General features: G+C 49.6%; 39 protein-coding genes, 1 tRNA gene and 5 pseudogenes (2 of these 45 running past the window's edge). 28 read left to right on the top strand and 17 right to left on the bottom strand.

Going from position 1 to position 57,671, the window contains the following annotated elements; genetic code table 11:
* The 4 genes from ACN28Q_RS14650 to ACN28Q_RS14635 all read left to right on the top strand — a co-directional run.
* Window positions 1-491: the 3' portion of an ABC transporter ATP-binding protein gene (locus tag ACN28Q_RS14650; protein ID WP_095847010.1), read on the top strand. 493 nt of this gene lie to the left of the window's left edge; the window shows 491 of its 984 coding nt (coding positions 494-984); its start codon lies beyond the left edge, outside the window; the stop codon is at window positions 489-491.
* An 11-nt stretch (window positions 492-502) separates the two neighbouring features.
* Complete coding sequence (locus ACN28Q_RS14645) at window positions 503-1,333, top strand: phosphodiesterase (protein ID WP_095847009.1); 831 nt, start codon at window positions 503-505, stop codon at window positions 1,331-1,333.
* A 485-nt stretch (window positions 1,334-1,818) separates the two neighbouring features.
* A complete protein-coding gene (locus tag ACN28Q_RS14640) occupies window positions 1,819-2,766 on the top strand; it encodes an AEC family transporter (RefSeq protein WP_095847008.1) in 948 nt (315 codons plus the stop codon).
* Window positions 2,767-3,069: 303 nt separating this feature from the next.
* Window positions 3,070-4,755: an NAD-dependent malic enzyme gene (locus ACN28Q_RS14635; protein WP_095847007.1), complete on the top strand. Its 1,686-nt coding sequence runs from the start codon at window positions 3,070-3,072 to the stop codon at window positions 4,753-4,755.
* A gap of 109 nt (window positions 4,756-4,864) precedes the next feature.
* Here the strand turns inward: ACN28Q_RS14635 and ACN28Q_RS14630 are convergent, their stop codons facing one another.
* Window positions 4,865-5,647 (bottom strand): DsbA family protein, encoded by a 783-nt coding sequence (locus ACN28Q_RS14630; protein WP_095847006.1) that lies wholly within the window; start codon window positions 5,645-5,647, stop codon window positions 4,865-4,867.
* A 331-nt stretch (window positions 5,648-5,978) separates the two neighbouring features.
* Between ACN28Q_RS14630 and ACN28Q_RS14625 the strand changes: the two are divergent.
* Window positions 5,979-6,206 (top strand): annotated as a pseudogene (locus tag ACN28Q_RS14625) (IS3 family transposase); the annotation flags it as partial.
* 228 nt (window positions 6,207-6,434) lie between these two features.
* Here ACN28Q_RS14625 and ACN28Q_RS14620 read toward each other — a convergent pair.
* From ACN28Q_RS14620 to ACN28Q_RS14590, 7 genes are all read right to left on the bottom strand, one after another.
* A complete protein-coding gene (locus ACN28Q_RS14620) occupies window positions 6,435-6,746 on the bottom strand; it encodes a hypothetical protein (protein ID WP_131928977.1) in 312 nt (103 codons plus the stop codon).
* A 259-nt stretch (window positions 6,747-7,005) separates the two neighbouring features.
* On the bottom strand, window positions 7,006-9,102 hold the full coding sequence (locus tag ACN28Q_RS14615) for a peptidase domain-containing ABC transporter (RefSeq protein ID WP_095847005.1): 2,097 nt from the start codon (window positions 9,100-9,102) through the stop codon (window positions 7,006-7,008).
* Window positions 9,095-10,369: an HlyD family secretion protein gene (locus tag ACN28Q_RS14610; RefSeq protein ID WP_230469578.1), complete on the bottom strand. Its 1,275-nt coding sequence runs from the start codon at window positions 10,367-10,369 to the stop codon at window positions 9,095-9,097. Before ACN28Q_RS14610 ends, ACN28Q_RS14615 begins: the two co-directional genes overlap by 8 nt.
* A gap of 134 nt (window positions 10,370-10,503) precedes the next feature.
* On the bottom strand, window positions 10,504-10,962 hold the full coding sequence (locus ACN28Q_RS14605) for a toxin-activating lysine-acyltransferase (RefSeq protein WP_095847003.1): 459 nt from the start codon (window positions 10,960-10,962) through the stop codon (window positions 10,504-10,506).
* Window positions 10,963-10,968: 6 nt separating this feature from the next.
* Window positions 10,969-12,522 (bottom strand): MchC protein, encoded by a 1,554-nt coding sequence (locus ACN28Q_RS14600; RefSeq protein ID WP_095847002.1) that lies wholly within the window; start codon window positions 12,520-12,522, stop codon window positions 10,969-10,971.
* Window positions 12,519-16,556: a non-ribosomal peptide synthetase gene (locus ACN28Q_RS14595; protein WP_131928978.1), complete on the bottom strand. Its 4,038-nt coding sequence runs from the start codon at window positions 16,554-16,556 to the stop codon at window positions 12,519-12,521. Before ACN28Q_RS14595 ends, ACN28Q_RS14600 begins: the two co-directional genes overlap by 4 nt.
* A gap of 903 nt (window positions 16,557-17,459) precedes the next feature.
* Window positions 17,460-18,263 carry an HNH endonuclease gene (locus ACN28Q_RS14590; protein ID WP_095846999.1) on the bottom strand — a complete coding sequence of 268 codons (804 nt, stop codon included), beginning with the start codon at window positions 18,261-18,263 and terminating at the stop codon, window positions 17,460-17,462.
* A gap of 445 nt (window positions 18,264-18,708) precedes the next feature.
* Between ACN28Q_RS14590 and ACN28Q_RS14585 the strand changes: the two genes are divergently transcribed.
* From ACN28Q_RS14585 to ACN28Q_RS14500, 18 genes and pseudogenes are all read left to right on the top strand, one after another.
* Window positions 18,709-20,007, top strand: coding sequence for a DUF445 domain-containing protein (locus tag ACN28Q_RS14585; RefSeq protein ID WP_095849035.1), 1,299 nt, complete (start codon window positions 18,709-18,711; stop codon window positions 20,005-20,007).
* Between the two features lie 453 nt (window positions 20,008-20,460).
* Window positions 20,461-21,300: a DeoR/GlpR family DNA-binding transcription regulator gene (locus tag ACN28Q_RS14580; RefSeq protein WP_095846998.1), complete on the top strand. Its 840-nt coding sequence runs from the start codon at window positions 20,461-20,463 to the stop codon at window positions 21,298-21,300.
* Window positions 21,301-21,374: 74 nt separating this feature from the next.
* On the top strand, window positions 21,375-22,880 hold the full coding sequence (locus ACN28Q_RS14575; RefSeq protein WP_095846997.1) for a sugar ABC transporter ATP-binding protein: 1,506 nt from the start codon (window positions 21,375-21,377) through the stop codon (window positions 22,878-22,880).
* Window positions 22,873-23,862 (top strand): ABC transporter permease, encoded by a 990-nt coding sequence (locus ACN28Q_RS14570; RefSeq protein ID WP_095846996.1) that lies wholly within the window; start codon window positions 22,873-22,875, stop codon window positions 23,860-23,862. Before ACN28Q_RS14575 ends, ACN28Q_RS14570 begins: the two co-directional genes overlap by 8 nt.
* Window positions 23,863-23,876: 14 nt before the next feature.
* Window positions 23,877-24,926, top strand: coding sequence for an ABC transporter permease (locus ACN28Q_RS14565; RefSeq protein WP_095846995.1), 1,050 nt, complete (start codon window positions 23,877-23,879; stop codon window positions 24,924-24,926).
* Entirely contained in the window at window positions 24,926-25,606 is a 681-nt protein-coding gene (alsE, locus tag ACN28Q_RS14560; protein WP_095846994.1) for a D-allulose 6-phosphate 3-epimerase, read from the top strand. Before ACN28Q_RS14565 ends, alsE begins: the two co-directional genes overlap by 1 nt.
* Complete coding sequence (gene alsK, locus ACN28Q_RS14555) at window positions 25,603-26,496, top strand: allose kinase (RefSeq protein WP_095846993.1); 894 nt, start codon at window positions 25,603-25,605, stop codon at window positions 26,494-26,496. Before alsE ends, alsK begins: the two co-directional genes overlap by 4 nt.
* Window positions 26,496-27,491, top strand: coding sequence for a ribokinase (locus ACN28Q_RS14550; protein WP_095846992.1), 996 nt, complete (start codon window positions 26,496-26,498; stop codon window positions 27,489-27,491). Before alsK ends, ACN28Q_RS14550 begins: the two co-directional genes overlap by 1 nt.
* A gap of 35 nt (window positions 27,492-27,526) precedes the next feature.
* A complete protein-coding gene (locus tag ACN28Q_RS14545) occupies window positions 27,527-28,504 on the top strand; it encodes a substrate-binding domain-containing protein (RefSeq protein WP_095846991.1) in 978 nt (325 codons plus the stop codon).
* A 13-nt stretch (window positions 28,505-28,517) separates the two neighbouring features.
* A complete protein-coding gene (locus tag ACN28Q_RS14540; RefSeq protein WP_095846990.1) occupies window positions 28,518-29,486 on the top strand; it encodes a nucleoside hydrolase in 969 nt (322 codons plus the stop codon).
* A 119-nt stretch (window positions 29,487-29,605) separates the two neighbouring features.
* Window positions 29,606-29,785, top strand: a pseudogene (locus ACN28Q_RS14535) (transposase); the annotation flags it as partial.
* Window positions 29,784-29,921: pseudogene (locus ACN28Q_RS14530) on the top strand (IS3 family transposase); the annotation flags it as partial. The pseudogenes ACN28Q_RS14535 and ACN28Q_RS14530, both read left to right, overlap by 2 nt.
* An 18-nt stretch (window positions 29,922-29,939) precedes the next feature.
* Window positions 29,940-30,050: pseudogene (locus ACN28Q_RS14525) on the top strand (IS3 family transposase); the annotation flags it as partial.
* Window positions 30,051-30,223: 173 nt separating this feature from the next.
* On the top strand, window positions 30,224-31,309 hold the full coding sequence (dndB, locus tag ACN28Q_RS14520) for a DNA sulfur modification protein DndB (RefSeq protein ID WP_095846987.1): 1,086 nt from the start codon (window positions 30,224-30,226) through the stop codon (window positions 31,307-31,309).
* Window positions 31,306-32,940, top strand: a complete 1,635-nt coding sequence (gene dndC / locus ACN28Q_RS14515; protein WP_095846986.1) for a DNA phosphorothioation system sulfurtransferase DndC — start codon at window positions 31,306-31,308, stop codon at window positions 32,938-32,940. Before dndB ends, dndC begins: the two co-directional genes overlap by 4 nt.
* Complete coding sequence (gene dndD, locus ACN28Q_RS14510) at window positions 32,930-34,939, top strand: DNA sulfur modification protein DndD (RefSeq protein ID WP_095849034.1); 2,010 nt, start codon at window positions 32,930-32,932, stop codon at window positions 34,937-34,939. Before dndC ends, dndD begins: the two co-directional genes overlap by 11 nt.
* The gene (dndE, locus tag ACN28Q_RS14505) at window positions 34,939-35,292 is read left to right on the top strand and encodes a DNA sulfur modification protein DndE (RefSeq protein ID WP_095846985.1); all 354 of its coding nucleotides are present in this window, start codon (window positions 34,939-34,941) and stop codon (window positions 35,290-35,292) included. The genes dndD and dndE overlap by 1 nt, the downstream gene beginning before the upstream one ends.
* A gap of 354 nt (window positions 35,293-35,646) precedes the next feature.
* The gene (locus ACN28Q_RS14500; RefSeq protein WP_131928979.1) at window positions 35,647-36,789 is read left to right on the top strand and encodes a PIN-like domain-containing protein; all 1,143 of its coding nucleotides are present in this window, start codon (window positions 35,647-35,649) and stop codon (window positions 36,787-36,789) included.
* 12 nt (window positions 36,790-36,801) lie between these two features.
* Here ACN28Q_RS14500 and ACN28Q_RS14495 read toward each other — a convergent pair whose 3' ends face one another.
* The 7 genes and pseudogenes from ACN28Q_RS14495 to ACN28Q_RS14465 form a co-directional block, all read right to left on the bottom strand.
* Window positions 36,802-38,088 carry a hypothetical protein gene (locus tag ACN28Q_RS14495; RefSeq protein ID WP_095846983.1) on the bottom strand — a complete coding sequence of 429 codons (1,287 nt, stop codon included), beginning with the start codon at window positions 38,086-38,088 and terminating at the stop codon, window positions 36,802-36,804.
* Window positions 38,075-40,141, bottom strand: a complete 2,067-nt coding sequence (locus ACN28Q_RS14490) for a ParB N-terminal domain-containing protein (RefSeq protein WP_131928980.1) — start codon at window positions 40,139-40,141, stop codon at window positions 38,075-38,077. Before ACN28Q_RS14490 ends, ACN28Q_RS14495 begins: the two co-directional genes overlap by 14 nt.
* A 129-nt stretch (window positions 40,142-40,270) precedes the next feature.
* Window positions 40,271-45,355, bottom strand: a complete 5,085-nt coding sequence (gene dptH / locus ACN28Q_RS14485) for a DNA phosphorothioation-dependent restriction protein DptH (RefSeq protein WP_095846981.1) — start codon at window positions 45,353-45,355, stop codon at window positions 40,271-40,273.
* On the bottom strand, window positions 45,336-46,658 hold the full coding sequence (dptG, locus tag ACN28Q_RS14480) for a DNA phosphorothioation-dependent restriction protein DptG (RefSeq protein WP_095846980.1): 1,323 nt from the start codon (window positions 46,656-46,658) through the stop codon (window positions 45,336-45,338). Before dptG ends, dptH begins: the two co-directional genes overlap by 20 nt.
* A 4-nt stretch (window positions 46,659-46,662) precedes the next feature.
* Entirely contained in the window at window positions 46,663-48,312 is a 1,650-nt protein-coding gene (gene dptF / locus ACN28Q_RS14475; RefSeq protein ID WP_095846979.1) for a DNA phosphorothioation-dependent restriction protein DptF, read from the bottom strand.
* Between the two features lie 218 nt (window positions 48,313-48,530).
* Window positions 48,531-49,796, bottom strand: a pseudogene (locus ACN28Q_RS14470) (tyrosine-type recombinase/integrase).
* 199 nt (window positions 49,797-49,995) lie between these two features.
* Window positions 49,996-50,080, bottom strand: a tRNA-Leu gene (locus ACN28Q_RS14465).
* Between the two features lie 254 nt (window positions 50,081-50,334).
* Here ACN28Q_RS14465 and deoC point away from each other — a divergent pair.
* From deoC to ACN28Q_RS14440, 5 genes are all read left to right on the top strand, one after another.
* Complete coding sequence (deoC, locus tag ACN28Q_RS14460; RefSeq protein ID WP_095846978.1) at window positions 50,335-51,084, top strand: deoxyribose-phosphate aldolase; 750 nt, start codon at window positions 50,335-50,337, stop codon at window positions 51,082-51,084.
* A gap of 80 nt (window positions 51,085-51,164) precedes the next feature.
* Window positions 51,165-52,694 (top strand): xylulokinase, encoded by a 1,530-nt coding sequence (locus ACN28Q_RS14455; RefSeq protein WP_095846977.1) that lies wholly within the window; start codon window positions 51,165-51,167, stop codon window positions 52,692-52,694.
* Entirely contained in the window at window positions 52,691-54,022 is a 1,332-nt protein-coding gene (gene fucP, locus ACN28Q_RS14450) for an L-fucose:H+ symporter permease (RefSeq protein ID WP_095846976.1), read from the top strand. Before ACN28Q_RS14455 ends, fucP begins: the two co-directional genes overlap by 4 nt.
* 1 nt (window position 54,023) lies before the next feature.
* Window positions 54,024-54,425 (top strand): VOC family protein, encoded by a 402-nt coding sequence (locus tag ACN28Q_RS14445; RefSeq protein ID WP_095846975.1) that lies wholly within the window; start codon window positions 54,024-54,026, stop codon window positions 54,423-54,425.
* Window positions 54,426-54,732: 307 nt separating this feature from the next.
* A complete protein-coding gene (locus ACN28Q_RS14440; protein WP_095846974.1) occupies window positions 54,733-55,497 on the top strand; it encodes a DeoR/GlpR family DNA-binding transcription regulator in 765 nt (254 codons plus the stop codon).
* A 70-nt stretch (window positions 55,498-55,567) separates the two neighbouring features.
* On the opposite strand, the gene lptG is transcribed toward ACN28Q_RS14440, so the two are convergent.
* Window positions 55,568-56,638, bottom strand: coding sequence for an LPS export ABC transporter permease LptG (gene lptG, locus ACN28Q_RS14435; RefSeq protein ID WP_095846973.1), 1,071 nt, complete (start codon window positions 56,636-56,638; stop codon window positions 55,568-55,570).
* Window positions 56,638-57,671: the 3' portion of an LPS export ABC transporter permease LptF gene (gene lptF, locus ACN28Q_RS14430; RefSeq protein WP_095846972.1), read on the bottom strand. The gene runs 61 nt beyond the window's last position; only the last 1,034 of its 1,095 coding nucleotides appear in the window; its start codon lies beyond the right edge, outside the window; it ends in the stop codon at window positions 56,638-56,640. Before lptF ends, lptG begins: the two co-directional genes overlap by 1 nt.

Below are 57,671 nucleotides of genomic sequence, written 5' to 3'. Positions count from 1 at the left end.
CGCTGGCGGCGCTGGACGCCAAACTGCGCGAGAAGCTGCGCGAAGACATCGGCATGTTGCTGGAACGGCTTGGCATTACCGCAGTGTATGTCACCCACGATCAGCAGGAAGCCATGGCGTTGGGCGACAGGATCGCCGTAATGCGCCACGGGCGTATCGAGCAAATCGGCACGCCGCGCGAAATTTACCATCAGCCCGCCACCGCCTTTGTCGCGGACTTTGTCGGGGCCATCAACCGCCTGCCGATCGCTGGCGGCGAGTATTACTGCCGCCCGGAAGATATCCGCCTGGGCAACGCCGAGCAGGCATTGCTGACCGGGCGGATACTGCACAGCACTTTTCTCGGCCAGAACCAGCGGGTGCTGGTAGACACCGGCCACGGCCGCCCGGTGCAGGTGGACTGCCCGGCACGCGAAAGCTGGCAGCCCGGCCAACCGGTGGGCCTGCACGCCAACGCCGCGAACCTGTTCCAGATTCACGCCCAACCCTAAGGAGCCCGTCGTTGAATACTTCTTTTGTTCTCGCCCAGATAAGCGATCTGCATGTAAAAACTGCCGGCCGCCTTTCCTATCGCAAAGTGGATACGCTGGGTGCGTTACAGGCCTGCGTGGCGCACCTTAACGCGCTGGCGCCGCGCCCCGATGCGGTGGCGATCACCGGTGATTTAACCGATTTCGGCACGCCGGAAGAATATGCCGAAGTGCGCAGCGTGCTGGATACGCTGGCCATCCCCTGGTTTGCCATCCCCGGCAACCACGATGCGCGCCCGGCGTTCCGCCAGGCCTTTGCCGATCGCCCCTGGCTGCCGCACAGCGGTGAATTCCTGCACTGGGCGGTGGAGGATTACCCGGTGCGGCTGATTGGGCTCGATTCCACCGTGCCGGGCAAACCCTGGGGGGAACTGTGCGCAGAACGCCTGGCCTGGCTTACCACCCAACTGGCCAGCCAGCCGGAAAAGCCCGCGATTGTGATGCTTCACCACCACCCGTTTATCAGCGGCATCGATCATATGGACCGGCAGAGCCTGCGCGATGCGCCGGCGCTGGAGCAGGTGCTGGCGGGCGCGCCGCAGGTGATGCGGGTGCTGTGCGGCCACGTGCACCGCTTTATGGTGGCGCAATTAGGCAACACGGTGGTGTGCAGCGCGCCGGGCACTTCGCACCAGGTGGCGCCGGATTTTACCCCGGACGGCCCGGCGAACTTTGTGCTGGAGCCCCCCGGCCTGCTGCTGCACCGCTGGGACGCGCAGCAAGGCATGGTGACGCACTATTGCCCAATCGGGCAGTTCCCCGGCCCGTGGCCGTTCTATGATGAAAATGGGTTGATTGATTGATGGTTATCCCTAAAAGAATTCGAGCGGCAGGACAAAAACGCAAACGCGTTTTCGCACAGCGCTAGCATAAGCCCCGAATGGCCGAATCATGCGGCTTTGCTGTGACAAATTCGCCAAGAATAAATTTGATCTGCCAACAATCGGCCTTCGATGAGAGACAGGATGTCTCTCATTAATCCCCAGGCGTTTACCTGAGTAAGTAACTGGGTGACCATGAAATATATTTTTACTTTTGCGATAAAAAAGAATATGCCACAATAAAAAAACTATCGTCAGCTCGATTCAATGCACTGAAAAACAACCGTTAACCTCCTTTGCGCCATACTAAAAACTGCCCGTATATTAATTAAAGTAGGCATTAAGTAATTAATTAAACCAATGCCATGTGATGTTTATCACTACTTCTCTCCGCCCTAATACTTAGATTAATACCAAATTTACTAAAACACCTCACCCTACTAAAAAATGCAAACACAGGAAATATTATGGAATCGTTACTTTTACAATCGTTATTCCCACTTGTATTTATTATGTTACTGGGATGGCTGAGCGGTAAATTAGGTTACAGCAAGCGGGAAGATGCCAACGTTTTAGCCACGGTAGTCATCCGGTTCGCACTGCCATTCCATTTATTTGTCGGCGCATTAAATACCGATCCGGAAAAAATACAGAATTTACCGTTTATGGCAGTATTGGTGATCGGCCTGATGGGCTCTTACCTGCTGACATTATTCATTTCACGCTTTATTTTTCGCCACGATATTAAAACCAGCGCCATTCAATCGCTGGTTTGCGCCTTCCCGGACATGGCCTATTTTGGCGCGCCGGTGTTGGCGGTACTGATTGGCCCGGAGGGTTTTCTCGGGGTGCTTATCGGCAATTTGATCACCAGCGTACTGATGATCCCACTGACCATCGTGCTGTTGCGCATGGGCGATAGCAACGCTTCCGGCGCATCGGCAGAGCTGGGGCTGGGCCGGATGATCATGCAGAACCTGTTCAAGGCCGTGCGCAACCCGATTGTGTGGATCCCTATCCTGGGTGTACTGATGAGCCTGGCAGGGCTGAAGCTCCCGCACCTGTTGAGCTCGCCAATCGAGATGATGGGCAAAACCGCCGGTGGTATCTCGTTGTTTGCATTGGGTTTGCTGTTCTACGGCGAGCGCCCGACGCTGAACATCCAGACCATCACCAATATCGGCATGAAAAACCTCATCCAGCCGGCCATGATGGCGTTCGCCGGGTTGGCGTTTGGCCTTAGCCACACCTTTATGCAGCAGGTGGTGATTATCGGCGCCACGCCTTCGGCCATTGCCGCCGGTATGTTCGCGCTGCGAAGCGATACCTATGTAGAGTCGGCCTCATCGTCAATATTATTGGGCACCGCCATCGGCGTGCTAACGCAAGGAGTCATGATCTATGTAATTTCGTAGCTTCATCAGACAGAAGTAGTGAAAGGTTTATTCATTAGCAGGCGGGCTTAAGGCCCAAAATAAATTACCAAAATCGCTTTATACCCAAAATAATTCGCGTTGCAGGAAGAAAACACCCACCGCGTTTTGGATCGCGTTTGCGCTGGCCCCGCAGGGGAACGGCCCAGGGATGGGCCAGGTAACCAAGCCAGCGCACCTGCAACCGGAAAAATAACGGGTATATGTCACGGCGACAGACGATGGTTATATTTCTATCGCCCTTGAACCGTGCGATAAATCCGTCGTACAGGAGCAAGACAAAAAATGTTAAAGACCGAACCGATTTATACACCGTATACTGGCTCAATATTATTAGAAAACCCATTATTGAATAAAGGGCTGGCCTTCACACAGGAAGAACGCGCCGCCTTTAACCTGAACGGCTTATTGCCCGATCAGGTAGAAACAATAAAAGAGCAAACCGAACGCGCCTGGGCCCAGTTCTGCCATTTCAAACGCGACATATCAAAACATGTATATTTGCGTAACATTCAGGATACCAATGAAACCCTATTTTATAACCTGGTGCGCGCGCATTTAAGCGAAATCCTGCCGATTATTTATACACCGACGGTCGGCGAAGCCTGTGAACATTTTTCCGATATTTACCGCCGGCCGCGCGGTTTATTTATCTCATGGCCAAATCGCCACCATATCGATGAAATGCTGCAAAGCTTTTCCCGCCATGATATCCGCGTGATCGTCATCACCGACGGCGAGCGCATCCTGGGTCTGGGCGATCAGGGCATCGGCGGTATGGGGATCCCGATCGGCAAACTGGCGCTCTACACCGCCTGCGGCGGCATCAACTCGGCGACCACGCTGCCGATCATGCTGGACGTGGGCACCAATAACGCGCAGCGGCTGGATGATCCGCTCTACATGGGCTGGCGCCACCCACGCATCACCGACGATCAATACCTGGAGTTTATCGATTCGTTCGTCAGCGCGGTGAAGGAACGCTGGCCGAATGTCTTGCTCCAGTTCGAGGATTTCGCCCAGAAAAACGCCACGCGTCTGCTTAACCGCTACCGGGATCAGCTCTGCTGCTTCAACGATGATATCCAGGGAACGGCGGCGGTGGCGGTGGGCACACTGCTGGCCGCCAGCCATGCCGCCGGCACGCGTTTACGCGACCAACGGGTGGTGTTCCTGGGCAGCGGTTCAGCCGGCTGCGGCATCGCCGAGAAGATTATCGCCTGCATGGTGGAAGATGGTGCCGACGAACAACAGGCGCGTAGCCAGATCTTTATGATTGACCGCTTCGGCCTGCTGACCGACGACATGCCGAACCTGCTGGACTTCCAGCAGCGGCTGGTAACGCCGCGCGAAAGCGTTAAGGGTTGGGACACCGATCCAAGCAGCATTTCACTGATGGATGTGGTGCGCCATGTGCACCCGACGGTGCTGGTGGGCGTATCGGGCCAGCCAGGGCTGTTCAGCGAAGAGATTGTGAAAGAGATGCACCGGCACTGCCCGCGGCCGATCATTATGCCGCTGTCGAACCCCACTTCGCGTGCGGAAGCGGCGCCGCAGGATCTGATCGCCTGGACGCAGGGTGCGGCCCTGATCGCTACCGGCAGCCCCTTCGCGCCGGTGTTCTATCAGGATGAACTGTACGATATCGCCCAGTGTAACAACGCCTATGTCTTCCCTGGCCTGGGCTTAGGGATTTTGGCGGCCAAAGCGCGGCGGGTGACCGAAGGCATGCTGATGGCGGCCAGCCACGCGCTGGCGGCACATTCACCGCTGGTGCTGACCGAGCAAGGCGGGCTATTGCCGCCGGTGGCGGAAATCGAAACCCTCTCGCGAGCCATTGCCTTTGCGGTGGGCCGTGCCGCACAGCAGGATGACGTGGCGCCGACGATGAGCGAAGACGCCTTGCGCACCGCAATTGAAGATATGTTCTGGCAAGCCCGGTACGCGCCTTACAAACGCGCGTCTTTCTGACAACCCTACGGTAACCCTTCGGGTGGCCATTGCCACTCCGTTCTCAGCGAAAACCAAGGTGCTCTACGGCATCTTGGTTAATCAAGCCAAACGCCGCCAGAGCAACTGCTTAATGTGCGGCCTTCTGAATCGCTTGCAACAAATCTTCCGCCGGCACTGCGCCCGGCAGTACGCTGATGTTCTCCGCCGTGGCATTCTTCACCGGCATCACAATCAACCCAGGGGTCCCGGTTAACCCCAGTTGCTGGGCCAATGCATTGTTCTTGGCCAGCACGCCGTTATAGTCCGCATCCTGCGTTGGCTTGTAGCCCGCAGCGTTACTTGCCGCCGCGATGTCTTCTTCGGTCAGCGCACCTTCATTGTGCTGGGTGTGATAAATGCCATTATGGTAGGCCATATAGGCCCGCGCGCCTTTCTCTTTCCAGATCGCTAACCCACGCAGAGCCGCCTTACCGGAGTTCTCCCAACGGCCGGCGAAAATCGGCCATTCTTTAAAGATGAAACGCACATTCGGGCTGGCCTTCATGACTTTTTCCAGCTCTGGCGCCAGCTTGCTGCAGTAGATGCACTGGTAATCGAAAAACTCGATAACGGCGACGCTAGCGTTAGCCGGGCCGTATGTGGGCGTGTCTTTATCGTTCAGCAGCGCCTGTTGGTTTTTCAACACGTTCGCCACCAGCGTTTGTTGCTGGCGATCTTCCTGCTGCGCCTGGAGCGTTTGGCTCGCCTGCACCAGCACCTCTGGATGCGCCACCAAATAATCAGCTGCAATTTTACCGATTTGCGCCTGTTGCTCTGGGGTAAACGTGGGCGACGCATCGGCGGCCTGCACCAGGCCGCTCAACAACAGTGAAGTGGTAACGGCAACCGCCAGGCGGGTTTTAAAATTCATTGCGTCATTCCTGTAGGGTTAATGTATTTGTTGTATGCGCCACGTTTGGCTCGCGCCGGTGTTCACATCCGATACAGCCAGATTAATCATTTCCGTTTAAGGAATCTGTATCTTCTGTTGTTGAGGTTGTGTCTAACTGTGAATGGGAGAGTTGGAAAGGGACATATCGCAGCGCCATATAGATTCACGGCCAAATTCAATGGCTGGTTATAACAGCCAATCATGGTGGAAAACTGTGCAAGCTACCGTTGCGAACCAGATTCCACTATTGATAGTAAGTACCTGTAATTTTAAACAGACTGCATCGCCACGGGTTTAACAGACACCTCAGAGTCATTGCGGTAACTGTCACGACAACACGATAGCAGAAAGTTTTTTCCACCTACTGACGTGTGAGCGGATAAAGAAGAAGATCTACGGAACGCGGGAAGAAGCCCGCAGCGATATTTTTGATTACGTCGAAATATTTTATAATAGTAAACATCGGTATGGCTCGAGTGATCAGATGTCACCGACGGAATATGAACATCAATATTATCAACGGCTCGGAAGTGTCTAGATTATCCGTGGCGATTCACATCGATACTCTTCGCTTCAGTCAGTTTGAATCAGTATTGAAAGTAATCTACCTGTTATGGAGAATAGCTAAGGTTATTTCTTTATATCCACGATAGTAGACACCAAGCGGCCGTCTTCATTTATTCATAAAGACAGAACGCTCTGATATGGAGCGTTCTGACATAATATACTATTTATCTAAATAAAATTTTTATATTTTCAATTTTACTTAGCTACCACCACCAGCACTTGAAGTCGCTCCTCCCCACGAACCACCCCATGATGATGAATATCCAGGGCTAACTAATGAGCCATTATAATTTGGGTTATAAGAGCCTACACCTTGTGAAACCCCTGGCGCCATCGTCCAACCTTCGTTAATGCTGTTATAGAGTTCAGCTCCTACTATCGTAACAATAACTCCTCCTACAGGCCCTCCTATTTCTGCACCGACAGCAGCGCCTACAGCCCCGGCAATTGTTTCACCTCGATCATATCCACCTTTTGCCAATGTTATGTCTAACATAGATAGCTCTCTCATATATACTCCTTTTTTATGATTGCTTGGGTTTGGTTATTTTTTTGAAGTTGATTAGCATTTGAATCAATCCAAAAAAACAGCTTATCAATAAGACCTCAGTTGTATGACCATCCAAATCGCCCTGTACCGCGAGTAAACAGGACAATAAGAAATAGATTAAACTTGATTTATTAAAGAAAAATGTTAATAAAGCACAGGTTGTTTTCATGTCCATTAATCCATATAAAGTAAACTTCATAGTTTAACTGTTTTTAAAGAATCATATATTAATAATCCTGTTAACTGTTCTGAGTGTCGTTTCTCTATGGGCGATAATAACTCTGGTTATATTTAGCCTTTTAATAGCTACATTTATATAGCGTTCACTTTCTGTATCGAGAGAGCTTGTAGCTTCATCCATAAATAATATCCCTGGTTTTCGATATAGGGCCCGTGCAATAAAAATACGTTGCTTTTGTCCTCCAGAAACTCCTTCGCCTAACTCTCCTACCAGTGTTTCATAGCCCATTGGCATTTTCATTATCACATCATGGATATAACTGGCTCTTGCACACTCTATCATCCAGTATTCATTTATATCTTCAGCGAACCCACAAATATTTTCCCTGATAGTACCGGAAAAGAGCCTGTCATCCTGCATCACACAGGCAATCATGCTGTGATAATTATTAATCCCCAGTTGTCGGATATCTGTACCATTCACTAATACTTTCCCGGATTCAGGTTCAAATAAACCACATAATACTTTAATTAAAGTGGTTTTCCCCGAGCCGGAAGCACCGGTTATGGCGACACTTTCTCCCGAGTCAACCGACAGACACAAACCACTAAATACCGGGTCTGACTGACTATCATATCGAAAGCTTAATTCACTTGTTTCCAAAGACACCGGACGCATATCCGAAGAAATCTTGAGATCGGTTTTTTTTTGTTCTTTTTCTTGTAATGCTATATCAGCAATACGTTCGTTATGCAAACTCATCATTCTTAGTTGTAAAATAAAACTAATCAGTGATGCAACCCTGTCAGAAAACTGCCCTCGAAAAGAACCAAACGCTACAAACATCCCGATTGTCATCTGATTGTCGATAACAAGGCTTGTTCCCAGCCATAAAATGGCTACTTGATCACAAGCAGCAACGAAAGTATTTATGCCACCAAATAGTAAATCCATTTTTGTTAATTTAATTCCTGAATTGATAGCATCAATTTTCAGGTTAAGCCAGTGTGTACCTCGCCGTTCAGCCATTCCCTGAATTTTAACTGTGGCAATACCGTACAAAGTTTCCATGAAATAAGAACTCGCTCTTGCTCCCCTTACAAGTGTCTCCTCAGAGACCTGTCGGTAGTAACCGAAGGTTATCAGACGAATCAACACATAAAATGCAGTAAATCCAAGAACAACCCAGGTAAGATAACCTCCGTAAAGAAGCATCATCACAAAAACACCAACCACCATAATACTGTCCATGATGGCTCCTACCACACTGGTTGTGAAAGTGGCCCTGAGGGTATCGAGAGAACCAAAACGCGATTGGATATCACCTAATTTCCGACGTTCAAAATATCCCAGAGGTAGTCTAAGCAAATGGTTAAACAGACCTGACTGCCACTGCACATTGATGAGTGTACTCATGACCAGTGAAGACCACGCGCGTAGCATACCCGTTGCTGCCTTGAGAAGAATAAAGAACATCAGACCAGCAGCAATGAGTGTCAGAAGTCCCCTATCACCCGCAGGAATGGCATGATCCATGACCAATTGTGTACCTACAGGCATCACGAGGTTAATGGCTTCAATAATAACCGACAGGCAAAAGATTTTTGTCAGTGTACTTTTTATACCGTATATACTATTAATAAGGGAACGGAGACTTATACGATTCTGCTCAGCTTTTGCCGAAAATTCACTACCGGGCCAGATCTCAAGGGCAACCCCGGTAAAACATCTGGCCATTTCCTCCAGACCAATAATTATTCTTCCTCTGGCAGGGTCATGCAACACAAAACGGTTACGTTTAACTTTGACCAGCACGACGAAATGACTGAAATCCCAGTGGAGAATACAGGGAGTTTTGAGCGCAGCAAGTTCATCCAGTTCCAGTGAAAGTGCCCTTGTAACCATCCCCAAATTTTCCGCTATATCGTTGATCCCCGCTAGGTTAGATCCACGTGAAGATAGATTAAACTGACGGCGAAGAGTTATCAGATCGATATTCTTACCAAAATTTCCACATATCATTGCCAGACAGGCAAGTCCACACTCAGATGTTTCAGTCTGATGGATAACCGGAGTCCGGTAACGCCATTGTATATCAAGCTGGTCGATGATTCGTCTGAAATTAATATTACTCATCTACAGGTCCTGTGGCGCTGTGTTTCATGTCATAGAAAGGAGAAAGCATCCACTGGTAAATCCGTCTTTTCTCGAGGAATAACGTACCTTCTGCTTTCATGCCATTTTCTAGATGAAGAGATTTCCCGTCATAGGAAATTACCTGTTTTTCTGGTTTAACTATAACTTTATACCATGGAACAGAAGTTCCCTGCGTATTAACAGGTGCTCCTTTGTAGGTGAGCATTTCCTGCGTTGATGCTGGCGTTCTGGATACGGTTGTCACAATTGCAGAGAACTGTCCAAATTTCTCCGCTGGAAAGGCTTCATAACGAATATTTACCTTATTACCCAGAGAAATATAAGGGACAGCATCATTAGGTACCCAAAGTATGAGATAATAATTCTCGATATTTTCAGGGAGAACCTGGAGTAGACTGTCACCGGCATTGACCATTTGGCCCATGGTGACGCTAAGAGAATCTATTTTTCCGTCAGATAACGCACGAATTATTATCTCCCCGTTAACATCAGTATCAACCAGCTCTTTCTGTAATTCATAACGCTGAAGTTCCATCTGATAGATACGATTATCAAAATCTGCGGCCTGAGTCTGAATCTGGCTCTCCAGGCTGGTAATCTGTAGAGCATTCTGATCGTGTTGCCCACTCAGACTGAGTAGATTATTTTGTTGCTGATAATACAATGCTATCTGGTTTGTTAATTGGTCCTTGTTAATCAGTCCATTTAACTGATACTCCTTGTAATTCTCCATGTTCTTCTTCATTATTCTTATCCCTTCCTCTGCGCGTCGTATAATATCTGTTGAACGGCGAAAGGCTTCATTGTATTGCGACCGTTGTTTTTCCAGCGTATCCAAAGTGACTTTTTTGCTTTCTTTTAGTCGATAAATGATGTTGTCTACTCGAGTCAGTTGGTTCTCTATATCTCTGCGGTGGTTATCGCTGACCACTCCACTTCGTGTACTTTTACTCACGTCAATCTGGTAAATCGGTTCGCCCTTTTTAATAGTCTGTCCCTCATGTACAAACTGTCTCACCACAAATCCCTGCACACCGGAATAGATATTTACTGCTCGCGGTAATGTCGTAACTTCGCCACTAACTTTTACGCGTCGGCTATATGATCCTGAGATAACAAAAGTCAGAAAAGCTGCGATGAAAATAATGCTTCCAAGCATTATTATCCAAAGCGGAGTTCCAGGAAGTAAAATAGCACACCCCCGCCATTTCATTTTTCTGTTTTCTAAAGCTTCCTTACGGAACAAAATATACTCCCTCAATTACTGGACTTCAGTAATACCTGCATGAATAACTGGACTAGTATCATCTGTAATGGATAGAAGCTTAACGCTTTTCCGCCAGTAGTTCTTCACCAAAAATTTACAATTTGTCCTTTATTTTATAGAACATTTTTCCTTTGAACTGGCCGGTATCTAATAACCTTTTTCCTCCTGTTTAGCCAGTATATATCTCCTTCTCCCCATGGGATAATCTGGATAAAACGTTCAATGGCCTTTCGTCCAAAACCTGGCTTACAACAGAAATCTAGGATCCAAGTTTTTCCTCCTTCATTCCATTCGGAAGGATGAAGTCTGAACTCCGGATCGTGCAGTAATCTTTCTTCAGTATCAGTTCCCAGATATGCCCAGGTAACATAAGCCAGTGGTTGTCCGCGTGTATCAAAAAGGAATTTTATTTGTCTGTGCTGAATTGCGTACTCAGTCCAGAACTGGATGCTCAGCATTGGGTAAAGACTGTAATTACGATTATTAAGCATACAACTTACCGCAAAACCGATTTGTTCATATACCGTATAATCGTGCTGGTTGCCGGTTGTTTCCCTGATATACATCGTCATATAGCCTTACCCCCTGCCTGTCGTGTATCGCTGACCATTACCGAATACCATTCTTGTGAATACCTGTAACTCTTTCTTCATTGTGGAAAAAGCCTCTGTCAGAAGAGGTTTATCGTCCCTGTAGGCATCTATAAGGTCAGAAATCTTCCCGAGCATATTGATTTTTTCCAGACAATTTCTGGGTTGTAGTCTCTGCCGAGCCTGTTCTTCCATTATTTTCAGAACATATGGCGCATTTAGTCCCCGCAGGCGACCAGCGTCGAGCAGCCAGTGAGCCGCATCTGAAAAGGCCTGAAGTGTCCGAACAAAATGAATATCCCCTTTAACGTAAGTTGAACCAGCTAATTGCTTATTCTGGTGATAATTAATTAGCATTGCAGCTATATATCCCAGTGATGTTTCATTGCACTCATTGTTGTTCCTACTATATTGAGTACTATTATGCCTGTTGATTAACACGGAAAAGCACTCAGCAAGCGGTTTAAGTACTTCAGGTATCTTATCGACGGATAGAAATTCTTCCGGGATACCGAATAATTCAAGATAGCTGCGCGAGCATGTTTCATAGAATGCAAACTGGAAGCATGATTCAAGTTGCTGTTGCGCGTATGAAGCAAAAGCAGGGTTGAACAGGTATTTTCCCAGATAAAGACAAAGATCGGTCAACCCCTGTAAAAGGATAGATGGCTCTTTCATCAACTGAGTCATCTTGAGTTGGTATTCAAATCCTGAACGAGTGTTGCCGGGGAACAAACAGCTCAGACCGTTAAAATCCAGTAACCGTCCATCCATTGCAATGTTAGAAGGTGAGGTTGTGAGCAACAGGAAACGCGAGCGGCAGAACGCTATCTGTCGGGCCTGACGGCGTGCTAGTTCGCAGAGGCCCTCCAGACAATGATGCTCCGGTTCAAGGGCTGCTTCTTTACTGAACCCCTGAGAAGGTATAGGTAAACAAGACGGTAACTGATGGATTACAGAACCAACACGTTTTGCGTCATCTATCAGTTGACTTGCATATCTGGATTGAGGCAGAAAATAAGGTGCCCGTTCAAAATGAGCCGGACGAATAACAGGTTCACGTATCAGCAACGCCCGCTGGGCTGGTCCCCTGGAACGTTCAAACTTGATATCGATATAATTATCGGTAAGTAAAACGGCTTGAGTCCGAACTGCCCCATAAGGTAATACTTGCGACAGTACCTCTCCCCATAATGCTTCATAAATAGCCTGGCTGGCACTGAGTGCTCCATTTGAATGATGCCAGTCGGACCCTTCACCAACCAGAGGATTAGCTCCTATCCCTTTTACCTGGTAGCGACCATTGTAACCACAACGTGCACCTCCACCATTGCGCTGAATGCCACTTCCACCATAACGCTCTGCCATGAACACTTTTGCTTCACCGGTACCATCAGGCTCAGTCAGATAACTGCAGGAGCTGAGTACTTCTTCACTGTTACATAGCTCGGGTAAGCACCAGATTAATGAGGATGTCACCCGACGAGCGGTGAATGACACTAAGTTTTCTGTGAGTGTTGAGAGCGAAGAGTTATTATTCATTTTGTCGTACGCTCCTCTGTTAGACTCTGCAAATTAGGAGATGAATATATTCCGAAGCGTACAAATACTTCGTCTAAATACCGTGCTATCTCACGTAGCGCCTCCGTTCTTGCCATACCAGGATGATCACAGTTAATATCAATATTATTGATTTTCCCACGAACATATGGGCGCCAGGCCTCAATATCCAGCCAACTCTCCGCTCGGGGGGATGCGGCAGTAAAGAAAAGCATATCACCGTGGTAAATATCGTGGCTTGAGCCACCAACCAGACGGCGGCTGTTAATTACCACATTAATAAGCCTGTCCAGTATCTGATCATCCAGGCTGGCAAGTGCATTACCATTTTTTCTCAATAATTCAATAGTCTGTTGACGCTTGAGAGTTTCGCCTTTTGGCACTATCAGTGAAGGAAGTTCCTGGTTGAAAGGCAACGCGATACCTGCAATGAAAAGTAAAGCAGCAAGAGCCATGCTTTCTTCTTCCTGCATATTAAGGTCTTCAAATGCAAAACGTCTCCATAAATCGCTGGGGTACGAGTCCATCATGGCTAGAAGCTGGACTTTTTGTCCTTGTTTTTCAAGATATGTAGCGATTTTATGAGCAATCATCCCCCCTACAGACCATCCAATCAGCCAATATGGACCTTTAGGCTGGCGGGCGCGTATATGTTCCACATATTCCTGAGCCATTTCATCCATTGAGTTAGTAATGTTGCTTCCAGACGTCAAACCCTTAGCCTGCAATCCCACAATTTCACACGGCGTTTTCAAGAATCGCGCCAGCCCGCTGTAACACCATGCAATTCCACCTGCCGGATGAACACAAAAAAGGGTGGGCAATTTCTTTTGCGAAGGATGTGGAGCAGGCCGCAATAATAGAACTGTATCAAGCATGTTAAGATCATCATACTTGTCTTTTCCGGCTAACGCCTTGGGTGTCGGGTGTGCGAAAATAGTGGCTATTGAAATATTCCATCCAAGACCGGCATTTATCCTGGTCGCGACACTTACCGCACTCAGGGAATTACCTCCCAGGTTAAAGAAATTTGCGTCGGGGGCTATGGATGGTAGCTCCAAAGCGTCAGCAAAATACTCACATATCCGTTGTTCAAGCAGACTGGAAGGTACACCACCATCTTCACTTTTATATGCTGGCGGCGCAGGAAAAGCTTTTCTGTCTAGTTTTCCATTAGGGCTCAGGGGAAACCTGTTAAGAAAGACTATCTGCTGTGGTTGCATGTAGACCGGCAGATAATCGCGACAGAGTTCTTGTATTTCCTGTTCATATGACTCTGCCCCCCTGGTCGCAACAATATAGGCGACAATACGGCCCGCATAGATATTGGTGCAGGCCTGTAGAACCTTAGGATGTTTTCCGATAACAGCGTCAATCTCTTCCAGCTCGATTCGCTGACCATGTATTTTAACCTGCTGATCCAGACGCCCAAGATAGTCAACCTCTCCATCGAAACGCCAGCGGGCCAAATCGCCTGTCCGGTAACACCGACTTCCATCAAAACACGTTACAAAACGTTCAGCAGTTAAGTCCGGTCGGCTAACATAACCATCTGCAAGACAAATCCCTTCAATATATAGTTCCCCTGCCATACCAATCGGTAAGGTTTTACCATCTTCACTAAGTATATGAATTTTTGTATTCCAGATTGGACGGCCGATAGGAACACTCTTTTCAGTGTTCTCTGGTTGCACTGCATAATAAGTCACATCAATAGCAGCTTCCGTCGGTCCATAGAGATTATGTAATGGTACGGTCTGTAATAAATTATAGCGGCCCACGAGTTCTGATGTCAGAGCCTCTCCGCTGACAAAAACTCTTCGTAAGGGTAACGAGGTAGGACGGAATTCAAGAGCATCAAGGAATAAGCCCAGCATTGATGGAACGAAATGTAAGGTTGTAATGTTATATTTTTTAATGCAGCCCAGAAGGTAAAAAGGATCTCTATGCCCACCTGGTCGCGCCATCACCAATGTTGCCCCTCCAATCAATGGCAGGAAGAATTCCCAAATCGAGACATCAAAAGTCACAGGCGTCTTCTGTAAAACTCGATCTGTCTGGTTGAGCTTGTATTCAGCCAGCATCCATTGCAGACGATTTGCTAATGCCAGATGCCCGACCATCACTCCTTTAGGCTCTCCACTGGAACCAGAAGTGAACAATATATAGGCAGGAGCATGTCCGCTGGTTGCTGAAGGGAGTTTCCGCGGCGCGCTTTCTGACTGTTCTGCTATCAAGGCCAGTGATTCTACAGCCAACAGGGGATAACCTGACGGCAGTTTGATCTGATCGGCAAGGTTGGATATTGTCAGGGCTGCTCCAGCCTGTTTAAGCATTTTCTTCAGTCGGAGTTGAGGAATCTCCAGCGATAAAGGTAAAATTATGGCGCCAGCCCGGAGAATAGCCAGTAGAAGGATCTCGAGTTCCACGCTACGCTCGAGGGCTAACCCAATTACCTTTCCGTTTGCACCGTTCAGGTAATAATCGAGCGCCTGCGCATACTGCCAGGAATGCTTTTCAAGTTCAGAGTACGTTAAACTCCTGGACTCATCCATCACAGCAATTTGATGTGGATTTTCCTGAGCCTGTAGGTAAAACAATTCTAAAATATTGTTAGTTTTAAGAACATGTTCAGTATTATTCCATTTTGCTATTTCATCTGTCTCGACAGGCATAGCAAACGGTAATTCCCGCAGAGATAATTCAGGAGCCTTTATTAACTGACGAGTCCAATGTAACAGACGGCGTACATGCAGTTGCAACTCCTTCTGACTATGTCGGGATGCATTTGCTATCAGCCTGAGAACCCGCGGCCGAAAATTTTCTCCTAGCTCCAGGTGAACATTGATATCCCTGACTGGTCCTGTAGTTGTATGCGTGGTTTTTGTATTCAGACATGAAAAGTCAGGAGCAGGAAAACTTGGTAATATATTCAGTTCTATGCCGTAAAGGGGTAGTGTGTCTCCAACCCTTCCAATATCTCTGGCAATCCACTCACCACGATAACGTTGATGCTTGAGTAATTCCTTCCTGCTTTTTGCTACAATTGAACAAACATCTTTAAACGACGCACCATCAGGAAAATAAAGTATTAGCGGGAGGATATTACTCCGCGTAATTGCTGCATGGGCACTAAAAGAATCCTGGCGGTTCATGCAGGGAAGTCCAAACACTAACCTGCGTTCACCTGAAAGGCATAAAGAAAAATAACTAGTAAAAATGCTGAGAAAAATATCAGACAGTGCTATTCTATTGCGTTGATAAAATAACTCAATGGTCTGAGATAAGTCATCCTCAACGACTTCTTCAAATTGTATGGTTTCTGTTGTTAAATCCTGGGCTAACCCTCCCAGGAAAGTTGGTGTCGGCAAGTCTGCGCACAGTTGCTTCCAGTACCGATTGTCATTAAGAAATTGTGTGCTTTTTCTGTAACGTAAGTCTTCCTCACATAAGGTATACAAATCTGTAAATTGACTCTTTTCTTGAACTTCTCCAAGTAGTAACGAATTGTAATTCTCGCCAGCACGCCTGTGGAACATATAATAAGCATAAGCATCAAAAGCAACATGGTGTATACGCGAAAACCATATTAGCTTATGGTCATGTACTAAATACAACACATTAATGTGCTCATGCAGACTATCCAGTCCGGATTCCTGACTAACGATTTGTTCTATTAATTGCTGGGCAACAATCTCTGGATTGTTATTCATACGAAGGTCGTGAAGTGCAACATCCAAATCGGTACAACGAGAATCCGGATCGAAAGAAGGTATGCCATCATTGTCAATGTAACTGTAGTTAAGCACCTCGATTTCAGAAATTGCCTGTTTAATTGCCTGAAGCAATATGGGAATTACTATATCTCCAGACAGTTGTAAACACTGCCCAGTCACATAAAGCCGGGATGAGTTATTAGCCAGGGAAGCATACCACACCCCCAGCTGTGCATCTGTTAGAGGAAAAATGCCAGAAGAATATTCCATTTCAATTATCCCAATAAATAATACACTCAACAATATTTTTGTAATTTTATAGCGTTATAACCTCAATCAACATACTAATCCCTCACAACATGGTAAATCAAATAACACTCCAGGTAATTAATTCTAGTTAACAGTGACTGGCAGTCTCTGATGAATGACACCAGAATATTATTAATATTAAAGATGCTTATGTCTATGCCAGAAAATTTCAGCACATATAAATAGAGTATTCTAGCAACACACCAGACATAATTAATGAAACAATCATAATATTCCTATTAATAGTTTCATCATCAGCGCCATCATCGTCCGGACAGTCTAAATCACACAGCTCCTTGTTAATATTATTTAGAGTATTTAGCATTCCCTCCCCCCAATGGTGAATGATTACCATTTGCATCTAAAAAATCATCACACGATACCCATACAAAGTCAAATGTTAACGTTCATAAATGCACTGTAATGTAATGACATTCAAAACCTAGAACCAATTCATATCTTATTACTATTTAATTAATTTTATAAATAAGGTAGTTTATATGTTCATAAAACCAGCTTTAACACAGAATAATCCTCTGTGCGGATGTTGTTTGAACAATAATCTTCGCGATCAGTTTGCATTATTTGATTCAGATAATGAAGGCAGTGAATTTCACTGTCATGACCTGTTTTTTCTGGGCGATTTATCCATACCATCATTTCCGTAAAGAATAAATAATTTTTCTGGCAACATATAAATGAATCGCCACAGGTTTAACAAACACCTCAGAGTCATTTAAGAAGACTTAAAAAAGAGGTGCCCATGAGCGGTAAACGTTATCCTGAAGAGTTTAAAATCGAAGCGGTCAAACAGATTTGCGGATGTCTGCCGGATAGCGGAAGTAGGCCGACAGTGGAGTTGCCGCTGCTCAATACCTAACAGCGCATTTTAACTTATGCTTTCTGCTGCTGGATCATCGCTTTGAGTTCTTCAATCGACAGCGTTCTATCTTTTTTGCGATGGATAATGCTGTGGCAGTTGGCGCATACCGGAACGAGATCGGTCGCGGGGTTCACATCCTTCTCGCCGCCAAACTCAGAGACGGGTTGCAAATGGTGAATATGAATAAACCCCGCAGCATACTCACCGTAAAACGCCTTAAAATTAAAGCCGCAGACGTAACATGTGGTGCCATGCAGCTTCACTGCCGCGCGTTTTAACTTACTATTGCGTTCATATTTGGTGGTGTAGTAACTGACCTTCGCCCCTTCTTGGTACGTGGTGGTAGACTCAAAACTGGTGTTGTAATCCTCTTCGTCCTCAACCACCGGCGCCGCGATAGGGCCAAGTGCGGCATGTTTGACAATCGTTTGATAAATATTTTCGGTTATGGGCCGAACACCATCACGCCAGTAGTTCGATTGGCGGCTAGTCGGGATTGTTTCAAAATAGCCCGTGCCCGTTTTGGCGAGTAGCGGTTTAGTGAAAGGCTGATAGTCTTTTACCATGGCATACAGCTCGCCACGTTTAGCATTGGGGTCTGGATAAACGTCGGCGATAGTTGCAATGGCAAAATAGTGTGGGTCGTCAGAAAGGCGATGCTCACGAAAGCGCTTATCTTTAAGCCGTCCTTTGTAGTAGATCACGTGGGTTCCGGGCGTGAGCATTTTGGCGTAACGTTTTGGGAAGTGGTACTCCTCACCAGGCTTATCGTCCCATTTGGATTCATCCATTTCCGCAATTACAGTAAACGACATACGAATACTCACAGTAAAAATATAAATTTAATGAATATATCGTAACTTATAAATATGGAAAATGGATCAATGAAAGCGGGATATTTCCCCATTTAGTATATCGGTAAGCTGCCATTATCTGATGGCGAGGTAGAGGTAAACATGGCAAATAGCTCCGCCTAGGCCCGGCAACAGGCCACACTTACCGTATGTTGTTTCGTGAATAATTCGTTTTGCATGTATCCATGAGCAACTTCACATGCTGATAGCGTCAAAATATTGCCCAGTTGGCTGCAGGATGAAGGTGCCGCCATAGCACCCATGCCATTACCGCATAGCAGTAGGACTACCCTCAACCACAACCACATTCATCGTTAAATCCCCCGCCATCGCAAAATTCGTCTACAGTCTGCCAAGATAGATGTACGTGTCATTGATTTGAATAATGGGCAACCCACACAACCACATGACTAAAGAAACCGAACTGGCCAGCGCCAAACGCCTTCCACTGCTGCTGTTATGCGGCGCCGCGGGTATTTTTATCGCCACCGTGCTTTACCCGCTGTGGTTCCCCGCCAATGCCTGGATCAGCGTGCTGAAAGCCATCTCAGAGGCAGCGATGGTCGGCGCATTGGCCGACTGGTTTGCCGTCAGCGCGCTGTTCCGCCGGGTGCCGATACCGCTGGTGGGCCGCCACACCGCCATTATCCCGCGCAACAAGAATCGCATTGCCGATAACCTGGCGCTGTTCGTGCAGGATAAATTCCTCAACACCAATGCCCTGCTGGCGCTCATTCGCCGCCACGATCCGGCGCAGATCATCGCCAACTGGCTCAGCACGCCGGCGAATGCCGCACAGTTCAGCGGCTATCTGCTGAAAATGATCCGCGGGTTTCTCGATCTGGCCGATGACCAACGCATTCAGGCATTTATGCGCAGCGCCATTCACAAGGCGATTGATAAGGTGGATTTATCGCAAACGTCAGCCATGTTGTTAGAGAGTCTGACTAAAAACAACCGCCACCAGGTGCTGCTGGATGACGCCATCCGCCAACTGTTGCATCTGGTGAACAAACCGGGAACGCACGCGTTTATCGCCCAGCAGGTCGTCAGTTGGCTCAAGCGCGAACACCCCATCACCGAGAAAATGCTGCCGACCGACTGGGTGGGCGACAAAAGCGCAGAACTGGCCGCCAGCGCGGTGCAATCCATTCTTAATGATATCGAGCAGGATGGCGCGCACGAATTGCGCCAGGGCTTTAACCGCGCCGTGCAGCGGCTGATCGCGCAGTTGCGCAGCAGCCCGGAGATGCAACTGAAAGCCGAAGAGATCAAAGACTATCTGAAACAGGACGAGGCCCTAAACAGCTACATAAGCCAGCTATGGGGCGATCTGCGCGCCTGGCTGAAAGCGGATCTGGACAAAACCGACTCGGTATTGCACGCCAGGGCCAGCGCCGCCGGGCAGTGGCTGGGGGAAGCATTGCAGCAAGATGCGGAACTGCGCGCTTCGCTGAATCAGCATATGGAAGAAGCGGCCACCCATGCCGCCCCGGAATTTTCGACGTTTTTAAGCCGCCATATCAGCGACACGGTAAAAAGCTGGGACGCGCGCGATATGTCGCACCAGGTAGAACTGAATATCGGCAAGGATTTACAGCGTATCCGCATCAACGGCACAGTGGTGGGCGGCGTGATCGGCCTGATATTGTATCTGTTATCGCAGCTTCCGGTGTTGATCGCCTGGGTGCGCGTGGGGCAGTGATGCTCATGCGATTCTCTGCACGCCGCCGCACACATTATTTCGCCATGTCGCAGGGGTTAAGGTCACGCCCCTGCGGTTCCCTATCCGGCGAATAACGGTGCTATCCCCCATCGCCAACGCATCCATTCAGCACAAAATCGCTCACCCTCCATCCTTACCCCTTTGCCAATCCCGAGTGAAAAACGGTCATATCCTCACAAACGGGCATTAACAGTCATAGTAATCTCTGAAGAATAGTTTTTTCATCACCAACGCGCTTGGGCGCGTTTTATGCCTGAAACGATTATTTTTGTGATTATGCTCACTATTAAACGTGCAAATTGTTATTTATTTCACTTCTTTTAACGACATTCATCAATTTTTAAACGGCAGTAAAAATGCCGGCCGACAGTTTCGGCTGGTGCACATTTTACGCCGGCCGGATCTTCTAACTTATAGTCATCGGAGGTTGCTATGTTGCCGATTGAAAGACACCGCTTGATCGTGGAGGAATTAAATCTTCATGGCCGGGTACTGGTTGCTGAACTGGTGAATCTTTGCCGGGTATCACAGGAAACGATTCGCCGCGATTTAACCCGCTTGGAGAAAAAGGGTTTATTACAACGCAGCCACGGCGGCGCGGTAGTAATGCGAAAACATGAGCGCAACCTGCCCGAAAAAAACAGTAATTTCAGCGAACATGAATTGGCTTTTCGTTTGCGTATGCATGAAAACACGCAGCAAAAAACGCAAATCGCCAAGCGGGCGCTCGATTTTATCAACCCGGGCGACTGTATTTTACTGGACAGCAGCACCACAACCTGGTTTCTGGCGCGCCAGTTGCCGGATGTCGAGCTGACGGTGTTAACCAACTCACTGCAGATCGTCCAGACGCTGGCGGCCAAAGAACGTATTCGCACCATTTGCCTGGGGGGAGAATACTCCGCGCATAACGAAGATTTTAACGGCGTGGTGGCGGAACAACCCTTAAAGGATTTTCTGATTAATAAAACGTTCTTTTCATGCAGCAGCCTGGGCAACGATGGTTATTTACGTGCGGCAAATGAAAACAATGCCCATTTAAAACAGCAGATGCTGCTGGCATCGGAAAGAAAATATTTATTGCTCGATGCGGGGAAATTCCTGCGCCCCTCATTCGCGCGCATCTGCCATTACCGTGACGTCGATTTTTTAATTACCGACAGTTTAAAAGATAAGGAACTCCAACAGGAACTGGCATGGAACGGCGTGAATGTGATTGATTGCTCACAGCGCGCCAATGCCATGCAGTTAATGAATCATCAAAAAATATAGCGCCATGGAAATAAAATTTATCGCCAGTGTTCCGCTGGCGCAGTTAGCATCACCTGCCAACCCGGGGCTGTAATATGCAAGCATTCACATCGCAAACATTAATTACGCTGGAAAATTTATCCAAAACTTTTGGCGGTAACCGTGCGTTAAGCGATATTTCACTGTCTTTAATGGCGGGAGAGGTGCATTGCCTGGCGGGCACCAACGGCTGTGGTAAAAGCACCTTAATTAAAGTCATCTCCGGCGTTCACGTTCCAGATGCCGGCAGCCTGATTACGCTCGGCAACGGTGAGCGCATTTCCCGCCTCACGCCCAAGCAGGCGCGCGATTTCGGCATCCAGGTGATTTATCAGGATCTGTCGCTGTTCCCTAACCTCACCGTGGCGGAAAACATCGCCTTCGAATATAACCTGGGCCACCTGCTGGGCTGGTACAGTGCGAAGAAGCTGAAAGCCTGCGCGCAACGCATTATTCATGAGCTGAAGTTCGAGCTGGATCTGGATGCGAAGGTCGCGGCACTTTCCATCGCCCAACGCCAACAGGTGGCGATTTGCCGCGCGCTGGTGGCGGATGCCCGCCTGGTCATTATGGATGAGCCCACCGCCTCGCTCACCCGCACCGAGGTCAACCAGCTCCTGCGCACCGTGCGCTATCTGAAAGAGAAAAACATTTGCGTGGTGTTTGTCAGCCACCGGTTGGATGAAGTGCTGGAGATTTCCGACCGGGTTACCGTGCTGCGCGACGGCCGCAAGATGGGCACCTGGCCGGCCAGCGACATGGACAGCCGCCGCCTCACCGAACTGATGACGGGCCTGAAACTCGACTACCACCTGAAAACGCCGACGCTGAACCCGCAGCGCAAGCTGCTTGAGGTGGAGAACCTGAGCCGTGAAGCGCAGTACCACGACGTCAACTTTTCCCTCTATGAAGGTGAAGTTCTGGGGCTGTGCGGGCTGTTGGGCTCCGGCCGCACCGAACTGGCGCTATCGCTGTTCGGCATGACCCGGCCAGACAGCGGCAAAATCTGGCTGGACAGCAAACCGGTGCGCTTTCGTAGCCACGAGGATGCGATCAAGGCCGGCATCGGCTATGTCTCTGAAGATCGCCTCACGCTGGGGCTGGTGCAGCAGCAGTCGGTCGCCGACAACATGGTGATCGCGATCCTCGATCAACTGCGCAACCGCTTCCACCTGATCGATGAATACCGCAAAAACAAGCTCATTCACAGTTGGATAAACCAACTGGGCGTGCGCGTGGCGGATCCGGAACACGCCATTTCCACGCTCTCCGGCGGCAATCAGCAAAAAATCGTGCTGGCGAAATGGGTGCTGACGCAGCCGAAGATCCTGATCCTCGATTCCCCCACGGTCGGCGTAGACGTCGGCGCGAAAGCCAGTATCTACAGCCTGATACATCAGTTGGCGAAAGAAGGCCTGGCGATCCTCCTTATTTCGGACGAAGTGCCGGAGGTTTACTACAACTGCGACCGCATCCTTCATTTCCGTGACGGCACCATACACGCCGAATATCAACCACAGCAGGTGGCGCAGCAGCAACTGGCGGAGGTGATCAATGCCTGATTTATCCTTGTTCAAACCAAAATCCAGCCAAGGCTGGCTGGCGTGGGTGCTGTTGTTCTTTATCGTGCTGTTCTCGTTCGCCAGCGAACAGTTCCTGTCGTTGCAAAACCTGCTCGATCTGGCGGAAACCTACGCCGTCACCGGCATTTTCGCGCTGGGGCTGTTCGTGGTGCTGGTGACCGGGGGAATCGATATCGCCTTCGCCGCCGTGGCTTCGGTGGTGCAGTACATCATTGCCGCGCTGTTCGTGAATCTGGGCTTCGATAATGCCCCGCTGAGTATTCTGCTGGCGATCCTTTGCGGCACGCTGTTCGGCGTTATCAATGCGGTACTGATCTACTGGCTGCGGATTGTGTCGATCATCATCACCATCAGTATGCAGGCGCTGCTGTTTGGCCTGCTGATGTGGATCACCGAAGGGCGCAGCCTCTATAACCTGCCGGAGTGGTGGGTCACGCTGCATAGCGTGCTGCCATTTACCGTCAATGGGCAGCCTTACCAGATCGGCCTGCCGCTCGCCATTATGCTGATCATCACCATGATCACCTGGCTGCTACTCAACAAAACCCACCTTGGCCGCCAGCTCTACGCCACGGGCGGCGATCAGGAATCCGCACGCCGCATCGGCATCCGGGTGGGGCTGATCCATATCCTGGCCTATGGCTACCTGGGCGCACTGGCCGCCATCGGCGGGCTGGTGCAGGTTTATCGCGTCGGCGAGGTGGTGCCCAATGCGCTGGTGGGCGGCGAGCTGGATGTGCTGGCCGCCACCGTGCTGGGCGGCGCCAGCCTGATGGGCGGCAAAGGCAGCGTCACCGGCACGCTGATGGGCGTGTTCCTGATCGCCATATTGAAAAACGGCCTCAACCTGGTGGGCGTTTCCAGCTACTTCATGAACATCGTCATCGGCGTAGTGATTATGGTCGCCATCGCCGTCACCCATTACAAAAAACGCAAAGAGACCGACGTCAGCTTCGTCTGACCAGGGAGAACGCCATGAAAAGACTTCATTTTCTCAGCAGTGATAAAGCGCACCCTGGCCTGTTGCTGCTGATTGCCCTCGGCATCGTCGCCTTCAGCCTCTTGTTGCCCGGGCGGTTTTTAACCGGGACGACCTTTGTCAGCATGGCGTTTCAGTTGCCGGAGCTGGGGCTGCTGACGCTGGCGATGTTTATCGCCATTCTTAGCGGCGGCCTGAACCTGTGTATTATCGCCACCGCCAACCTGACGGCGCTGTTTATCGCCTGGGTGCTGCTGACCTTCCTGCCGGCCGGCGCCGGTACCGGCCTGCAACTGTTGTGGCTGCTGCTGGCGCTGGCCGGGGCGGCGTTGATCGCCACGCTGATTGGCCTGATCACCGGGCTGATGGTGAGCCGCATCGGCGCGCACCCGATTCTGGTTACGCTGGCGACCATGATGACAGTCAACGGCATCGGCATCTGGCTGACGCGCGGCACAGCGGTGAGCGGCATGCCGGACGTGGTACGGGCGCTGGGGGCGGATACCTTCCTGGGCATCCCGCTGCCGCTCTGGCTGTTCTTCTGCGCCAGCGGCGCGATGGCGCTGTTTTTGGGCAAAACCCGCGCCGGGAAATGCATCTATATGGGCGGCAGCAACATCAACGCCACCTGGTTCAGCGGCGTCAATACCCACCGTTTACTGATTCTGGTTTATGTCATTTCCAGCCTGCTGTGCGTGCTGGCCGGGCTGGTAATGATGGCGCGTTTCAACTCGGCGCGCATGGGCTATGGCGATTCCTACCTGCTGATTACCGTGCTGGCCATCATCCTGGGCGGCGCAGATCCGAACGGCGGGTTTGGCCGGGTTACCGGCGTGGTGCTGGCGCTAATCGCGCTGCAGATCCTCTCGACCGGCTTCAACCTGATGAACATTAGCCAGCACTTCAGCCTGGCGATGTGGGGCGCCGTGCTGATTGTGGTGCTGGGCCTGAAGTTCTGCAAAACCAAACTCCTTCACTCCCGCGCGGTGCGGCGCAGCACATTGCTTGCACGCCAGGCCGGCTTAACGAACAAAAAGGAAGTCTGATGCGTACCCTAATTTCGCCCTCATTAATGTGCATGAACCTAATGGAAATCAAGCAGCAACTGGCGGTGCTCAATACCCGCGCCGACTTCCTGCACATCGACATCATGGACGGCCACTATGTGAAAAACATCACCCTGTCGCCCTTCTTTATCGAACAGATCCGGCCATTCACGCCGGTGACGATCGACGTGCACATGATGGTGGAAGAGCCGACCGATTTTATTGAGGCGGTGGCCAACGCCGGCGCGGATTACATCTGCCCACATGCCGAAACCATCAACAAAGACGCGTTCCGGGTGATTAATCAAATTCGGGCGCTGGGGAAGAAAGTGGGCGTGGTGCTCAACCCGGCCACCCCGGTCGCCTTTATTCAGCATTACATCCACCTGCTGGACAAAATCACCGTGATGACGGTCGATCCCGGCTACGCCGGCCAGCCGTTTATTGCGGAAATGGTGCAGAAAATCGCCGAACTGCGCGATCTCAAAACGCAGCACGGCTACCGCTATCTGATTGAGATCGACGGTTCGTGCAACCAGAAAACCTATCGCACGCTGCTGAACGCCGGGGCGGAAGTGCTGATTGTAGGCACGTCCGGGCTGTTTAACCTGCATGAAGATCTGGCTTCCGCCTGGTCTTTAATGATCGAAAACATCGAACAGGCGCGGGAGCCGGTATGACTGAAACCTGGCTGGGCATCGACATCGGCGGCACCAGTACCCGTCTATTAACCTTGCAAGGCGACGACGGCTGGGCGGGGTTTCGCAAATTGCCCACCGCCGGATGGGCGACCGCGCCGGATGCGCTGGCCGCGCTGGCGGAACTGATTGCCGCCGCCCAGGCCGAACGGCCGATTGCCGGTGTGATGCTTGGGCTGCCGGGGATCCTCAGCCGCGATCGCCGCCAGGTGGTTTCATTGCCGTTTATCCAGGCGCTGGACGGCATACCGGTGGCGGCGAATCTCAGCGAGATGATTGGCGCCCCGGTAGCGATGGATAAAGACGTTAACCATCTGATGCTGTGGGATCTGTTGCAACTGGACACGCTGCCGGATAACGCCGTCGGCTTTTACCTCGGCACCGGCATGGGCAACAGCCTGTGGCTAAACGGGCAGTTTTACCACGGCGAGCATGGCGGCTCGGGCGAAGTGGGCCATATTCCCTGGGCGGATAACGATCGCCCGTGCCCCTGCGGCAACCAGGGGTGCGCCGAGACGATCACCTCAGGAAGCTGGTTAAGCCATTGGGCGCATGAGCATTACCCCACCCTGCCGATATCGCAACTGTTTAGCCGCCACGGCGCGCACCCGGCGTTGCAGCAGTTTGTTTCCCGGCTGGCCAAGGTGATCGCCAGCGAAATGAACATTCTGGATCCGGAGTATCTCATTCTCGGCGGCGGTGTGCTGGCGATGGCCGATTTCCCGCTGGCGCAGTTGCACCGCGAGATCGCCCGCCATTTGCGCCCGCCGGTAACGCGCGGTGGCCTGAAGATCATCAACAGCCATGCCACCGACCACACCGGCTGCCGGGGCGCCTGCCTGGCGGCGGCGCGTTATTTCAGGAGGGCATGATGAAAGGCAAAGTCTGCGTATTCGGCTCTTTTAACCTGGATATCGTCACCAAAATGTCGCGCTTCCCGATGCCGGGGGAATCGCTGGTGGCACACAGCACCATGATGGGGCCGGGCGGCAAAGGCTCCAACCAGGCCACGGCCGCGCTGCGTGCCGGCGCGCGGGTGCATTACATCGGCAAAGTGGGCAACGACGATTTTGGGCTGTTTGCCCGCCGCCACCTGGAGAAGACGGGGTTCGATGCCATCACCCTGTTCACCTGCAAAGAAAAGCCTACCGGCAACGCGATGATTTTTGTGGCCGGGGATGATGCGGAGAACATGATTTCGGTTTATCCCGGCGCCAATCTGACGGTCAGCGCCGCCGAAGTGAAGCGCTGCCAGCCCACGGTGGCCGCGGCCGATATCCTATTGGTGCAGTTGGAAAATAACCTGAGCGCGATTCAGCGCATGGTCAATTGCGCCAGGCAAGTCGGCACCTATGTGATCGTCAACCCGGCGCCCTGGCAGAAGGTGAAAGACAGCTTTCTGGCGCAAACCGATCTGCTCACCCCCAACAGCACCGAGGCCGGCCAAATCACCGGGATTGCGGTCACCGACCTGCCCTCTGCCCGGCAGGCGGCAAAAGCGCTGCACGCCAAGGGCGTGCGCCAGTTGATCATCACGCTGGGCATGCAGGGGGCGTTGCTATCAACCGGGCAACAGATGGCCCTGGTGCCGGTTTACCCGGCCCAGCCAGCAGACACCACCGGCGCCGGCGACGCGTTCAACGGCGCGCTGGCCGCGCGCCTGGCCGCCGGGGAAACATTGGAACAGGCCGCGCTGTTTGCCGCTGCCTACGCGGCGGTGTGCGTTGAGCGGCCCGGTGCGGCCGCCGCGATGCCGGCGTATGCCGAGGCGATCGCGCGGATGCAACAACACCCGGAACTGGGCATCACCGTACTGGCCGATGGCAGTGAAATGGCCGGGGCATCCACGTCACTCTCTGGTTTTTAACGCAGTACCCTACATAGCGAAAAACGGAGCACAAAATGAAAAAGATAGCGGCAGTACTGATTTCCCTGGCGTTGAGCGGTTATGCATTCGCAAACGAGCCGTTGAAGATGGGGGTGGTGGTGAAAGTCGGCGGTAACCCCTGGTTCAACTCGATGGAAGAAGGCATTAAGAAAGAAGCTGCCAAGCAAGGGATCAACGCCTGGCAGGTGGGGCCGACGGCGCAGGATCCGGCGCTGCAGGTAAAAGCCATCGAAGATCTTATCACGCAGAAGGTCGATATTATCGGCGTAGTGCCGATCGATCCTGCGGTGCTGGAGCCAGCGTTGAAAAAGGCGAAAGACGCCGGCATCAAAGTGATCGTGCATGAGTCACCGGCACAGAAATATGCCGACTGGGATTTTGAGCTGGTGGATGCAAAATCCTTCGGCGAGCGGCATATGCAGCTGATGGCGCAGTGTATGAAGGAACAGGGGCAATACGCGATTATTGTCGGCAGCCTGACGATCCCGCTGCACCGCGAATGGGCGCAGGCGGCCATCGATTACCAGAAACAGCACTACCCGAAGATGCAGCAGGTGGGCGATCTGTACGGCACCGGGGAATCGCTGGATGATTCCATGCGGGTGACCAATGAACTGATGTCTAAATATCCCGATTTCAAAGGGATGATGGCCTTCGGCTCCCCAGGGCCGGTGGGCGCGGGCCGCGCCGTTGCCAGGCGCAATAAAAGCGACAGCGTTTGTGTGGTAGGCGCCTATAGCCCTGGACAGGCGGCGGCACTGGTGCGCAGCGGCGATATCAAAGGCGGCTATATCTGGAACCCGATGACCGCCGGGGAGATTTTCGTCCGCCTTGGGAAGATGGTTGCGGAGAACAAACCGATCGCGGAAGGCACTGAAATTGAAGGCATGGGCAAGATGCGGGTAGATACGGCTAACCACACCCTGTACGGCGACAGCCTGGAGAGCCTGGATAAAGACAACCTGCCCAAGCTGCTGAAAATGGGCCTGTAAGGAGAGACGGGTGATGGCCAGACGTAAAATTATTATCGATACCGATCCGGCAATCGGCATCCCAGGCACCGACGCCGACGATCCGATAGCGATTATGCTGGCGCTGCAGGATCCGCGCCTGGAGCTCATGGGCATTACGACGGTGTTTGGCAATTGCCCGCCGCTGCTTGGCGCACGCTGCGCAACGCGCATTTTGCAGGTGGCCGGGCGCACGGCGATCCCGGTGGCGGCCGGGATGGGCACACCGATGGGCGGAACGCTGCCGGAGCTGTTGCAGCGCGCCTATGCAGGCCCCCGCGGGCGTGAAGGCAGCATTGCGCTCCCAGCGGCGGAATCTTCCCATTGCGGCCGGCACGCCAGCGAACTGATCATCGATCTGGTGCGGCAATACCCAGGGGAAATCACGCTGGTTTGCATCGGCGCCCACAGCAACCTGGCGCTGGCGCTGCTGAAAGCGCCGGACATCCAACCGTTGATTAAGGAAGTGGTGATGATGGCCGGCGCACTGGGGATGGATGCCACCTGGGGGCGCGGCAACATCACCCCGGTGGCGGAATGCAATATCTGGTTTGATCCGCAGGCCGCGGATATTGTGTTCCGTTCCGGCATCCCGCTAACGATGGTGAGCCTTGATGTCACCAATACCGCCACCGGCTTGGTGCTGACGCGTGAACATCTGCAGGATATCGCGCAGAATAAACCACTGACCGCCTTATTTAAGCAGGTTTGCGCAACCTACTTCGAGGCGCCAATGTTCGACTGGTCGGAAGGCTGTGTGCTTTATGATCCGCTAGCGGTGGCCTTGGCGGCCGATGCCAGCGTTGGGCATTTCGAAGAGATGGCGATCGGTATTGAAACCGCGGGCCGGCTGACGCTGGGGCAAACCGTGCCGCTGCGCGACACGCCGCCCAATGTGCGGGTGTGCACGCACATCGACGGGCAGAAAATCGTCCGTGATATCGTGGCGCAGGTCGTCGGTTGATGGGCAGTTAGAGGGTAATATTTGGTAGGTTAAGGCCTGATATTTCTCGGAAATGTCGGGCCTTTTTTGAGGGGGATTACCCGCCTAAGTGAGTAAACTCTCAACCAGAGGTCGCTCACATGACAAAATCCGTATCAACCAGCAAGAAACCCCGTAAGCGATATACGCCTGAATTTCGTCAGGAAGCGCTTAAACTGACTGAGCATATCGGGGTTGCCGCCGCAGCTCGCCAGCTCAGCCTGTATGAGTTGCAACTGTACGCCTGGCACAGTAAACAACAGCAACAACTGACTGGGAACGCGGGAAGAAGTCCGCAGTGATATTTTTGATTACGTCGAAATGTTTTATAACAGTAAGCCTCGGCATGGCTCGAGTGATCAGATGTCACCGACGGAATATGAACATCAATATTATCAACGGCTCGGAAGCGTCTAGATTATCCGTGGCGATTCAATGCGAGCCGCGGTGTTTAACTATATCGAGTGTGATTATAATCGCTGGCGTCGTCACAGTGCCTGTGGCGGGATTAGTCCGCAACAATTTGAAAACCAGAACCTCGCTTAGCGCTGTATCCAGCATTCGTGAGTAAGATTATGTATGTCTTGGGTTACAGCAACAAACCGAGGAAAAATGGAATGCAGTACGCAAAATATTACGTAAAAAAGCTGTAAATCCCACCTCGTGTTACGTAAAATATCACGTACACCAATTCATTCGATTTTTATACGGATTACAGCATGGCTAGTATTGATGCAGATTACTGCTACTCTTTTCCAGCTATACGAGGCATTCAGGCTGGTCGCCCTTTCTACATCGCCACATGCCCGATGCGCATCATACCAAAGATATTCAGTTTTGATGAAAATGACGTACCGCCTGAGCTACGCGCACAGCGCACGCTGAATAAATCACGCATTCCCGAAATGGTTCGTTATCTTCTTGAAAATCCAAAAGATTATGTGTTCTCTGCGCTGACAGCCTCCATTGCCGTTGACGTCCAGTTTGATGAGTTCCCCGGCACTAATAATCTGGGGGTATTATGCGTGCCGATGGATGCACAAATTCTGATCAATGACGGTCAGCATCGCCGCAAAGCGATTGAAGACGCTTTAGACGCACGCCCGGAGCTGGGGCAGGATAATATCCCGGTGCTGTTTTTTGTCGATGAAGGATTAAAACGCAGCCAGCAGATGTTTGCCGATCTGAATAAGTACGCCATTCGTCCCAGTCCATCACTGGCATCGCTGTATGATCATCGGGACGCCAGTTCAAATCTGGCGCGTTATCTGGCAATGTCCGTAGAGCCGTTTGTCGGGATGACCGAGCTGGAAAAATCCGGTATCAGTCAGCGGTCAAATAAATTATTTACGTTAAGCAGCATCAAACAAGCTACCCGTGCGCTGCTGGGAAAAGATCCCAAAGAAGGCAATTTTGAAGAATGCACCCAGATAGCCACCCGCTATTGGCAAGCTATTTTTCACGTGATGCCTGACTGGCAGTTAGCGGCGAAAAAAGAGGTTTCACCGGTTCAGCTACGGCAGGACTATGTTCACGCTCATGGCATTGGATTGCAGGCGCTCGGGCAACTGGGATATGCCCTGCTGACAGACTATCCGGAGCAGTGGCCGGAGAAAATTGCTGCACTCAAAACCTTTAACTGGCGCAGAAACAATCCGGATCTGATGAAACGCGCAATGCAGCACGGTAAGCTAAGTAAAACCAGTACGGCGATCCAGCTCACCTGCAATGCGCTAAAAAACGCGCTATCAATTCCACTCACTCCTGAAGAACAGGAGCTTGAAGCTCAAATGGTTGTCTCATGAGTAAATTAGTTCAGGCCTTCGATCTGGCCGAATACGAAGATTTTATCAATCAGGAGCAGTTCGCCGGACGTCCTTTGGCCGAATATGTTGCCGAAGTACAAAGAATTTATTGTACGGATAAGCGTCCGTGGGTGATTGGCTACAGCGGCGGGAAAGATTCTTCCGCCGTGATTACGCTGGTGTATCTGGCCTTGCTCGGCCTGCCCCCGGAAATGCGCACCAAAGATGTTTTTGTGGTGTCATCCGATACGCTGGTGGAAACACCAGTGGTAGTAGATTTAATTAAGAAAACGATGTTGCAGATTGAGGCAGGCGCAAAGCGTAATGGCCTGCCGATCACTCAACATGCGGTAACGCCTAAAACTAATGAAACCTTCTGGGTCAATTTACTGGGGAAAGGTTATCCGGCCCCAACCCGTAGTTTTCGCTGGTGTACCGAGCGTATGAAAATCAATCCGGTGAGCGACTTTATTAAAGATAAGGTCAGCCAGTTTGATGAAGTGATTGTTGTCCTCGGCTCACGTAGCAGCGAAAGCGCTTCTCGTGCACAGGTAATAGCAAAACACAAAATTGATGGCTCACGCCTGGCCCGGCACACCACACTGGCAAATGCGTTTATCTATACCCCCATTGATACCTGGGATGTAGAAGATGTCTGGAAGCTGCTGCGCGGCGCGTTCCGCTATGCTCCTGAAGATATCGACGAATGGGAAAGCCCGTGGGGTGGAAACAACCGTCCTCTGTGGACGCTGTATATGGACTCTTCCGCACAGGGTGAGTGTCCCCTGGTGATCGACGAAAGTACCCCCTCTTGCGGGAACTCTCGCTTTGGCTGCTGGACCTGTACCGTAGTCACCAAAGATAAAGCGATGGAAAGCCTGATCAAAAACGGCGAAGAGTGGATGGCGCCATTGCTAAAATATCGTGATCTGCTGGCGTTTACCACCGACCCGGTGAATAAAGACACCTATCGCAACTATAAACGCCGCACCGGTAAGGTGAGCTATCAGTACGCTAAAGACGGCGAAGATCGCAGTGCAGAACGTAAGCATGTTCCAGGCCCCTACTGGCTCAAATACCGCCAGCAGTGGTTAAAAGGCTTACTTGAAATTGAGCGCGATTTAAACGCCCAGGGCCACACGATTACGTTAATTACCCAGCCGGAGCTGCACGCTATCCGCCAGGAGTGGTTGAAAGATCCTAACGAGCCAGACTGGTACGATACATTGCCGGGGATTTACCGCGAGGTATATCAGCAGGATCTGAATTGGGTGGTTGACGATCAGTCTCGCTTTGATGCCAGCGATGCTGATTTGCTGGTACAGATAACGCAAGGGTTTGACGTAGTACCTGAAATGGTAATGAAACTGATTGAGCTGGAAACCTCGATGGAAGGGTTAAGTCGTCGTCAGGGGATTTTTGACAAGCTCGGCACAATTTTGAAGCAGGACTGGGGCAGCCTGGAAGAGATCCAGCAGCAACAGGCAACGCTGCAAAAACGCAATGATCGGGATATTCATCAGGACGAGGTGGATAAGCTAGAAGCTGAACTCCAGACTTTACAGCGCAGAATTATCGATGCGAGCGAATCGTCTGTGCTTATCGATGAGGAAAATGAACGTGCTCATTAAGCAACTAGTATTACATAATTTTCGCGTATTTTGCGGCACACACACCATCGATCTGGCTCCCAGAAAGCGTCCGCATGAAGTAAACCCTCGCCCGATTGTTCTATTTGGTGGTTTAAATGGTGCAGGGAAAACATCTATTTTGTCGGCAATTCGACTGGCACTGTATGGGCGTTTAGCGTTTGGCTCGGCAATGCAGCAGCAGGAGTATGTTGAACAACTCGGAGCACTGGTGCACAACGGGACGTATACAGCAGAGCGTCCGGATGAGGCCGCAGTAGAACTGACCTTTACCTACAACCAAAACGGCCATGAGACTGAATTCACCGTCACGCGTAGCTGGAAGAAAGGAAAGAAAGATCGTCTCTCTTTGCAGCAGGATGGACAACCGCGTAGTGAACTCAGTTATGACCAGTGCCAAGGGTTTTTGAATGAATTAATTCCTCACGGTGTTGCCGATCTTTTCTTTTTTGATGGTGAGAAGATTGCAGAGTTGGCGGAAGATGAATCCGGCAATATTCTGCGTACAGCGGTGCGTCGTTTGTTGGGACTGGATCTGATCGCCAGACTGCAAAATGACCTGATGATTTTTGTCAAACGCCAGCAAACCGCGCAGTTAGGTGGCTCCCAGCAACAGCAGGTCGAAGCGCTTGAGACAAAGATTAAAACGCTTGCCGGTCAGGCAGAGAAATTGCTGGAAGAGGCCGATTTCGTCAATTCGCGGATTGAATTTTTATCCCAGGACATTATTCGCCATGAGGGATTGTTAAATGCGCAGGGCGGCGCATTTGCCCAGACCAAAGCACAGGAAAAGCAGAAAGTTGAAACGCTGTTAAAAGAAAAAGAGCGTCTGGAAAAAGCGTTACGACAGGAATGCGATGGATCGTTGCCCTATGCGTTAGCACCTAATACGTTGTCGCGGTTGCTAGAAAAAATTGCCAATGAAGCACAGATCAAGCAGGCGAAAAATTTTGAGACGGAGTTAAATCAATTTTTAACTCAACTCAAAAATGATATCGCGTTCCGTTCCAGCAGTGAGAGTAGTACCAGAGCCATTGCTACCGAAGCGATTACCAATAATTTGGACGCATATATGGCAGCCAAACCAAAAGGTGATTTGCTGTTTGATATTTCTGAACGTGAAGCTGGTATGCTCCAGCAGTCCATTGAGCAGGACAGCAAAAAAGCATGGCAGCGTTTTGATATGTACCGCCATCAATTAGCGGATATTGAACAACAACTGGAGCAAGCCGCAGCTAATATTGCTCGCGCCCCGGAAGACGAGCAGTTAATGGATCTCTTTGCAGCATTACGCGATCTCGATCATAAGCGTGAAAAACAGCGGCAAAAATATCGCTCGTTGCTGGAAGAGGCTAAACGAACGAAACAGCAGCAACTAGATTGTGTTCGTCAGGTACAGAAAGCACATGACATAACCCGTAGCCAACATGGTTTGAGCAGCGCATTTAAAAATGCGCAGGAGACCATTAACCTGCTCGATTACTACAGTGATGTGTTAACGCAGGCGCGAGTGAAAAAGTTATCTGCTAACTTTGAAATTGCCTACCACAAACTTGCTCGTAAAGAGGATTTACAGCTTAATGCGCACATAAATCCACAGACATTTGATGTTGAACTGGTGGATGAAAAGGGTTCGGTGATTAATCGTAAGCTGCTTTCTGCGGGTGAAAAGCAGATTTATGCGATTGCCATTCTTGAGGCGCTGGCAAAAACCTCTGGGCGTGATTTCCCGGTGATTATTGATACGCCGTTAGGGCGTCTGGATTCTCAGCATCGGGATAAGTTGATTAATCATTATTTCCCGGAGGCCAGCCATCAGGTTGTGCTGCTATCCACCGATACTGAAGTGGACGAGAGTTATTTCGTCGATCGACTGCGTGATGATATTTCTCATGCTTATGAGATTGTGTTTAATGCGCATACTAAATCATCTGCGCTGAAACCCGGTTACTTCTGGGAACTAACCAAGGAGGCTATCTGATGCTCCCGAATCGAATGGCACTTAGTCGTCAGACTGAAGAACAGCTCAAGAAGTTAAAAGGATATACTGGTATCACGCCTAATATTGTTGCCAGACTGTCGTTTTTCCGCTCGGTTGAGACCGAATTTCGTTATTTGCCTGACCGAGATAGTAAGAAGCTGGATGGATCGCTGATACTGGATAAAATTACGTGGCTGGGGGAAACATTACAAGCTACGGAGTTGGTGTTAAAGATGCTTTATCCGCACCTAGATCAGAAGGAGATGATTAAGGCGTGGGCGGCGCATGTTGAGGATGGGATTTCGGCGTTAAGAAACTATCGCTCTCTAAGAGACTTTACATTTGGGGTGTAAAATAGTGAGAAACAACAAATCTATATCCACTCTATATTTGCAAAAAAATATACAAGTGGTTCGTTGCCACAAATCAGATAGTGCAGTTGCCGCGCTGGAGCATTAAGCCAGACTTAGCACGGCGGACAGGAACGCCGTGCACCGCCTGAAACAGGCATCCACAACCGCGACAACAGGGTAAGGCTCCTAGGTTTGGTGATATTAGCGTAGCTTTTGTGTTAACATTGATAATGTTACATCTAAAATTAGAGAAGTTAATGCAAGATTGGGCTACACGAATTGAAGATTTTAAAGCCTCTTTAAGAAGTTATAAAAAATAAAAGATTTCCGAGAAAGCATAGAGGGTTATTGGTAATGAAGAATATGTTTAAAGGATACTTGGCTTTTTTGCCAGAGCTTAAATCAATAGAGCTCAAGAAAGCTACAATATGTTTTGATACTAGTGCATTACTTAATATATATAGATATCCTAAAAATGCTGCAGATGATTTTATAAGGGCTATTGAATATTTTAAAGAGAATATATGGCTACCTTATTTTGTCGGCCTAGAGTATCAAAGCAATCGAGTGACTGTTTTACAGCAGCAAGCAAGGGTATTTGATGAGTTACTAGGAAAAAGTAGAAAATTTAAAGATGATGTACTAGGTCTATTTTCGGATAAGCAACATCACTCTATACCGTATGGTGATGTCGCCCATTTAGTTGAGCGATTCGATGAGGAGTTTCGAACTTTTATAGAGGGTGTTAAGGAAAAGCATCCAAATTATTTTCGAAATGATCCAGTCCAGATTCAATTAATGAATTTATTTGATGGCCGAATTGGTGACATTCCTTCAAAAGACACACTTGAAATTCTTTATAAGGAGGGAGAATTTAGATTTGAGAATAAAATACCGCCTGGATTCAAAGATGCCAAAAATAAGGAACATGAAGTTAAGTTATATGGTGACTTAATTATAAAATCAAAATATGCAGATTTTATAATTTGGCATGAAATACTAAATCAAGCCAAAAGTACAAACAGGCCAATTATTCTGGTTTCCGATGAGCGAAAGGAAGATTGGTGTTGGAAAGAAAATAATATTATATTAGGAGCCAGACCCGAACTCGTTACTGAAGTATCAATGAAAGCTGGTGTTGATTTTAGACTTATTTCATCCACTCAATTTATTTCAGTTGCAAGTAAAATAAGAAAAATCAGCATATCAAAATCTACTTTAGCTGACATTGAACAGTCATTATCTCCATCATGGAAAGAATTTGTATTACAAGCTTTTAGAGCTATTGGGCCAATTGTGAAATTGGATGAGTTATATTCTTGGATTGAAGAAAATCCTTTGCGCGCCCTAACCGCTAACTGGAAAGCAACAGCCAGGAAAACCATATATTATTATTGCAAAGAAAGAGATCTATTCCTTGGCAAAGAAATATTATTTGAGGCATTAGATGACTCAACTTATCAATTACTGCCAGAGCATTATCACTTTTCAGAGTAAGATTATTTTTATTTATTCATCCCGATGCAATTGAAAATAAATTTCATGGATAAATGAATTTGATAATGATGACTTAGTTACCCCATAAAAATCAAATCGTAAACTTTTATCTATGTCTCGATAAATTTTACTCCATGGAAGAGTTTTTTGATTAGAAACTAAGTCAATATGATTTATTATAGCTATGATATAATTAAGAGATCTTTTTGTTAGTGTTGAGCAAGCTTTCATGTCTCCATGGGTTAAATATAATTTATTTCTCAGATCTATCATTTCCCTGATATTCTGGTAAAATTTATGATTCTTTATATTATTAATATTTCCTGCCGAGGCATACTTCCTTCCAAACCCACTAACTTTTTGATTATTAATCAAAAACGCATCTTTTTCGAATAGTGCATTCCTCTTATAGCAATCACTAATTGTTGCAATATTGGCATATATTAAAAAACCTTCTATATATGTTTCTATAGTTCTTATTGAATGTAAAAAAGCTGAATTAGGATTTTTATACTCAATAGATAATAACGCAGATTTATATTGAAAGCATGATAACAGTTTATATATTGTTGGGAAACCATCATGCAGAGAATTGCTCGGACGTGTTTTGTCTATAATATCATTGGGTATTTGTGGAACGACGGGAAGGTATCGCCCTAAAGTGGCTAGTTTCTTGTTTAGGTATTGATTTATTTTAAGCGAATTATTATTTGTTAGTTTTTTTATATCCTGTAATGAAGTAATATACTCTTCTAATTTTAATCCCTCAAAGTCAGTTTTTGTTCTTTTAGAAATATTCACCGATGGATAAAACACACTTGCGCCAATATAATAATTTATAATGCAATTTCTTGCATTAATTAACACTTTAACTTCATTTGATATTTTATTACGAATTATTGGGTTGCTAATGGTATTGGCATCAACTGATTCGCCAGAAATTAGTTTACTTATGGCTGAATTAATTACTTCCTTGCTCGGAAGTATTTTTTTCTGGCTTAAGTTATCCTCAAGAATTATCTGTGTTATCTTAATTTGGCTTTCAAATATATCATGGATAAAGAACGGTACTGTATCAAGCAACCAATTTCGATCAAGTAAAACAATATCACACTTTAGATCAGCATTATTTTTCAAAAATGCAACCACATTTTCAATAATTGCAGATGAATTGCTGATTAAGAAAAATAATTTATCTTTGAAGCAATCAGCTGCCGCGGCAGCTGATAATTTCGTGTCTAGGGAATCATCATATAAAATAGAGAAATATAATTCTTTTGTCGTTTTAAATTTCATCATCAAAAGGCTCGTTATCAAATGAAAAATCAAAGTCGTTTGATTTTAAGCAATTTGTTAAATCTTGGTAAGCATTCACTATTCCCTCTTTAGTATAGAATTTTACTAAGCTATCAAACTCAGTATATACCTCGCTTGCATTTTTTTGTTTTATTTCTTTTGTGCGGTTTGCTTCAGCCGCAAGTAATTTATCTCTGTCAATGTCATCAAGATTATAATTACTACGAAATGTTTTAATAAATGTGTTAGTTTTATCTTTACTCATTTGATTAAGATATGCACCCACTTCGCTTTTTGCAAATTTAATGAGAATATCTTGAAGTTCATTATCGATTTTTAAGTCGTTTACTAATCTTTCAATATTAGCCTTTAGAAGTAATTGTGAGAAAAACAATCTGACAATTTGCCTTCTGGCCACTTTTGTTACTTTAATTCTCTGATTAATATAAATTGTATCTTGTATAAATAGCCTCTGCTCGTTAAATAACTGAACATTTGGTGAGAATGCACTTTCAACGCAGTACTGTATTATTTTATCAACAATTTTAAGATCTTTCTTGTGTACAATTAATTTAGAGCATAATAAAAACCAAGCTTCAACCATAGCTTTATGGCATATTGATTTAGAAGCAAGACTTGGGACAATTTTTTCTTTTCGACTTTTTAACTCTGAGATTAATTCATTTATTAATGGTAATGATTTTTTTGTTTCTGGGTCATTAAGTAAAATATGTTTTTTTGCAAAATAAAACACCCCTGAGTCACAACTTCTATTCGATTTAATTTGCGCCTCTTGCTCTTCAAAAAAAACTCTTAAGTTGTCGTAGTAGTCTGCAAAAAATTTCGTCTCAAAAAATAAAGTAACTAATGTTTTAGTTAGAGTTTCATTTACTAATTTCGTTAAAATGGGTTTATGCTTCGATAGGAAACCACTCCATGGAAAAGTTTCCGGAATATTTGAAACGATATTTTCCTCATCATATTCGTCGCTCTCGAATTCTGAGAAATCAAATTCAGTAGCTGACTCTCGGATCCCTAAAATTGACGTTAGTATTTTTATTCCATTTCTTGTCCCAAAACAATCCTCTAGGATATTATTGATAACACCAATACTTGTTATTGTGTAATCTCTAGAAATTTCGAGAGATTCTTTATGCTTTTTAGTATTCCATTCAATTAACCCTAATCCATACTCCTGTCTTTCACTTAATATTTTTTTACAGAATTCCCTGCATATTATAGAGCCTAATGTTCTGTCCGAAAGTAAGGTAAGGAAATGTCCACTGACTCTTTCTACAGTAGAGTTAATATCAACAAATAAATTCCTTAAAACCTCTGGAATAGTTGGTATTTTTGCTACAGTTGAGTTAATTAATGTAGAATATGGAGAGTAAACAATACAAACCGGAACCACTATGTTTTTTATTTTATCCGGATGTTCTTTTCTTAAGTAATTAAGAGCAAAAAGTCGATGCTGTCCATCAATAACTACAAGTCTAGCTCCAGCGACACCTTCTCTTGTACTGTTAATATTTATAATCGCCTGATTAATATCGACCGTAATGACTTCATCTTTTATTTCTGAACCAGAATACTTTACAGATATAGCTTTACCATTTTGTATTTCAAAATTACGAATTTTAAATATACCTGGCCAAACTCGCTCAAATATTACCCCATTATCATCTGTACTATTCAAACTGCAATTAGGATAATAGTCTATAAGCTTATTGTTTGAATCAACATTTACGATGGAGACAAGCAAAGGGGGTAAGAACACAATATCTTTCTGAACTAGATCTTCGCTAGAACTGATATATTGACTTATTTCGACCCTAGCTCTTTCCTCATCAATATCTCGCTGTATTAAATAATCAAAATTTAAATCGGTATTAATATCTTTCGAGTAAGATAACTGCGCAAGATCATCCACAGAGAATGATGTCATCATATATTCAACTGGAACAGAGCCATTAGAACTGAATATTCCAAAAGATCCTGCCTTTTCAAATGCGTATGTATAGCCAGTTGTAGTACTTCTTCTGATTCCTGACACAATAACTCCCCTTGATTTTCAATGCTACCGCCCTAAGGTTACGGCCACCATAGAGAGATCGCAAGCTTGGTTAATTGAAGTAATCAACTATGTTTTTTAGTACGTCTTCTAACACTTCAATAACTGACACTAGATCAACTCCCAAAACGCCCGATCACGCATCTTATTAACCCGCTTATCCCCATCAACATACAGGCTGAAATGCTTCTCAAGCTGCCGAATCTGCCCCATCAAAGACTCCTGCTCACCTTTATCATCGACGTTAAATACCGCCTTAATATCCGCATTCCTAATCTCAGAAACACGATGGATTACCCAGGTCAAAATATAGGAGGCATAATTATTTTCCCCGGTCTTAAAGTGAGTAATCTCCTGCGTTGACAGGATCGCACCAACGCCATACTCACGGCCTTCTTTAAGGATCTTACGCAAGCTGGAAAAATCCTGACGCATAAAGTTATCGGCTTCGTCCACCAGAATCATTTTGGTGAGCTGACGATAATCCCCTCGCACCACTGGTTTACCGCGCTTTTGCATCTGTGCGTAAAACAGATCCAGCGTTAGCGCAACCACCAGGTTTTGCACTTCTGGCGGATAGCCAGCAAGTTCAATCACGGTGACGCCGTCAATCAATTCATACAAGCTGGTCATCTTCTCCGGGATGGTCTCGAATATCTTGTAACGCGCCAGTTTAGAAAGTGCTGCGTAAAGCGAATCCTCTTCAACCTTCTCCTGATCGAGGAAGCGCTGCCATACATCTTCAATCGTCGGCGCAGTCCGTGACCATGTTGTCGGATCTTCCGGCGAAATGCCTGCCGCTTCGTAGCATTCTAAAATCAGATTTTCTAATTTGAGCTGCTGTTTATGGCCCAGCCCATAGGCTTTCGCCATCGTTTCCGATAGCCCACCAGCAGTATGGATTGGTAGCATTGGCGTGTCGCCAAACAGAGATAAGGGGTTGTAAGGCAGCTTAAATAACTTGTACTTTTTAGCACCCGTGGCATCAAGAAAAGCCTCGTCCACATAGTCTGATTTGTAGTCGAAGATCAGCAAACCAATAGGTTTACCATCAACGTTACAGGACTGATTACGCATCAACTGTGTGACCAGCGATTTAGTAAACTGGGTTTTACCGGTGCCCATCGTTCCAATAATGCCGGTATTGGTATTCATGAACTTCGCGGTGTTGGTTGGCTCCCAATGTAATGGGCTCTGACGCGCAGCATCATGACCAAACAGGATCTGTAATGGAGTATCGCTAATATCAGGTGTCACCACCGGTACAGCAGGCTGTAACGACTCCGACTCAGGTTCCGAAATGGACTGTGCAGCAGTCGGCGTTGTGACTTCTACCACGACTTCGGGTTGTGACGGACTGGCATCACACTCTGGCTTAAGCCGGTATTTTTCCGGCACCCGGTAACGTTCCGCCAACGGTGGTTCATCCCCTTGCGCAGCAATCAACGAAGGCAGCAGTGAATAAGGGATTTCGATCTGTAAGATATTCTCCGCTGTCTCTTTATAAGAGAGATCGAAACAGGTTGCGCTGTCCACATGCGCCACGACGAAGCCGTCCACATAGTCGGCCAACTCACCTAACTGATAGTCGCCCGTTAACCACCATTCGCGTCGATCCAGCAAGGGAGCCAGTTTGTTGCTGTCCAGCACACCGTACAGGCGCAGCTTCTCCACCTGCATCAGCACCTGACGAATAAAGAGCGCCCGGTACAATTGTGATGCCAGCGTTTGTGGTTCCAGAATGTCCTGCTGTAAATAACGTTTTAGCTCACAAGCCTGTTGGCCTGCATAGCCGTAGTCCGGTCGAGCCCCGGTTTTGACTTCCAGCGGCAACAAATAGAGGCGGTTTTCTTTGAACCCGACAAAGAGCACATCATCAGAGATTGCACCGTTACGATAACCCTGTGAATTTCTGGATAAATCACTCCCTTTCATTTTCAGCCCGACATTGCCGGACACACGGATCATTTCGGCCACCGATAACGGAATCCAGCAAATATCGGACTGGTGCAGCATGGATTGCACAAATTTGTACGCGCCTATAATGCCGTGTTTCTCTTTCCGCTCCCTTTCACTGGAGCGCAGCATTTTCAGCAGCCATTCGCCATTAAAGGCGTTAAATTCAGCCAGCAAATGCTGACTATCAACAGCAGGTTGCCCTGACTGGCTTCCGGTCTGGAGCAACCGCAGGAACAAATCAACCTGCTTCGTGACGGTGACTGCATCGTAGCCTGCGCAACTGGTGTACTGGTCAGAATAGTGGATAAGCACCACATCTTTCTGACTGGTGAAAAAGTCGAGAGTGACTTTTGGATCAATAATGGTGGTCCAGAGCGCGCTATTGTAGGAGTAATTGAGCAGCTGTTTAAAATTGCCGCTCACAGCCAGGCCGATCCCTTGTCCATGATACTGGCTGTTGCTTTGACGTGCGGGTTGCCACAGGCAGCCGATTAGTCGGGCAAGACGCAGGGCGCAGTAGGACTCAGTATCCACATCACGCAGTCCAAACGCGGTAAAGTAAGCATCCCCCTGCGTTTCGGCACCTTCCCCAGCGATCAACCCATGACACAATACCCCGCTGGACGCATCTTCAATGCGGATCTGGCGGCAATCCACAGGTGCTGTATTGGTGAAAAATGCCAGATGTGCATAGGCCAGCTTGTCGCTTTCTGACGGCAGGACAAACTTGCTGAACGTTAACCGGCTACGCAGCAGGTCAATCAGCATATCGGCTTCCGCCCGCCATACGCCGCTGTTCAGATCGAGATCGTTTTTAAGCTGCTCATAGCTACCACTTTCGGCAAAGTGATCGAACATATTGGGTAGCAAACGCTCATCGTAGCAGTTCACATGAACCGAAATAGCGTGCTCTTTTTCTTGCTTAAAATATTCTACTAATCCCAGAAACAGTTCTTTGGCATTCCCTTGATTAATGGCATTGATAATCAACGCACTGTTTTCAGCGCTCTGGAACAACCGGGCGTAAGCGTCCGTGAACTCATTGAGTTTGTCTTTTACCAGACGTTTAACGTAGTCATGGCTGACCTGCCGCTGAGGAACCGCATCAATCCAGAAGCGGTTTCCCTCCACCGGCTGTAGTTGCGCGTATTCATGCTCACTATGGTAAACAAACGGCATTAACCCGGAAACCATCAAGCGATCAAGAGTGATCGGCGGGAGTGTGGTAAATGAAGCCGAATCGTTCTGTTCCGACTCCGCAACGATAGTTTCTGCCAGTTGTAGATGGTAGGCCAGCACTAATGGGTGCAGTGGTGAGAGACGCTCATGGCTATCATTGCGGCAGATCCCAAGATGCAGAAGACGTTTCTCCTGCGCTGTCAGTGCTCTACTCAGGCCGATTTGCTGGAGTGACTGTTCAAACGTAGTAACAATGTACCTGACCAGCGTGCGATATTCCGCTGACCACGACACCAGACTCGGCAGGGTGTTACGACGATGATAGTAGGCAAATAACTGCTCATAGGCGTTATGGAGATCAGGATAACTGGCAAGAAGTTCATCCAGCACAAACTCGCTATCGTCACTTCCCGTACCCAGCAGACGTCGCTCAATTAATGAGGCTTCCAGTATCAACAACTGCTGGCGTACACCTACAACCTTGTGTTCAGTATTATCGAGTATGATGCGCCCTTTCAGTCGGTTCCAGGTCGCATTGCCCTCTTCTTTGAACAACTTATTGAAACGACTCTGGTCAAAAAGCAGCGGCAGCGTTAGCCCTTCTTCTGCTCCCGGCCCCTCGATGTTAAACGACAGACGGGAATCACCGGAAACGAGCGCAAACTGAACCAGGTCACTTTGATTTGCCAGCGTCTCAAAATTCACCTGAGCATAACGCTGGCAGTCGATGTCTTCGATCTCGTCATCCAACGTACAGGTCAGGTTACCAGACTCGGCAATACGCAGCGTGTTATCTTCCAGTTGCAGGGTTATTTGGTCTTTACCTGGCTCAACGCGGTAGCAGTGCTGAATATCGTTTAGCCAGAATTGTCCCTGCTCGACCAACAACAGGCGAAATTTATACTCTTCGGCTGAATTATTGCGGTTGGTCAGTTCGAGACTAAAGAAGCAGGGATGCCCGTCAAAAGGCACCGACGCCATAATACGGGAAGTCTTGCCTCCAGCCCGGCTGGTGCGCCAGAAAGGCGTGTTCTTTAACTGGCGATGATGGGCAATCTTTATCTGGTTATCCTGAAGATCGTTTCCTTGAAAGCTGAACTCCAGCTCAACTTTTGATTGTCCTGGCTGCACCTGCACCAGCAGGCTGATGTCGCGTTTTCCCGCCTTACTAGCACTTTTCGCCCGTTGCCAAATCTCACCGTTTTCGACAGAAACGTTTTCCAGCACCAGTTTTTGTTCGCTATTCTGCTCTTTCTCTTTCCTGTACTCTGAGAAATCGAGCTCACGCCAGTCTTCTTTATCGACAAAGTGCTCCTGAATGAATTTTGTACTGAATTCAGTCAACACGTTCTCCAGTTGCCCGCTGTAGCGTTCAACGCTGTCTTCTATCTGGCGATATAATTTCCGGTTTTCATTCAGCCGGGTGCGTAGCTGTTTCTGGCTATAGTTCAGCAGTTCATCATCTTTAAATAGATGAAGCTCGGAGAAATCCAGATTGCCATCATCCAGCAAGCGATACAGCGACGAGAAACCAAATACGGTAGCGCCTTCATCCAGTACCGTCGCCAGTTGATCATCCAGCAAACAGCGGGATAATTCCGAACGGTTACTGTCTGTGGTAATGAGTTTTTCCAGTTGATGGCTGAAGGTTTGTGGATACCAGATAGCATCAGGTGCCGCCACATCTTTCGTGCTGTTAATCAGGGTATCGAGCATACTATTATGAATAATCAACAGCGCCGTTTGGGCAAAAACGCCGCTGCGCCCGGCCACTTTATCGCGCAGATGAGAAATATAGTTTTCTGTGAATGCCGGAGCCTCAGCACCGTGCAGTACCGGAATAAGCTGAATGCCATTGCAGGGGAGGCAATCAATATGTTGCCCTGGTGCAATTTCCAGCTGATTGCAGTCCGACAGAGAGACGAATGCTTCCCAGAGTTTTAAAGCATTATCGGGATCGGGAGATTTGAACTGGTAGCGCTCGCCCGGCTGGATGATACCGCCAACCCATTCAATAAAGGTTTCCGCCAGATAGGTTTCATACTGTTTTACGGACATACACGGCGTCTCCACTGTCACTCATTCGCTCTACATTTCCCATGCGTTCATAAAACGCCACCAGCGTTTGCGCCGACTGGTTATCCAGATAAAAACCGCGCTGTTCAAAACCACGCAGCAGTTCATGCAAGCGGAGTTTGTCATTTTTACCCACGGTGAGATTTGTCAGTAACAGAAGACGATCCTGATTCAGCACCAGCACTTTCCCCGCCCGACCGCGCACCTGAATGAAGTCAGTACAAATCTGGTTTTCCAGCTCATTAACGTATTTACGATTTACCGTCGCGCGGTCAGTTTTTTTACCTTGGAACTGCTCTACGGCAACGGATAATAGCTGTTTGAAGGCACTTTCCAGATTTGTTGCGCAGTCACGAAGCGGAAGGCCGCGATCCACAATAAAGTCCTGCAAATAATCGTTAAGGTCATTTAATACCTGAGAAGATGAGTCTGAATCATTCAGAGTGTCTTGATAAATCTGCCATAACGGACGCTTTTTCTGTCCTTTTCCCCATTGTAAAACCTCCAACGCAGAGAGCACTGGGAAAAGTTTTTCGCTCTGGCTGGCGAACAGCTTGTAGCCATAACGCTTCACCTTTTCTCGCTCGGAGCTGGCTTTTTCGCTATCAAGAATAAAAAACAGTGATTTGCTTTGTGGTTCGCCGTCTTGCCAGTTGTCCAGATTGAGCGCCAATTGAGCACACCAGCTAAAGGCGTACAAACGCAGGGTGTTGGTCAATTCCTGTAAAAGGTACTGTGGATGTTCCGCCAGAAACGCCAGATCGGACTGAAAACACGTGACCATATACGGAAGATAAGGTTGCTCTTCGGTAAACGGCCCTTTCCCTAACAGCTTTATTTTTTCATTGAGCTTATTCAGCATTTGCTGCTCAATGAAGTTCAGTCTATCCCGTATGGGATAACGAAGACTGAAGTCGCCCATCAAATTGGCAAACAGCGTACCAAGACGTTTATCTGCTGTTGAACCCGCGCTTATTTTTTCACCCACAAACTGAGCGTGAAACAATAAAAAAAGTGGGGAGACACGGAAAATATCCTGACTGGAAAAATACATCCGTTCCAGAACGGACCAGAATGCAGGCTCATCAAGCAGCTCCTGCATATGTGTTTTACAATCTTCACGGAATTGATCAGGATCGTAGGCTTCGATTTTGCGTTTCAGGGCATAGCTAAGGACCAGGCCGGTGACAAATTGCCAGCTAACATCGTTGTTTTTATTGCGAACTGGCAGATAACTATCCACTTGATTGTTACCCACTTTTAACGCGGTTGCGATAGGATACATTATGCTAGCTCTCCATACCGCTAATAGTGATCATGTCGTCATCCGCCTTTGCGCGATAAACCCGTTGTCCGCCATCATAAAATTTAATTTCATTGTTGGATTTAGCCTGCTCTGCAATCAACTCAACAATTTCATCTAGTAATACAATGGCGTTTTTATCGTATTTATTCGGACGATAGCCATTATTCAGCTTGTTTAATAGTTCAAAAAGATTAAGTCCGATATGGACATGCGGCAGTGGATTTTTCCCCACTTTTAAATAAACATCGAAGCCAGTTGGATGGGCCGTATGTTTATTGCGAATGGCATCCCAATCAGGCTTCACCTCTACCGGTGCGGTTATCTTAACCCCACCAAATTCCCCCAAAAAGAACTCTTCTTTTTGCATACTTAATTCAGGCGCTTTGCGGTTCGCATAGCGCTGGATACCCGCGATAAGTTCGAAAGTATAGAAGCGATTCAGTGACCTTTTTTGCTCCGGATCTGCTGTGTAATTTCTATGCAGGTGCCAGATTTCTGAGTAACGTTCAAACAGCGATTCGTTAAAGAACGCGGAAAATCTCTGATGATAATCATTCCCCAGCGATTCGTGTTGTAGCAGCCAAAAAAGCCGGATCAACGAGGTTGCGTCACCAGGCTTAACGCACTGGCGATCAAACTTAATATGCAATGGCTCAAGTGCGGTCAAAAAATCGTCGAGATCAGCGTCAACCAGTCCAAGCTCATAGCGCAAAATGAACTGATCGAGCTCATAGGTATGTAATCTAGCGGGATCAAAATCGGAAACTTTTTTAATCAGGTCATTTTCCGCACCGCTGAAGAGGTTATCAAATAAGTAACCAGGTCCCATTAGCAGGTGATGCAAAAAATCCAGCAGCGTTCTGGTCGTTACAAATTGATCTTTAATTAATCGCGCTTTAAAGAGCTGCGTAATTAACACATTCTGCACACCAGGTATGCAAAGCAATTTAAAATTCGCGACTTCTCTCAGGTCTGGACTAACTGATTCATCGCGCCGAAAAATAAACTGAAACAAATTATTATCATCATCACGGGTTAGATTATCTAATAAATTTTTAATAAATGATGAGTATTGTTTATTTTCGTCAAACTGGAATTTAGGATAATGTTCAAAATCAAAAAAAGAACAATTTTCGTTATGGTAAGGACGGCTTGCATCCTGCTGCGCTGATAAAAATGAGTCAATTGCAGATCGGATCGCATGGTGGCATTCAGCGCCTTCTCTGGCAAAGTTAGCGAGCATCCCGGTGTTGATACCAATGAGCAGTGGAGATGATTGCTGATGATGGTTAGTAAATAAATCATTCAACGCATCAATGGCTGATTGCTGAGGGGCAAAGCTATGTGTGGCATCCAGATGGAAACTAAATCGCTGCTGATAACGCGGTTCTGATTGGCAACGGGTTAAAATTTCGGACTTTCCATCCCCGCTACTACCACACAAAAAAATGATTTCCCCAGGCTTAGCAACATCTAAATAACGTTGTAATTCAGTTTCAATCTCTTGTTTAACAAAGAGTTGTTCCTTCAACTGATCGAACTCATCTTTCTGGCGGTGTGTCACGGTGGTAACGGAAAACGAGGATGACTTCGCAAGTACACCCAACGCTTTACGTAATGTGATTGCGCTCATAACTTCATGTTCTCTAAAGTAGGAATACACCTATTCTATAAAAGCTACCCACTGATATCTATAGGCTCTTTGACACATTCATTACGAGCAATTTTAACATGGTATCTTTTTCCTATCCATACACAAAACACGTCCAGAGATGGCGGGTCAAATCCATCCATTAACCAGCCTCATTTTGGAGGCTGGTTAATTAGTTGTACCTTAATTAAACATATACACTAATTATTACCCTGATTGATTCTTGCATAGTCAAACGGCGTAATCCCCATCTCCCGATTCGCATCCAGGAAATCAGCCCACCATTGCAGCATTAGTTTGCGTTCATCCAAATGCTCCGCCTTATGAATGTAAGCAGCACGCACACAGTTACGCTCCATATGGCTCATCTGACGCTCTACCGCATCCCTCGACTACAACCCTGATTCAATCAACGAGCTACAGGCCATTGTCCTGAAACCATGCCCACAAACCTCTACCTTAGTGTCATACCCCATAACGCGCAGCGCCTTGTTCACTGTGTTTTCACTCATCGGTTTACGAGGATTGTGATCTCCGACGAAAACAAAATCACGATTTCCACTGAGATTATGAACCTGTTTAAGGATATCCAGTGCCTGCCGAGATAACGGCACCAGATGGGGAGTACGCATTTTCGAGCCACGCTGTGAATGCTTTACCCATTCGATAGCTTCTCGTTCAGCCGGTATCGTCCACATTGCCGTTTCAAAATCGATCTCAGACCATCGAGCAAAGCGCAGCTCACTAGACCGGATGAAAATTAGCAACGTAAGCTCAACCGCCAGACGCGTTAACGGTCGCCCTGTGTAGCCATCAATTTGGTGAAGTAGTTCTGGTAGGCGTTTAAGATCGAGTGCCGGACGATGAACACGATTACTTGAAGCAACTGCCCCAGCCATCTCCTGAGCAGGATTGTAATAGATCAAACCGCTTTGCACTGCATAACGCATAATCGCATTGGTACGCTACTGAAGACACGAAGCCACTTCAAGACGCCCTGTAGCCTCAACTACTTTGATAGGTGCAAGGAGATCGCGCGTGCTAAAACTATCAATACTCCGCTTCCCAATTGCTGGGAACAAATTATCTTCCAGGCTCTTCAGCACCCGTCGGCTATGTTCTTCTGTCCATTTTTTATTTGCTGCGTGCCACTCTCTGGCAACTGACTCAAAGGTAATAGCCTCTTTCGTCTGCTCTTCTTTCACTGCACGTTTGTGTTCACGGGGATCTATGCCTGCAGCAACAAGCTTTCTGGCCTCTTCCCTTTTTTGACGAGCATCAGCCAGTGACGTTTCAGGATAAACCCCAAATGCCATCAGGTGCTGCTTACCACCAAAGCGAAAGCGGAACCGCCAGTATTTGGAGCCGTTAGGGTGAATGAGCAAAAACATGCCATCCCCATCGGCAAGGGTATACTCCTTTTCCTGTGGTTTTGCAGAACGCACTTTGATATCTGTCAGAGCCATAAAAGTTCTCCTTCCATGTGCCGAAGTGAGTATACAACCATTATCGAACCAACATATATACTCGGTTCTATACTCACAAGCGACTTGATGTGGGTTGACTCAGATTGACTTCTGTTGAGTGAAAAAGCGAGGAAAGCCTTGCGGATACTGGATTTCAGGCACAAAAAAAGACGTCCGTTGACGTCTATTGATGTTCCGATGGTGCCGAAGGCCGGACTCGAACCGGCACGTATTTCTACGGTTGATTTTGAATCAACTGCGTCTACCGATTTCGCCACTTCGGCACTGAAGTAGTATGCGGAAAACGGGTGCATTATACCTGCCAGCGATCGGCACGCAAGAGTTATCAAGCATTCAATGGGTTGAATGCTGAAAAAAACGTCATACCCCGCCTTTCCCACCCCTTCCCCGCCCAAAATCGCCCTTCCCTGTCTACCTCCCCCGCGGTGAAAGCAATTGAACAAAAAAACTGCAAAACAGATCACGTTTGCGGATAAATGCGTTACCAAATGCATTTGAAAACAAATACAGTGCGAATATGAAATTAAATGAAAACAAAAATCAGGATATGGCAATGAATAACATCACTCAACGTATGGCCCGGCTTATCGATCTCAGTGCCGTGCAGGCCACCAACACCGAAGCAGATGTCCGCCACTGCGCCGCGCTGGCCACCCACTACCGCATCATTTCCGTCCACGTGCTGCCCTGCTGGACGCGCTTTCTCAGCACGCTGCTGCCCGAACAGGGCCGGGCAGACGTCATGATCGGCGGGCCGGTCGGCTTCCCTGGCGGGGCGCACGCCACCGATATCAAAGTTCAGGAGGTCCGCCAGTTGATTGCCGACGGCGCGCGCGAGGTCGATATGGTGGTGAATATCGGCAAAGTGCTCTCCGGCGATTACGACTACGTGCGCCAGGATCTGCGCCGCGTGGTGGAAGCCGCCGCACCGGTGCCAGCCAAAGTCATTCTGGAAACGCACTACCTGAATGAACAACAGATACGCACGCTGTGCGAAATCGCCGTTGAGGTCGGCATGGCCTGGGTGAAAACCGCCACCGGCTGGGCGCCGACCGGCGCCACGGTGGAAAAAGTGGCGATCATCGCCGATCAGCTGCGCGGCCGCATCCAGATAAAAGGGGCCGGCGGCATTCGCGATCTGGCCACCATCCGGGCGCTGTATCGCCTGGGCGTGCGCCGCTTCGGCATGAGCGCCGCCACCACCCAAAAAGTCTTGGAACAACTGGAGCAGGATCCCAGCCTGTTCCCGGAGCTGCACGATAACTAAAACCTGATAGGCGGCCTCTGGCGCCATCAGCATAACGCTTCTAGGGGCGGCGCCCGCCGCCCAAAACGGGAGTGATAATAATGAAAGATATACTTCTTACCCTTGATGTCGGCACCGGCAGTACCCGCGCCGGGCTGGTCACAAATACCGGGCAAATCCTCGGCTTCACGCAGCGCGAATACGATCAAATCACGCCGCAGGCAGGCTGGGCGGAGCAACCGCCTTCGTTGTGGTGGCAAAGCGCCTGCCAGTGCCTGCAAGAGCTATTGGCACGCTTTGCCGAACACCGCCCGCGCATCGCCGCGGTTGGCGTCTGCGGGCAAATGCACGGCACCGTGCTGCTGGATGCCGCAGGCGAACTGGTGGTCGATCGCGCCCTGCTGTGGAACGATAAACGCTCACAATCGCAGGTCGATCGCTTTAAACAGCAAGGGCTGGCGGAAAGCTGGCTGGCGATGCTGAATAACCCGCCGACGGCCGCCTGGCCGGCGTTCAAACTGGCCTGGCTGCGCGAACACCACCCCGATCAGTGGGCACGCATTGCCACGGTGCTGATGCCGAAAGACTACATCAACTTCCGGCTCTGCGGCGCCCGCGCCACCGATTACAGCGAAGCCTCCTGTTATTATCTGCTCGATAGCGGCACGCTAACCTGGTCGGAACCCGCTCTGCGCCATTTTCATCTGCGGGCGGATCAACTGCCGGCGCTGTACCTCTCCAGCGATATCATCGGCCAGATCGGCCCCACGGCAGCGGCGGCCACCGGTCTGCCGGTGGGCATCCCGGTGGTGGCCGGGGCGGCGGATATGGCCGCCACGCTGCTGGGTTCCGGCGTCTATCAACCCGGCGCCGCCTCCGACAGCACCGGCACCTCCACGTTGCTGACGATGGTGGCCAGTAAGCCGCTGCACGATCCCTGGGTGAACAACCTGCACTTGGCCAATCCGGCCTGGGGCGGCTTCACCATTCTGGATGCAGGCGGCGATGCCATGCGCTGGGCGCGTATGGCACTGAACGACAGCCAGTTCAGCCACCAGCAAATGCTCGCTCTGGCGGCCGAGATCGCCCCTGGAGCCGAAGGGCTGATTTTTCTGCCCTACCTCACCGGCGAACGCCTGGCTGCGCACACCAATTCACGCGCGCAGTTCTTCGGCCTGCAGCGCAAACACCGGCAAGGGCACCTCTACCGCGCCGTGCTGGAAGGCGTGGCGCTGGCCTCGCTGCACAACCTGCGGCAGTTGCAGCGCTGCGCGCAACCGCCGGAGGCGATCATTGCCTCCGGCGGCGGCGCCCGCAGCGCGCTGTGGCTGCAGATCAAAGCCTCGGTCTACAACCTGCCGCTGCTGCAAACCCGCAACCAGGAAAACGGCACCACCGGCTGCGCAATTATCGCCGGCGTCGGTATCGGCCTGTTCAACAGTTTTGCCGAAGGCGTGAAGCGCACCGTCAGCGTTGAACGGGAATTTATGCCGGATCCCCGGCAGCACGAACACTATATGCGCTGCTTTGAGCTGTTCGAACGGCTCTACCACCAGGCGCAGCCTCTCTACGAACAGCTTGACGTTATTAGCTCGTTCTCTTTTTCTGCGGATAAAGGAACACCACAATGAGCGACTCTCTGATTAACAAAAGCGAGGGGGCGCAGCACGCCGCGGCGGAAAGCATCGACCGCAGCGCCTACCTGCCCGCCACGCCCTGGCTGCAGTTGATGCTGGTCTGCTGCCTGTTTGCCCTGTGGGGGATGGCCGGCAACCTGAACGATATCCTGATCGCCCAGTTCAAAAAGGGTTTCGATCTCTCCGATACGCAAACCGCGCTGGTGCAATCGATCTTCTTCCTCGGGTATTTCCTGATGGCGTTGCCCGCCGCCGCGGTAATCAAACGCTACTCCTACAAAGTGGCGATCGTCATCGGGCTGTGCCTGTATGCGCTGGGCTGTTTCTTGTTTATCCCGGCGGCAATGATGATGACCTATGGCGCGTTCCTGGCCTGCCTCGGCATCATCGCCACCGGCCTGTCGTTCCTCGAAACCTCAGCGAATACCTACTCTAGCCTGCTGGGGCCGCTGGAAACCTCTACCCAGCGCATTAACTTCTCGCAGATCTTCAACTCGCTGGGGATCATTTTCGGCGTGCTGATCGGCCAGCAGTTGGTATTCGGCAAAAACGATCCCTCTCACGCCGAACTGCTGCAAATGCCGCTGGCACAGGCCGAGGCCACGCGCACGCAAATGGTGTCGCAGGTGGTAACGCCATATCTGATCATCGGCGCCGTGCTGGTGGTGCTGGCGCTGATCTTCGTGGCGGTCAAATTCCCCGCCTGCAAAACACAACGCGCGCACAACGGCGTGGGCAAGCCGCTGATACAGTCGCTGAAAATTCTGCTGGCGCTGCCGCGCTTTCGCTTCGGCGTGCTGTCGCAGTTCCTGTATGTCGGCGCGCAGGTGGGGCTGTGGAGCTTCACCATCCGCTTTGTGCAGATCATCGAACAGGGCACGACCGAGCACTCCGCCACCTACTGGCTGCTGGCCACGCTGGTGTGCTACTGCGCCGGCAAGGTAGTCACCACCGCGCTGATGAAGAAATTCAACCCGGCGTTGCTGCTTGGCGTGTTCTGCTCGCTCTGCGTGTTCCTGTTGCTGTTTGCCGTCAGCATTCAAAGCCTGGTTGCCGTGGTTGCCATCATGGGCACCAATTTCTGTATGGCGCTGTGCTGGCCGACCAACTTCGGCCTCACCATCAAGGGGCTGGGGGAGGAAACGCAAATCGCCGGCTCGATCGTGGTGATGTCGATCATCGGCGGCGCGGTGGTGCCGTTGATCATGGGGATCATTTCCGATGCCCACGGCGGCAATATGCAGATCGCCTTCGCCGTGCCGCTGATCTGCTTCGCCTATGTCGCCTTCTACGGCTTCTACTGTGTGAAAAAGGGGATTTAGTATGGCGAATCTGATTACCGGCCTGGCGCACGTTGGCCTGCGCAGTGCGGATATCGAACAGGCGACCCGCTTTTACCACTCACTGGGTTTTACCACGCGCCAGTCATTGGCCATTGAGGAGCCGCAGGGCACGGTTGAGGTGCGTTTTTTGGCGCTGGGTGAGCTGATACTGGAGCTGTATCAGTTGCCCTGGCAGGGGCAGGCGCGCAACGCGGCCTGCTTTGGCATTGACCATGTGGCGTTGCGGGTTAGCGATTTGGCGGCGGCGCAACTGTGGGTGGAGCGGCTCGGCTATCCGCTGACGGAAGGCCCCGCGCTGCAACCCAGCGGCAGCCACGGCGTGCGCTACTTTATGATCGCCGGGCCCGATGGGGAGCGGGTGGAGTTTAATCAGCCGCTGTAGCTTCCCCTTCCCCCTCACCCCAACCCTCTCCCCAAGGGAGAGGGAGCAGATACGGTGCTGTAGCTAACTCCGCCTCTCCACAGGGAGAGGGAGCTGGTACGGTGCTGTAGCTAACTCCGCCTCTCCACAGCGAGAGGGAGCAGGTATGGTGCTGCGGCTAACTTCGCCTCTCCACAGCGAGAGGGAGCTGGTACGGTGCTGTGGCTAACGCCCCCTAGGCCAAGGGTTAGCGGCAACAGCGCTTTTGCCAGCAACGCATGTGCGGGTTATATTAATCCGCACATCGTTCAGCAGGCAGGGAAAGGGTATGTACGCAGAGGAACGCCAGGAAAAACTTCTCGCTATCCTGAAAGAAAAACGCAAGCTGTCCGTCAGCGAGATGAGCGAGCGTTTTAATGTATCTGGCGCCACCATCCGTACCGATCTGCGTATTCTGGAAGACGCCGGTATGCTCACCCGCACCCACGGCGGTGCTATCTTGCGCACCCGCGCCAGCTTCGAAATCAGCTCGGATCAGCGTGAAGAGGTTAATCTCTCCTCCAAAGAGCAAATCGGCCAATTGGCCGCCAGCCTGGTGGAGGATGGCGATATCATCGTGCTTGATACCGGCACCACAACGTTGCAAATCGCCCGTCACATCCGCCAGCGCCGTAATATTACGGTGATCACCAATGATTTTATTATCGCCAAGAGCCTGGAAGATGTGGAATCCGTTCAAATTGTGCTGCTCGGCGGCATCGTCAAAAAAGGCTACCACTGTGCGGTGGCGATTAGCGGCCGGTCGCTGCTGGATTCGCTGAACATCGATAAAGCCTTTATGGGCGTTAACGCCCTGTCGTTGAAGCAGGGCGCCTGCGTGGCCGATATCATGCTGGCGGAAACCAAGCGCAGCATGGTGGAACATGCCAACCAGGTGATCGTGGTTTGCGATCACAGCAAGCTGGGCAATACCTCGCTGGCGCAGTTTGCCACTGCGGCGCAAATCGACACCGTAGTGCTCGATCGGTTGCCGGAAAACGCCGAAGAATATCAGGAAGCCGGTATTGCGCTGCTGAGCATTGAGCAGGCATAAGCGCGCCACCCGCGATCAAAAAAGGCGCGCCCTTGCGGCCGCGCCTTTTCTTTTCTCACAACACGCTACGCTAGCGCCGTTTCAGCAACAAATACACGCTGATCAGCAGGAACAGCATGCTCGGCAGCAGCGCCCCCAGCACCGGCGGCATGCTGTACACCAGGCTTAGCGGGCCGAAGATCTGGTCCAGCACGTAAAACAGAAAGCCGAAGCTGATACCGGTGACCACACGGATGCCCATCGGCACGCTGCGCAACGGGCCGAAGATGAACGACAGCGCCATCAGCATCATCACCGCCACGGAAAACGGCGAGAAGATTTTGCTCCACATGTTCAGTTGGTAGCGGTTGGATTCCTGGCCGCTCACCTTCAGGTAGTTCACGTAGTTATACAGCCCGCTGATGGAGAGCGAATCCGGCTCCAGCGCCACCACGCCCAGTTTGTCCGGCGTCAGGTTGGTTTTCCATTCGCCGGTCAGCGTCTGGCTGCCGGTCACCAGCTTGTCGTTGGTCAGATCGGAGGTGTCCACCTGCGCCAGCTTCCACACCCCGTCTTCGAAGGTGGCGGTGGCGGCATAGCGCACCGTTTCCAGCCGGCGCTGATCGTTAAAGTGGTAAATGTTCACCCCGGCCAGTTCTTTCTCGCCCGCCACCCGCTCGATAAAAATAAAGTCGTTGCCGTCTTTCGCCCACAGGCCGTTTTTGGTGGAAAGCAGCGAGCCGCCGTACATCTGCTGCGCACGGTAGTTGCGCGCCATCTGCTCGCCCTGCGGCGCCACCCATTCACCAATCGCCATGGTCAGCAGCACCAGCGGAATAGCGGTTTTCATCACCGAGCCGGCGATCTGCAGCCGGGTGAAGCCGGAAGCCTGCATCACCACCAGTTCGCTGCGCGTCGCCAGTTGCCCCAGGCCGAGCAGCGCCCCCAGCAAGGCGGCCATCGGGAAGAACACTTCAATGTCTTTCGGCACGCTGAGCAGGGTATACATGCCTGCGTCCAGCGCCGAATAGTCGCCCTGCCCCACTTTGCGCAGTTGATCGACAAACTTGATGATGCCGGACAACGAAACCAGCATGAACAGCGTCATGATGATCGTGTTGAAAATCGTCCGGCCGATATAGCGGTCCAATACACCAAACATCAGGCGGCTCCTCTCAGGCGCGCGCGCACTCGGCGCATCGGCACGGTATCCCACAGGTTCAGCCCCAGGGCGATCAACAGGTAAACACCGTTCACCGCCCATAGCCACAGCAGCGGATCCAGTTTGCCTTTGCCAGCGTTAGACTGCAGCGAGGTTTGCAACAGGAAGAACACCAGATACAACAGCACCGCCGGCAACATGCTAAGCACGCGCCCCTGGCGTGGGTTCACCACGCTGAGCGGCACCACCATCAGCGCCATCAGCGCCACGGAAACCACCAGCGTCAGGCGCCAGTGGAACTCGGCGCGGGCTTCAGGCTCATCGGATTGCCACAGCGCGCGCATCGACATCTGCTCGGTCTGGGTTTCATTCTGCGTCACGGCACGGTGGCCAATCACCGCCTTGTAGTCGGTGAAGTCGGTAATGCGGAAATCGCGCAGCAGCGCGGTGCCTTCAAAGCGCGAGCCTTTGTCCAGCGTCACCACCTGCGAACCGTCTTTCAGTTGGTTGATCTCGCCATGCTGCGCCACCACCACCGAAGGGCGCTGGTTGCCGCTGGGCCGCAGCTGCGCCATAAATACGTTATCAAAGGTATTGCCCTTCACGTTGCCGATAAACAGCACCGCGTTGCCGTCCTGCAGCGGCTTGAACTGGCCTTCCGCCAGCCCGGCGATATTCGGGTTGGCCTTGGCTTCCGCCAGCACCTCCACCTGGTAGCCGGTGGCCCACGGCCCCACCCAAAACACATTCAACGCCGCCAGCAGCGAGGTCAACAGCGCCAGCACCATCGCGGCGACCACCAGGGTGCGTTTCCCCAGGCCGCAGGCGTGCATAACGGTAATTTCACTCTCGGTGTAAAGCCGCCCAAGCGTCATCAACAAACCGAGGAACAGGCTTAAAGGGAGAATTAGCTGCGCCATCTTCGGGATGGTCAACGCAAGCAGGGAAATGACTAAATTTGTCGGAATACTGCCGTCCACCGCATCGCCTAACACCTTGACCAGGTTCTGACAAATGAAGATCAGAAGCAGGA

The organism is Gibbsiella quercinecans (assembly GCF_002291425.1).
Classification (GTDB): domain Bacteria; phylum Pseudomonadota; class Gammaproteobacteria; order Enterobacterales; family Enterobacteriaceae; genus Gibbsiella; species Gibbsiella quercinecans.
Note: the sequence above shows the minus strand (reverse complement) of the source record. Positions and strands in the feature narration are given on the sequence as shown.

What these genes read in the sequence shown, in the direction of transcription:
- ACN28Q_RS14600 (WP_095847002.1), bottom strand. Translation starts at nt 12,522, where the DNA reads ATGAATAATAACTCTTCGCTCTCAACACTCACAGAAAACTTAGTGTCA.
- fucP (WP_095846976.1), top strand. Translation starts at nt 52,691, where the DNA reads ATGAGCGACTCTCTGATTAACAAAAGCGAGGGGGCGCAGCACGCCGCG.
- dptF (WP_095846979.1), bottom strand. Translation starts at nt 48,312, where the DNA reads ATGAGCGCAATCACATTACGTAAAGCGTTGGGTGTACTTGCGAAGTCA.
- ACN28Q_RS14605 (WP_095847003.1), bottom strand. Translation starts at nt 10,962, where the DNA reads ATGACGATGTATATCAGGGAAACAACCGGCAACCAGCACGATTATACG.
- dndE (WP_095846985.1), top strand. Translation starts at nt 34,939, where the DNA reads ATGCTCCCGAATCGAATGGCACTTAGTCGTCAGACTGAAGAACAGCTC.
- ACN28Q_RS14440 (WP_095846974.1), top strand. Translation starts at nt 54,733, where the DNA reads ATGTACGCAGAGGAACGCCAGGAAAAACTTCTCGCTATCCTGAAAGAA.
- dndB (WP_095846987.1), top strand. Translation starts at nt 30,224, where the DNA reads ATGGCTAGTATTGATGCAGATTACTGCTACTCTTTTCCAGCTATACGA.
- ACN28Q_RS14620 (WP_131928977.1), bottom strand. Translation starts at nt 6,746, where the DNA reads ATGAGAGAGCTATCTATGTTAGACATAACATTGGCAAAAGGTGGATAT.
- ACN28Q_RS14540 (WP_095846990.1), top strand. Translation starts at nt 28,518, where the DNA reads ATGGCCAGACGTAAAATTATTATCGATACCGATCCGGCAATCGGCATC.
- dptG (WP_095846980.1), bottom strand. Translation starts at nt 46,658, where the DNA reads ATGTATCCTATCGCAACCGCGTTAAAAGTGGGTAACAATCAAGTGGAT.
- deoC (WP_095846978.1), top strand. Translation starts at nt 50,335, where the DNA reads ATGAAATTAAATGAAAACAAAAATCAGGATATGGCAATGAATAACATC.
- ACN28Q_RS14495 (WP_095846983.1), bottom strand. Translation starts at nt 38,088, where the DNA reads ATGATGAAATTTAAAACGACAAAAGAATTATATTTCTCTATTTTATAT.
- ACN28Q_RS14615 (WP_095847005.1), bottom strand. Translation starts at nt 9,102, where the DNA reads ATGAGTAATATTAATTTCAGACGAATCATCGACCAGCTTGATATACAA.
- dptH (WP_095846981.1), bottom strand. Translation starts at nt 45,355, where the DNA reads ATGTCCGTAAAACAGTATGAAACCTATCTGGCGGAAACCTTTATTGAA.
- ACN28Q_RS14585 (WP_095849035.1), top strand. Translation starts at nt 18,709, where the DNA reads ATGACTAAAGAAACCGAACTGGCCAGCGCCAAACGCCTTCCACTGCTG.
- ACN28Q_RS14640 (WP_095847008.1), top strand. Translation starts at nt 1,819, where the DNA reads ATGGAATCGTTACTTTTACAATCGTTATTCCCACTTGTATTTATTATG.
- ACN28Q_RS14630 (WP_095847006.1), bottom strand. Translation starts at nt 5,647, where the DNA reads ATGAATTTTAAAACCCGCCTGGCGGTTGCCGTTACCACTTCACTGTTG.
- ACN28Q_RS14545 (WP_095846991.1), top strand. Translation starts at nt 27,527, where the DNA reads ATGAAAAAGATAGCGGCAGTACTGATTTCCCTGGCGTTGAGCGGTTAT.
- ACN28Q_RS14550 (WP_095846992.1), top strand. Translation starts at nt 26,496, where the DNA reads ATGAAAGGCAAAGTCTGCGTATTCGGCTCTTTTAACCTGGATATCGTC.
- ACN28Q_RS14445 (WP_095846975.1), top strand. Translation starts at nt 54,024, where the DNA reads ATGGCGAATCTGATTACCGGCCTGGCGCACGTTGGCCTGCGCAGTGCG.
- ACN28Q_RS14455 (WP_095846977.1), top strand. Translation starts at nt 51,165, where the DNA reads ATGAAAGATATACTTCTTACCCTTGATGTCGGCACCGGCAGTACCCGC.
- ACN28Q_RS14500 (WP_131928979.1), top strand. Translation starts at nt 35,647, where the DNA reads ATGAAGAATATGTTTAAAGGATACTTGGCTTTTTTGCCAGAGCTTAAA.
- dndC (WP_095846986.1), top strand. Translation starts at nt 31,306, where the DNA reads ATGAGTAAATTAGTTCAGGCCTTCGATCTGGCCGAATACGAAGATTTT.
- ACN28Q_RS14580 (WP_095846998.1), top strand. Translation starts at nt 20,461, where the DNA reads ATGTTGCCGATTGAAAGACACCGCTTGATCGTGGAGGAATTAAATCTT.
- ACN28Q_RS14570 (WP_095846996.1), top strand. Translation starts at nt 22,873, where the DNA reads ATGCCTGATTTATCCTTGTTCAAACCAAAATCCAGCCAAGGCTGGCTG.
- ACN28Q_RS14575 (WP_095846997.1), top strand. Translation starts at nt 21,375, where the DNA reads ATGCAAGCATTCACATCGCAAACATTAATTACGCTGGAAAATTTATCC.
- ACN28Q_RS14635 (WP_095847007.1), top strand. Translation starts at nt 3,070, where the DNA reads ATGTTAAAGACCGAACCGATTTATACACCGTATACTGGCTCAATATTA.
- lptG (WP_095846973.1), bottom strand. Translation starts at nt 56,638, where the DNA reads ATGTTTGGTGTATTGGACCGCTATATCGGCCGGACGATTTTCAACACG.
- alsK (WP_095846993.1), top strand. Translation starts at nt 25,603, where the DNA reads ATGACTGAAACCTGGCTGGGCATCGACATCGGCGGCACCAGTACCCGT.
- ACN28Q_RS14565 (WP_095846995.1), top strand. Translation starts at nt 23,877, where the DNA reads ATGAAAAGACTTCATTTTCTCAGCAGTGATAAAGCGCACCCTGGCCTG.
- alsE (WP_095846994.1), top strand. Translation starts at nt 24,926, where the DNA reads ATGCGTACCCTAATTTCGCCCTCATTAATGTGCATGAACCTAATGGAA.
- ACN28Q_RS14590 (WP_095846999.1), bottom strand. Translation starts at nt 18,263, where the DNA reads ATGTCGTTTACTGTAATTGCGGAAATGGATGAATCCAAATGGGACGAT.